The organism is Nostoc sp., from assembly GCF_036917755.1.
GTDB lineage: Bacteria > Cyanobacteriota > Cyanobacteriia > Cyanobacteriales > Nostocaceae > Nostoc.
In genome coordinates this window covers 1-57,671 of record NZ_JBALFC010000145.1, presented here as the reverse complement: position 1 = coordinate 57,671, position 57,671 = coordinate 1, and the positions used below count along the sequence as shown (strand labels likewise).

Annotated in this window: 42 protein-coding genes; 14 read left to right on the top strand and 28 right to left on the bottom strand. The window is 42.2% G+C overall.

Annotated elements, in window-relative coordinates; all coding sequences use genetic code 11:
• Window positions 1-282 precede the first annotated feature (282 nt).
• Window positions 283-945: a GIY-YIG nuclease family protein gene (locus V7L05_RS31060; RefSeq protein WP_335169997.1), complete on the bottom strand. Its 663-nt coding sequence runs from the start codon at window positions 943-945 to the stop codon at window positions 283-285.
• A gap of 126 nt (window positions 946-1,071) precedes the next feature.
• Between V7L05_RS31060 and V7L05_RS31055 the strand changes: the two genes are divergently transcribed.
• From V7L05_RS31055 to V7L05_RS31045, 3 genes are all read left to right on the top strand, one after another.
• A complete protein-coding gene (locus tag V7L05_RS31055) occupies window positions 1,072-2,001 on the top strand; it encodes a carbohydrate ABC transporter permease (protein WP_335169996.1) in 930 nt (309 codons plus the stop codon).
• Between the two features lie 78 nt (window positions 2,002-2,079).
• Complete coding sequence (locus V7L05_RS31050) at window positions 2,080-2,304, top strand: DUF2887 domain-containing protein (protein ID WP_335169994.1); 225 nt, start codon at window positions 2,080-2,082, stop codon at window positions 2,302-2,304.
• A gap of 125 nt (window positions 2,305-2,429) precedes the next feature.
• Entirely contained in the window at window positions 2,430-3,011 is a 582-nt protein-coding gene (locus V7L05_RS31045) for a DUF2887 domain-containing protein (protein WP_335169993.1), read from the top strand.
• A 24-nt stretch (window positions 3,012-3,035) separates the two neighbouring features.
• On the opposite strand, the gene V7L05_RS31040 is transcribed toward V7L05_RS31045, so the two are convergent.
• Window positions 3,036-8,771 (bottom strand): translocation/assembly module TamB domain-containing protein, encoded by a 5,736-nt coding sequence (locus V7L05_RS31040; protein ID WP_335169992.1) that lies wholly within the window; start codon window positions 8,769-8,771, stop codon window positions 3,036-3,038.
• 265 nt (window positions 8,772-9,036) lie between these two features.
• Here V7L05_RS31040 and V7L05_RS31035 point away from each other — a divergent pair, with 265 nt between their 5' ends.
• The 7 genes from V7L05_RS31035 to V7L05_RS31005 all read left to right on the top strand — a co-directional run bounded on the left by V7L05_RS31035 (window position 9,037) and on the right by V7L05_RS31005 (window position 22,115).
• Window positions 9,037-9,465, top strand: coding sequence for a DUF3110 domain-containing protein (locus V7L05_RS31035; RefSeq protein ID WP_335169990.1), 429 nt, complete (start codon window positions 9,037-9,039; stop codon window positions 9,463-9,465).
• 267 nt (window positions 9,466-9,732) lie between these two features.
• On the top strand, window positions 9,733-10,677 hold the full coding sequence (murQ, locus tag V7L05_RS31030; protein ID WP_335169989.1) for an N-acetylmuramic acid 6-phosphate etherase: 945 nt from the start codon (window positions 9,733-9,735) through the stop codon (window positions 10,675-10,677).
• 954 nt (window positions 10,678-11,631) lie between these two features.
• Window positions 11,632-12,831 carry a response regulator gene (locus V7L05_RS31025; protein ID WP_335169987.1) on the top strand — a complete coding sequence of 400 codons (1,200 nt, stop codon included), beginning with the start codon at window positions 11,632-11,634 and terminating at the stop codon, window positions 12,829-12,831.
• A 502-nt stretch (window positions 12,832-13,333) separates the two neighbouring features.
• The gene (locus tag V7L05_RS31020) at window positions 13,334-13,699 is read left to right on the top strand and encodes a response regulator transcription factor (RefSeq protein ID WP_334947724.1); all 366 of its coding nucleotides are present in this window, start codon (window positions 13,334-13,336) and stop codon (window positions 13,697-13,699) included.
• Window positions 13,700-13,803: 104 nt separating this feature from the next.
• On the top strand, window positions 13,804-14,277 hold the full coding sequence (locus V7L05_RS31015; RefSeq protein WP_335169985.1) for a chemotaxis protein CheW: 474 nt from the start codon (window positions 13,804-13,806) through the stop codon (window positions 14,275-14,277).
• A gap of 122 nt (window positions 14,278-14,399) precedes the next feature.
• Entirely contained in the window at window positions 14,400-18,257 is a 3,858-nt protein-coding gene (locus V7L05_RS31010) for a GAF domain-containing protein (protein ID WP_335169983.1), read from the top strand.
• A 237-nt stretch (window positions 18,258-18,494) separates the two neighbouring features.
• The gene (locus tag V7L05_RS31005) at window positions 18,495-22,115 is read left to right on the top strand and encodes a hybrid sensor histidine kinase/response regulator (RefSeq protein ID WP_335169982.1); all 3,621 of its coding nucleotides are present in this window, start codon (window positions 18,495-18,497) and stop codon (window positions 22,113-22,115) included.
• 31 nt (window positions 22,116-22,146) lie between these two features.
• On the opposite strand, the gene V7L05_RS31000 is transcribed toward V7L05_RS31005, so the two are convergent.
• Genes V7L05_RS31000 through V7L05_RS30990 form a run of 3 tightly spaced genes read right to left on the bottom strand, consistent with a single transcriptional unit; the run spans window position 22,147 to window position 24,968 of the window.
• Window positions 22,147-22,875, bottom strand: coding sequence for a Uma2 family endonuclease (locus tag V7L05_RS31000; RefSeq protein WP_335169980.1), 729 nt, complete (start codon window positions 22,873-22,875; stop codon window positions 22,147-22,149).
• A 54-nt stretch (window positions 22,876-22,929) separates the two neighbouring features.
• Window positions 22,930-23,823 (bottom strand): ABC transporter permease, encoded by an 894-nt coding sequence (locus V7L05_RS30995; protein ID WP_335169978.1) that lies wholly within the window; start codon window positions 23,821-23,823, stop codon window positions 22,930-22,932.
• Between the two features lie 59 nt (window positions 23,824-23,882).
• Window positions 23,883-24,968, bottom strand: coding sequence for a polyamine ABC transporter substrate-binding protein (locus tag V7L05_RS30990; protein ID WP_335169977.1), 1,086 nt, complete (start codon window positions 24,966-24,968; stop codon window positions 23,883-23,885).
• 730 nt (window positions 24,969-25,698) lie between these two features.
• Between V7L05_RS30990 and cruF the strand changes: the two genes are divergently transcribed.
• Window positions 25,699-26,607, top strand: coding sequence for a gamma-carotene 1'-hydroxylase CruF (gene cruF, locus V7L05_RS30985; RefSeq protein WP_335169976.1), 909 nt, complete (start codon window positions 25,699-25,701; stop codon window positions 26,605-26,607).
• 160 nt (window positions 26,608-26,767) lie between these two features.
• The gene (gene cruG / locus V7L05_RS30980; protein WP_335169974.1) at window positions 26,768-28,006 is read left to right on the top strand and encodes a 2'-O-glycosyltransferase CruG; all 1,239 of its coding nucleotides are present in this window, start codon (window positions 26,768-26,770) and stop codon (window positions 28,004-28,006) included.
• Window positions 28,007-28,052: 46 nt separating this feature from the next.
• Here cruG and rnhA read toward each other — a convergent pair whose 3' ends face one another.
• Genes rnhA through V7L05_RS30945 form a run of 7 tightly spaced genes read right to left on the bottom strand, consistent with a single transcriptional unit; the run spans window position 28,053 to window position 34,490 of the window.
• Window positions 28,053-28,961 carry a ribonuclease HI gene (gene rnhA / locus V7L05_RS30975; RefSeq protein ID WP_335169972.1) on the bottom strand — a complete coding sequence of 303 codons (909 nt, stop codon included), beginning with the start codon at window positions 28,959-28,961 and terminating at the stop codon, window positions 28,053-28,055.
• 51 nt (window positions 28,962-29,012) lie between these two features.
• Window positions 29,013-30,416, bottom strand: coding sequence for a hypothetical protein (locus V7L05_RS30970; RefSeq protein WP_335169971.1), 1,404 nt, complete (start codon window positions 30,414-30,416; stop codon window positions 29,013-29,015).
• Entirely contained in the window at window positions 30,409-30,600 is a 192-nt protein-coding gene (locus V7L05_RS30965) for a hypothetical protein (protein WP_335169969.1), read from the bottom strand. Before V7L05_RS30965 ends, V7L05_RS30970 begins: the two co-directional genes overlap by 8 nt.
• A complete protein-coding gene (locus V7L05_RS30960) occupies window positions 30,578-30,814 on the bottom strand; it encodes a hypothetical protein (protein ID WP_335169968.1) in 237 nt (78 codons plus the stop codon). The genes V7L05_RS30965 and V7L05_RS30960 overlap by 23 nt, the downstream gene beginning before the upstream one ends.
• Window positions 30,815-30,871: 57 nt before the next feature.
• Window positions 30,872-32,794, bottom strand: coding sequence for a CHAT domain-containing protein (locus tag V7L05_RS30955; RefSeq protein WP_335169966.1), 1,923 nt, complete (start codon window positions 32,792-32,794; stop codon window positions 30,872-30,874).
• Window positions 32,731-32,958 (bottom strand): tetratricopeptide repeat protein, encoded by a 228-nt coding sequence (locus V7L05_RS30950; RefSeq protein ID WP_335170002.1) that lies wholly within the window; start codon window positions 32,956-32,958, stop codon window positions 32,731-32,733. Before V7L05_RS30950 ends, V7L05_RS30955 begins: the two co-directional genes overlap by 64 nt.
• Window positions 32,901-34,490 (bottom strand): tetratricopeptide repeat protein, encoded by a 1,590-nt coding sequence (locus V7L05_RS30945; protein WP_335169964.1) that lies wholly within the window; start codon window positions 34,488-34,490, stop codon window positions 32,901-32,903. Before V7L05_RS30945 ends, V7L05_RS30950 begins: the two co-directional genes overlap by 58 nt.
• A gap of 73 nt (window positions 34,491-34,563) precedes the next feature.
• Between V7L05_RS30945 and V7L05_RS30940 the strand changes: the two genes are divergently transcribed.
• Window positions 34,564-34,719: a hypothetical protein gene (locus tag V7L05_RS30940; protein WP_335169963.1), complete on the top strand. Its 156-nt coding sequence runs from the start codon at window positions 34,564-34,566 to the stop codon at window positions 34,717-34,719.
• Between the two features lie 130 nt (window positions 34,720-34,849).
• Here the strand turns inward: V7L05_RS30940 and V7L05_RS30935 are convergent, their stop codons facing one another.
• The 16 genes from V7L05_RS30935 to V7L05_RS30860 all read right to left on the bottom strand — a co-directional run bounded on the left by V7L05_RS30935 (window position 34,850) and on the right by V7L05_RS30860 (window position 55,535).
• On the bottom strand, window positions 34,850-37,063 hold the full coding sequence (locus V7L05_RS30935) for a CHASE2 domain-containing protein (RefSeq protein ID WP_335169961.1): 2,214 nt from the start codon (window positions 37,061-37,063) through the stop codon (window positions 34,850-34,852).
• 142 nt (window positions 37,064-37,205) lie between these two features.
• Window positions 37,206-37,490, bottom strand: a complete 285-nt coding sequence (locus tag V7L05_RS30930; RefSeq protein WP_335169960.1) for a hypothetical protein — start codon at window positions 37,488-37,490, stop codon at window positions 37,206-37,208.
• Between the two features lie 510 nt (window positions 37,491-38,000).
• Window positions 38,001-39,044 carry an aliphatic sulfonate ABC transporter substrate-binding protein gene (locus tag V7L05_RS30925; protein WP_335169958.1) on the bottom strand — a complete coding sequence of 348 codons (1,044 nt, stop codon included), beginning with the start codon at window positions 39,042-39,044 and terminating at the stop codon, window positions 38,001-38,003.
• 576 nt (window positions 39,045-39,620) lie between these two features.
• Window positions 39,621-40,709: a sulfonate ABC transporter substrate-binding protein gene (locus tag V7L05_RS30920; protein WP_335169955.1), complete on the bottom strand. Its 1,089-nt coding sequence runs from the start codon at window positions 40,707-40,709 to the stop codon at window positions 39,621-39,623.
• A gap of 684 nt (window positions 40,710-41,393) precedes the next feature.
• Window positions 41,394-42,257 carry a TauD/TfdA dioxygenase family protein gene (locus V7L05_RS30915; protein WP_335169953.1) on the bottom strand — a complete coding sequence of 288 codons (864 nt, stop codon included), beginning with the start codon at window positions 42,255-42,257 and terminating at the stop codon, window positions 41,394-41,396.
• Between the two features lie 41 nt (window positions 42,258-42,298).
• Window positions 42,299-43,405: an aliphatic sulfonate ABC transporter substrate-binding protein gene (locus tag V7L05_RS30910; RefSeq protein WP_335169951.1), complete on the bottom strand. Its 1,107-nt coding sequence runs from the start codon at window positions 43,403-43,405 to the stop codon at window positions 42,299-42,301.
• A gap of 310 nt (window positions 43,406-43,715) precedes the next feature.
• Complete coding sequence (locus tag V7L05_RS30905) at window positions 43,716-44,537, bottom strand: class I SAM-dependent methyltransferase (RefSeq protein WP_335169950.1); 822 nt, start codon at window positions 44,535-44,537, stop codon at window positions 43,716-43,718.
• 203 nt (window positions 44,538-44,740) lie between these two features.
• Window positions 44,741-45,922, bottom strand: coding sequence for an acyl-CoA dehydrogenase family protein (locus V7L05_RS30900; RefSeq protein ID WP_335169947.1), 1,182 nt, complete (start codon window positions 45,920-45,922; stop codon window positions 44,741-44,743).
• A 106-nt stretch (window positions 45,923-46,028) separates the two neighbouring features.
• Window positions 46,029-46,220, bottom strand: coding sequence for a hypothetical protein (locus V7L05_RS30895; protein WP_335169945.1), 192 nt, complete (start codon window positions 46,218-46,220; stop codon window positions 46,029-46,031).
• A gap of 10 nt (window positions 46,221-46,230) precedes the next feature.
• Entirely contained in the window at window positions 46,231-47,709 is a 1,479-nt protein-coding gene (locus V7L05_RS30890) for an amidohydrolase family protein (RefSeq protein WP_335169944.1), read from the bottom strand.
• A gap of 87 nt (window positions 47,710-47,796) precedes the next feature.
• On the bottom strand, window positions 47,797-49,284 hold the full coding sequence (locus V7L05_RS30885) for an amidohydrolase family protein (protein WP_335169942.1): 1,488 nt from the start codon (window positions 49,282-49,284) through the stop codon (window positions 47,797-47,799).
• 32 nt (window positions 49,285-49,316) lie between these two features.
• On the bottom strand, window positions 49,317-49,631 hold the full coding sequence (locus V7L05_RS30880) for a hypothetical protein (protein ID WP_335169940.1): 315 nt from the start codon (window positions 49,629-49,631) through the stop codon (window positions 49,317-49,319).
• 156 nt (window positions 49,632-49,787) lie between these two features.
• On the bottom strand, window positions 49,788-50,852 hold the full coding sequence (locus tag V7L05_RS30875; protein ID WP_335169939.1) for an ABC transporter substrate-binding protein: 1,065 nt from the start codon (window positions 50,850-50,852) through the stop codon (window positions 49,788-49,790).
• Window positions 50,853-51,007: 155 nt separating this feature from the next.
• Window positions 51,008-51,337: a 4Fe-4S binding protein gene (locus V7L05_RS30870; protein WP_335169937.1), complete on the bottom strand. Its 330-nt coding sequence runs from the start codon at window positions 51,335-51,337 to the stop codon at window positions 51,008-51,010.
• A complete protein-coding gene (locus V7L05_RS30865; RefSeq protein ID WP_335169935.1) occupies window positions 51,334-52,959 on the bottom strand; it encodes an FAD-binding protein in 1,626 nt (541 codons plus the stop codon). The genes V7L05_RS30870 and V7L05_RS30865 overlap by 4 nt, the downstream gene beginning before the upstream one ends.
• 794 nt (window positions 52,960-53,753) lie before the next feature.
• Window positions 53,754-55,535 (bottom strand): iron uptake porin, encoded by a 1,782-nt coding sequence (locus V7L05_RS30860; protein WP_335169933.1) that lies wholly within the window; start codon window positions 55,533-55,535, stop codon window positions 53,754-53,756.
• 1,583 nt (window positions 55,536-57,118) lie between these two features.
• Here V7L05_RS30860 and V7L05_RS30855 point away from each other — a divergent pair.
• Window positions 57,119-57,671 (top strand): transposase (locus tag V7L05_RS30855; RefSeq protein ID WP_335169931.1); only part of this gene is annotated, 553 nt, incomplete at its 3' end.

Sequence of the window (57,671 nt, the reverse complement as noted above, 5' to 3'; positions counted from 1 at the left end):
CATGCTAAATCTGCACAACCACCGTACATACACTGAAATGTGTTTTTATAGTAAAATTTATTGCTTTGATTAAGGGAGTTTTTTAAGTGATATTGAACTTGAATTCAAGCGTGATCGCCCTTAGATTCAGTATTTTGCCTATGGGATACCGATTTTTATAGGAATTGAAGAGAAATTAGGTTTGATGATTCACTTTACTATAGTGCTACCATCTAAGTTTGATTTAAACTAAACACTAATAAACACTAATTTCTCAATACAAACAACTAATTTAATTGACACCTAAGACTTAGTTTCCTGTGTCTGTGCGTCGATAATTACACTCCAGTCATCGTTTGTCACCGCAGCTTCAAGTTGACGCTGACGTTCGGCTTCACTCGGATTTATTGTTTCTGACTCTTTAGAGAGGGTTGTGTCAGCCATTGCTTTCCGCAGTTTTAGCTTTTTCTCCTCGTAGGCTTGGCGTTGAACCTCTGACATTACCGCCTTGGTAGCTTCGCCTACCGTGCTAGCCCACATCCCGCAATCGGTTGCATTACCAGGTGGTGTAGTTTCGAGTTCTGCTATCCACGCATCTCGCAAATCTTCCATTTCTTGACGCTTCGGGAACTTGAATGCTTGCACGCGGACAAAAGCACACTTTTGCTGACCATTTTGGGTGATATGACCGTTTAGGGAAAGCAACACATTCCGAGAATAGCCAATGTACTGTGGGCGGCGTTCTGCGTCTAATACGGCGTAAACACCTGCAATTTTAGCGTTCTGAGCAGCCGTACTCCAAGCCTCAAGGTCAATGATTTCAGTACCATTGTTTGCCAGTTCAGGAGTTATACTCACCTCAATGGCGGCGTGTTCGTCGTCAGAACTGTACAAAAAATCATGCAGTCCACGGTGGTTTATGGGGACATTTTGATGTTCAATTGGCGAGTTATGCTGAGTTTCCATTGCAGTTTATCTCCGAGTTATTAATTAGCGCTACGCAAATATATGCCCTTAAAATATTGAAGCTTAAATCTACTCACATTTCCAAATTCTTGTTCTGACAAAGCAAAAACAACTATTAAACTTCCTATGAATCAATTAACGCCTAAAAATTGGATGTTCATCAAACAACGACTGACTCCTTATTTGTTTTTGCTACCCGCCTTGGTTCTTTTGGGATTAACTGTCTTTTGGCCTGCACTGCAAGCATTTTACCTTAGCTTTACTCGCTATGAAGATATTGGCCAGCCGCCACAATGGATAGGTTTCGCAAACTTCTTCAAGCTTTGGAAAGATGCAGTTTTTTGGAAAACCTTGGAAAACACTTTTCTATATCTTGTGGGTGTAGTACCAATTTTAGTAATTGCTCCCTTAGTGCTGGCAATTTTGGTAAATCAGAAACTGCGGGGGATGAATTGGTTTAGAGCAGCTTACTACACCCCAGTGGTAATTTCAATGGTGGTTGCGGGAATAGCTTGGAAATGGCTGTATGCCGAAAACGGATTACTCAATCAGTTACTGAAAGCTTTAGGTCTTTTTCCAGAAGGTATTCCTTGGCTAACTAGCCCAGCCAAGATTTTTGGTATTGTACCAATTTCTCTTGCCAGCGTCATGGCTGTCACCGTGTGGAAGGGACTAGGTTACTACATGGTGATTTATTTAGCGGGGTTGCAATCAATTCCTGCTGATGTGTACGAAGCTGCTGCGATCGATGGCTCTGATGGTATCAGCAAACATTGGGATATTACCATACCTTTGATGAAGCCGTATTTAGCACTAGTGGCAGTAATTTCGGCTATTTCTGCGACCAAAGTCTTTGAAGAAGTATACATTATGACCCAAGGGGGGCCACTTAGTAGCTCGAAAACGATTGTTTATTATCTATATGAGCAAGCCTTCAATAATTTGGAAATTAGCTATGCTTGCACTATTGGATTAGTGCTATTTTTGATAATTTTGGGGTTATCAATTTTGCGATTAATTATTAATCAGCAGGGGGACGATAATATTACAATCTGATATTGACCGAATTTAAATATATTAAATTCGGTCAAGAGCATCCCCGAACATCTGAAAATATTCAAATATCGAGAGTGCATGAAAACAGACACGATTTTTTACACCTTATTCCAAACTATTCCAGGTGTCTTATTTGAACTTTTGGAACAATCCCCAGCCCTGGCGTTGCACTACCAATTTACCTCAGTAGAAATCAAAGAACTAGCACGTCGTATCGATGGTTTATTCTTACCCAAACCTGACTTCCCAGAAGACACAATCTATTTTGTTGAGGTGCAGTTTCAGCGCGATAATGATATTTAATGGCGAATAATCACAGAAACTTTCCTGTATATAAATCAATATAAAAAACTCCATCCCCTTGTGGGTGGAGTTTTTGGGAATGGGGCATAGGGCATGGGGAAGAAGTTACCAATGCCCTATGCCCTATGCCCCAAGCGGCGGGGCGGCTATCCCTCTCCACCCACGAGGGGATGGAGTTTCCCGCCGCTTTCAATAAACCTCAACGTCGCTGGCAAGCAGTATTACTTTTTGCTCAACGCAGTCTCGACCCAGGTGTGCCATTCATTTATCAAACATCATTAGCTCAACAGCAAATTCGGATAATTTATTTAGACGAGTTAGATGATGTACCATCATCTTCGATTGGGCTAGGCGTGATTAAGTTAGTAGTTGCAGCAGAAGATCAAGCCGTACAGCAAGCGAAAAACTTGATAAATCAAGTACAACAAACCGATGAAGCTAAGCGTAGCAATCTCTTAGAATTAGTAGAGAGAATGCTTATCTATAAATTTGTAAATAAAAGTCAGCAGGAGTTGGAAGCGATGTTTGGATTAACTGATTGGAGGCAAACTAAATTTTACCAGGAAGTAAAGGAAGAAACAAAGCTCGATACTATACCCCGTCTGCTTAAGTTTGGTTTAAGTATAGAGCAAATCGCCGAAGCATTACAATTGGATGTTGAACAGGTACGACAAGCTATTGAGAAGCAAGGAGAACAGGGAACATGAAATATTCATCATTGAAGAGATTCTTTAAAACCGCGTTTGATACTCTACTACAGCACGACTATCATCAGATAAATTAGTGGAAGCACGCACTCGAAATTCGTCGTTTATGCGGTAATTAACACCCCATTGGAAGGGGTCATTTGTTGTCAAAATTTTGATGCTGGAAAAGGATATTTTAGAAGAAATATCAACCCCAGCCTCTGCTGCTAATTCCAAACTTGAACTGCTTCTTCCGGCTTCGGGATTATCAGAAATAACGGTAGGAAATATCCGCAATTCACTTAAGCCAAAGGTACTCCCAATCTGGTTAAAAGCTGACTGAAAATTGTTGAACACAGCCGAACCTGCGATATTAATCAGACCCAATGTACTGTCACCACGTCCTTGGGTGTCTACAAAGCCACCTCCTAAAAGAGCAACAATTTCGGTTTGACTACGTGATGGGCTGCTTGTAAGTTCTAGATTTTCATTTAGTTTGCTGGCCAGACCCTTGATAGTAGCTTCGACTCGAACACTCTCTAAGGCTGATAAACCTGTGGAATTTACCCGGCTGAAATCATTATTTTGAGTTACGTCCAGTACTTTGGCAAATAGTCGAATGTCTAAGTCAGGGTCACGGGGTTGAGAGGGACTAAAAGTTGCGGTGTGTTTATAGCCAGAAGCAAGGTTAAATTGGGTAGTAAATAAATTGACGCCACCTTTTTCTAAGCGGATAGTACCATCGGGTATTGGCTGATTGATTGAACCGTTAACGATGAGATTACCAGTTGCAAGGAAACTAAGAATAGGTGGACGGGTAATTTGGACATTTTTGCCTAGTTCCAAATCTAGATTATTAAATTTAGCGATGCCTAACGGCAAGGCTGGCGCGATCGCATTTCCCATCCCATTCCCAATTTCACGTTGACTCTGCTTATTGGCTTTTGTGGGTGATACACCAAGACTACTATTTGCAGATGCATTAGCATCGGTAGATTCTGCCAGCAATACCTGACCATCAAACAAACTAACTTTACCGCCAATCATGGGGTTGAGGGCAGAACCAGTAATCTGCAAATTGCCGCTAGCGCCTCCCTGGTAAAGTCCCTTGAGATTCAACGCTAGCTGATCGAGATTAACGGTTAGGGGATTGTTGATAATCACGTTCTCATTGTTAAAAATGGGAATTTCTCCAGCAGCTTCTACCTGACCACGGCTAAATCTACCCTGAAGATTTTCTACTAAGATGCTGTCAAAATTAAACAGCACTCTACCTGTAACACGTCTGAGCTTACCTGGCAAAGCCTGGGCTGAAAAAGTAGCATTATTAATAGTAGCAATTCCATTTACTTCGGGTTTTTTGAGTGTTCCGCGTACCTTGAGGTCTACTTCTCCTTGACCTTTCTCAAATACTACTTGATTAGTGAATGCATTTAACAGTGCTAATCCCTCGTTTTCCAACTTCATATCCAGAGTTATTTGATCGCTGTCTGGTGCCACGGAAGCAAAAGGCAATTTATAAGGTATGCTGCCAGTAATATCAACAGGTTTTGGCCCAGCAACTGCTACAGTACTACCAAAGTTTAAGCGTCCGTTGGCATAGCTGAAACCTGCCCTCGCTGACTCTATTTTGTTCTGATTTAGTATTCCTTCTGTGATTTGCAATTCCCCTCTAGCTTGGGGATTAGCAATACTGCCTGCTAAAGCTGCTGTAGCGTTAAGATTACCTGTGATTCCAACTGGCAGTTTGACAAAATTATTCAGTATTTGTACCGGAAAATTATTCACCCGCAACTGACCGGATTGCTGATCACCGCCAACGTTACCCGTGAAGGCAATCAGCCTGTTTTTAGACTCGATTCGTAAAGGTAGCAAACTTAAAACACCGTTTTCAAAGTTGCCTTCGGCAATCACGTTATCGGCAGTATAAAAACGATTCAGTTCTTCTTTTTTACCCCAGGTAAAATTTTGTCCATTCAAATTAAATGCCACTGACAATCCATTGGCTGTAGCTGTATTTACAGCCACTTCTCCGTTGAAAGTCCCCTTTAAGTCTGCCAAATCTGGTATTGGAGTAGAATTAAGTCGCTGTTGTTCCTGTTCTGCTACCAGGACTTCAATTTCAGAAAACCGTTGGATTTGGTTAAATAAGGGCTGATTTGGCGCTCCTTGGGGGGTGGTGGTTAGATCCTCTGCTGTGCCGTAGATTTCTGCTGAACCACCTGGCAAATTTTGTAAATCAAATACCTGTGCTACAGCTAGAACATCTTCGATTTTACCCTGGTTGACGTTCAGTTTACCTTGTAGTTGAGGGCCTTTAGGAGTTTGAGCCAAAGTACCGACAAGGGCGTAGCGACTGTTGCCCTTGAGAAATTCGCTACTGGCGAGTGTGGCTTTCCCGTTAGCGTAGCGGAATTGAGCAGCTATTCGATCGCCTTTAAGCCGGCCAATTTGCGGATTGGCGATCGCTAAATTCCCCGTTGCTGCCAATGTCTGCTGATTCAACAGCAAATCCCCAGTTAACAATCCAGCGATCTTACCAGTACCCAAACGAGTAATTGGTGGCGGAGTCAAATTCAATATTTGCAAGGGGAAATTTGCAACTTTGAGTGTCCAATCATTCCCTTCAACATTACCTGTGGCTAATGCTTGCTGCCATTGTACTAAGAAGGATTTAGGGCGATTATTGGCATCTAAATTAAAGTCCAGGCGATCGCGATTCCCTGCCAAGTTCAAATTTAAACCGCGTCCCTGTGCTGAATCGATGTTTCCAGTTAACAACGGCTCAAAAGCAATATTTTGAACAACCAAGTCTCGTAAATTAATTTGCCCTACTACATTTGGTAACGGCAACTTCCCAGTGATTTGACCATTAAAATCTACTTTCCCCGCCACAGCAACCTGATTAGGAAGATTGATCGGTAACTGTTTTAGATTGTAATTCTGGGCTTGGACGTTGAGATTTAGCTCAGTAATTTCCGGTATACCTGCCTTTTTTGCATTGGCTAATATGTTACCAGTAACATTTAAACCGGGAGCAGTTGCTCGCTCAATGGTCAGCCTTTCACCACTCCAAGCGATCGCAGCCGTCAAGGGTTGTTCAAGACCGGGGATACCTTGGGATAATTGTACCTGTCCAGCAGCACGCACATCAGCTAATTTGGATGATCCAAGGGTGCCAGCTAATTGCAACTGACCGCCAAATTGACCCCGCAATTGCTGATTTAACCGATTTAATTCCACACCGTCAGCATTAACTACAGCTTGATAGCGACCATTTGACAATTGAATATTAGAGGCTGCGATCGTTCCACCTGCAAGATTCAGCCGTCCCTGACCACTGGCTTGGATAGTTTGCGGTTTAAAAGAATCAACAGAACCCGCCACGTTCAGTTGACCAGTTAACATCCCTCGCAACTGCGGTGGTACTGCTACCAACTGCTGCAAGGGTACATTATTTGCTTGAACTTGCGCCTGATATACACGATTAGCCACTTGGATATTAGAGGCTGCGATCGTTCCACCTGCAACATTAATTAGTGCCTGACCATTGGCTTGAATATTTTGTGGTTTAAAAGGATCAACAGCACCCGCGACGTTGAACTGACCATTTAACGTTCCTTGGAACTGCTTTGGTACTGTTGCCAACTGCTGCACAGGAACATTCTTAGCTTGAACTTGCGCCTGATATAGACCATCAGCAATTTGAATATTAGAGGCTTTAATAGTCCCGCCACCAATAGCAAGGCGACCCTCACCACTGCCACGGAGGGTTTTTAGGCTGAAATTATCTCTGTTGCCTGCTATTTGGAACATACCCGCCAATGGATTATTTAAAGCTGGAGGAGACTGTTTTAATATTTGTCCCAACCGCACATTATTAGCTACGAGTTCAGCAGAAAAGTTTTGGTCTTGCAGTTGGATATTAGAAACTGCAACTGTGCCGCCACCAATTTGAATTCCTGCACCATCAGTGCGAATCGTGGCAATTTTAAATGGTGCTGTGCTACCTGAGAGGATCAGACGACCATTGAAATCTACCCCCGCCAAAGAGACATTTTGCAGTTGACTTTTGTTTACAAAGGGTTCCAACTTCACCCCAGAGGCAACAGCCACAGCTTGCCAACGCTGATTGACATAACTACCAGTTATCCCTACCGTACCACCACTGACATTCAGAGCCACATTACGGAAAGAGACGGTGCGATCGCTAGCGATCGCGACTTCGCCAGTTCCGGGGTAAGTTCCGTTAGGAGCTTGGAATTGTACCAGAGTTTGGGCATTGGTAGGAGTGCCAGTTAGTTGGGCTGTAGCTGAGACATTGCCGATTTGGAAATTGGGTGTTATTTCGTAAACTTTGGCGATCGCATCCCCTGGAAGATTCTGGGCAGCGAAATTTAAATCCAGTCGGGGGTTTTTTCCGAGTTGAATTGTACCAGCGCCGATGATTTCACCACCAACTTTCGTTTTACCTTGAATATCTTTCAGGGTAATTAAAGAAGATTTAGTAACAAGCTCAAATTTACTAGTGATGTTATTAAAATCAACTTTGTCAATCCGGGCAGTTTGAATTGTGGCAACTGTGCCTGAGAGAATCGGCTCTTTTGTTGATCCGGTAATCTGCAAAGAAGCTTGTACTTGTCCAGCGATCGGCACAGGTAGTTTTACCTTAAGAGTTTCTTGGGCATTAGCCAAACTCACCATATTGACACGCGCTGCCAACTTAAAACCTGCTTTAGTGTCAATAATTCCCGTCGCCACTAAGGGAATTTTGCCGTAGTTGCTAGTAACATTATTTAACTGCAACTCTGTTCCCTGGAAATGAAGGTTTCCTTGGCTATTGCTCAACAGTTGCGGCACTTTCGGAATTTGAACTGTTACCCCTTGCACAGCAGCGTTGCCAAACAATAAAGTCGGCTGTCCTGGTGTCAACTTAATTAACAAGTCGCCATTAGCTCGACCCGCCTGTAAGTTCACTGGTAACTTGATTAGGCGAGTAATATCCGCAGCCAGCAAATCTTGCGATCGCACCTGAAAGTTCCCTGCGAGCACCTTAGAACGTGTCTCTCCCTGAATGGAAATACTGCCACCACTATCTGCTTGACCCCCCACTTCAAACCTGATGAACTGGTTATTTGCTAAAAGTTGGGCAGATCCATTCAGTTGAGAAAATGTTACGGGGGATGAGGGGGATGAGGGGGATGAGGAGGATGAGGGGGATCTTGCTCCCTTATCTCCCCCTGCTCCCTCATCCCTCTTCTGTGGCATCAAGGCCAGCTTGGCATTACGAAACCGCAGGTAGTCCAAATCGGTTTTAATTACGCCGCCTTGGCCAGACGACGCTATCTTAGTGGAAACCCAGCGCCCTTGGTCATCCTGTTCAATGTAAATATCTGGGTTAACTAAGGTGACATCTAGCTTTAGGTGGCGGTTAATAATTAGTTGTAACAGGTCAAAACCCACCTCTACAGATTCGACTACCGCCCGATCTGGATCTGTGGGTGTCGCGGGGATAGCTGAACCCCCAAACTGCACTCCCATCAAAGAAAATTGTGTGACTCTTCCCAGTTTTATCGGCCGGTTGAGTGTAGTTGTCAGACTTTGTTGTGCTAAGGGTGTTAACTCTGTTTGGACAAAAGTCCACAACCGCCAAATACCGACGACAATTGCTAACAGTAAAAGTCCGCCCAAGGCAATGCTACCCCGCCTCAACACCAGCAACCACAGACGCTTGCGGATAGGGGAAAGGGAGTGATGATCTTGATGGGAAGAGTTAGTCATTTGCTTTCACAGTATTAATTGCCGGATATCGCTGGCACACACAAGCATTAACTGGCACATTGATTCACTATGCCATTTCCAGGATACGCCAACTAAACCCAAGACCTCATTGGTTGAGTTACGGAATTTGCTTGATCTAACACTTATGCTTAATAATATTGGCGTTTTCAGGAAAATCTGAGCTGAATAGATTGAAAATTGTTTATGTGACTTTTCCTGAGGCACAACCTAGAACTTTAATGTTAATAGACCTTAAAAAAGACAGATGATTACACCTATGCGTCTTTTTGTGTTAATTTTTAACGCTCGAACGGAAAATGAGGGGATTCACACGATTCGGGAGGGCGATCGCAATAAAATTCTGATGTTCGAGTCAGAAGACGATGCCACACGCTTTGCCCTGATGCTGGAAGCTCAGGATTTCCCCTCACCGACACCAGAACCGATCGATGCTGAGGAAATCAAGGAATTTTGCGAAAGTGCTGGATATGAATGGGAAATCATCCCAGAAAATACCAATTTAGTTGTCACTCCCCCAGAACTTAACGTGGAACAAACCGACTGGCAAGCAGATGCCCAGAAGGAGGATACTGTTGAAGACACCTTCTCTCTCAATCAACAGCCACTAGAAGAACCAGAATTATCTGATTCTGAACTAGAGAAGATGCGTCGCAAATTGGAAGGATTGTTGTAATTTGTCATTAGTCATTAGTCATTGGTGAGCCAGTGCGGTCTTGGGGGTTTCCACGCCACTTGCCTCACTTGGGGAGACCCCAAGTGAGGCAAGTGGCTCCCTATGAGCAACTGGTGTTCGCCCCTGGGTGCCGGAGGCATCACCCGAAGGGTCATTGGTCATTAGCCATTGGTCACTTGACTAATGACATAGACGAGACGCTCAAAGGGCAGCTTTCCGTAGCGTAGGACAAAGGACAAAGGACAAGGGACAAAGGACAGAGGACAAATGACAAATTTGCAGGAACGCGGACATCTTTTAACTGAGATGATAAATCCTAACAGTCTTGACTTAGACCAGCTCAGTTCTCTGGAATTGGTGGAGCTGTTTAATAGCGAAGATCAAAACGCAGTTGCGGCGGTTGCGGCGGCGAAAATTGAGTTGGCACAAGCAATTGAGCGTACCGCAGAGCGTTTGCGCCACGGTGGACGGCTATTTTATATCGGTGCGGGTACAAGTGGCAGGTTAGGGGTGTTAGATGCTGCTGAGTGTCCACCTACTTTTTGTACGCCTCCAGAGTTGGTACAGGGGATTATTGCTGGTGGTGCGGGGGCGCTGGTACGCAGTTCTGAAGATTTAGAAGACAGTATCGAAGATGGTGAGGCGGCGATCGCCCAAAGACACATTACCCAACTAGATGTAGTCGTTGGCATTACTGCTGGTGGGACAACACCTTATGTCCACGGTGCCCTTCATGCTGCTCGTCAACGGGGAGCCACTACTATTTTTATCGCCTGTGTTCCGGCTGAACAAGTTAGCTTTGATGCCGATATTGACATTCGCCTATTGACAGGGCCAGAAATAATCGCCGGATCAACTCGCCTAAAAGCAGGGACAGCCACGAAGTTAGCTTTAAATGTCCTTTCTACTGGGGTGATGGTCAAGTTAGGTAAAGTTTATGGCAATCGCATGGTAGATGTGGCAGTCACAAATCAAAAGTTACGCGATCGCGCTTTGCGAATTTTACAAGACCTCACAGGTTTAAGTCGGGAAGCTGCTGGTTTTTTACTAGAACGTAGTGGCAAGTGGGTTAAGCTAGCGCTATTGATGCACTGGACTGGTTTAGAAAAAGACGAGGGCGATCGGCTTCTTTCAGAACACCAAAGTAATCTCAGAGCAGCTGTTATCAGCTATCAAAACCACAACCAATCTGAAAGAAATTTTCCTAAATAAACCACGTCTACTTTGAGAACCAGAGTTTTTAAAAGTAGTGGTAGCATCTTGCTCACTGCTGGTAGTAGTGGGCAAAATGCCATGCTACTCCAACTTTCAAAATGGATGAAGTTTAAATCTTTATATAGGACTAGTACCGCGTAGGTTGGGTGGAGCGGAGCGCAACCCAACTGATTATCGTAAATTAAAGGGTTTAAGACCCCTACATCTACATATAGCACCCATTTCAGTCGGGGTTTAAATCCCCGTCTGAAATGTCTTTAATTTTGAATTTTGAATTTTGAATTGTTAACAGGATGTTGGGTTACGCAAAGCCTCCAACGCCACTTGCTACAACGCGGGAAACCCGCGCAACGCAGTGGCTCCCCAAGCGACAATTTTTTTTGCAACATTAAAGCCATGACAGGCTACTACAAGACTACCGAGATTTTTTCAGAAATCAAATATGATTCCTATATATAGCTGCTACTTGCCTCAGTAGCACGCCTTTTTTTCAGAAGAATATTCCTTAGAAAAGTTCAGTGAAACTGATATATATTAAGAAATATAAATTTAAATAAATATTTTTATCATTTATTGCCAATCTCAATAACTAAAGCAAGAATATCTGGAGACTGCTAATGATTTTTTAAATAAAACTTCAGGACTTATACGGATTGAATTCAGTATGAAAATTATTACAATATTAAATTAATACTAAATTCATCATCATCTGGGCTATAGGAACCCACTAGAGTGATGAAAGATTAGCAGAAAAAGTATCCCAATAAGAAACTCTGTACTAAACGACTTAGTTACTGGCAAAGTTTTTTCTATCTTCCCATCTTCCTTGCTTGAGATCATCTTGATTTAGCCTGCTATATACCAAATGTATTTGTAGTTATTGATATGTCTGCTGACCACTATCTAATGTGAGTTTTTCAAAGGTTGGCTTTTTAATAAAAGGAACAAACTATGCCCCACCGGGAAGTAATTTCAAATAATCTAGTAAATGAATTTCAAACTTGTACTCAGCTGCAATATAATGGCAAATTAAATATTAAGAGTTCAAAAGGCAGCCAATGGACTTTTTACTATCGGCTGGGACGAATAGTTTGGGCAACAGGGGGAACTCATCCCTTCCGACGCTGGCGTAGACATATGGCTCAAAATTGTCCCCAGATTGATGTTGATAAGTTGCAGTTGCGTTTGCAAGACCTATCAATCGATTACTGGGATTATCGCCTTTTAGAAGTCTTGTACAAAAGGCAGAAAATCCAGAGGGAACAGATTAACTCTATTGTCGATAACACAATAGCAGAAATATTATTTGACGTAGCTATGCAAGGAAATTTTGCTTCTATAAGTTGCAATCGCAGCCAAGAAGTTATCTTAGAAGCACCAATGAGCTTCACAAGTACAGAAATGTCGGTAAAGCAGATGCAAGAATCGTGGAAAATTTGGTCAGAAGCTGGTTTAGCAAATTTTTCTCCTGACTTGGCACCATTTCTGCGGCGACCAGAAATACTCCAGAAGATGGTAAGTCCATTTGTCTATAAAAACTTTGTCAATTTAATCAACGGTAAATTTACTCTGCAAGATTTAGCTGTGAAAATGAAGCAGGGTATACTACCACTCACCCGTTCGTTGGTTCCCTATATCCTTAAAGGAATTATTGAATTGATGGAAGTGCCTGACTTGCCTTTGTCAGTTACTGAAGTCAACAATAACTCTACCACTACACATCTAAAGAAGCGGACTGCTCCCCTAATAGCTTGTGTCGATGATAGCCCCCAGGTATGTAAAATGCTAGAGGATATTATCACTTCCAATGGATTGAGGTTTGTCAAGATTCAAGATGCTGTACAAGCTCTACCAACCCTCATTCAGGAGAAACCAGACCTGATTTTCTTGGATTTGATTATGCCAGTTGCTAGTGGTTATGAAATTTGCACTCAGTTGCGACGAATATCTACCTTTGCTAACACACCAATCATTATATTAACAGGCAATGATGGTTTTTTAGATAGAGTTCGTGCCAAGGTAGTCGGTTCTACAGATTTTCTCACTAAACCCGTAGTAAATGATAAGGTGATGGCTATAGTACGTAAATATTTACCTACACCGAGTGTATCCATCGACAAGAATAAACCTAATTTAGAGGTTTGTAATTAGGGGGAATTAGAGGCTAAGTAAGTGGGCGATCATCAATAATACTGTGTTATATTATACCACATAAAATTAATTAAAGGCTTATAGTAAGGGCTAAAGCTCTTACTATAAGCCTTTATTATTCACGACCACTTACTTATTTATAAACAAAATATTAAGTGTAGGGTGTGTTAAACGAGAGTACGGCACTAAAAGCCTGGAATGGTGCTGTACACTTGTCTAACACACCCTACAAGGCTACTTAAATTTTTTCAAAAACAATTTACAATTCCTATATTAAGTTATGTTGAGTACGTATTTTCTCTGAGGTTGATACGTAAAGATTGAATCAAAATTAGACAAATACAAAAAATTTGTATTTATACCAGTCCTATTTTAGTTGTGAAATAGTGGTTAGGGCAAAGGGGTTAGGGGCTAGTCCCTTCCATGTCTTTGTTCATGAATCATTTAGGATTTGGATGTCTAATTTGTTTACACTTTGAGAAAAATTTAACGAGTAATTGCGATGAATACTGTTTTAGTTGTTGAAGATGGCTTAACAGATATGGAAATAGTCAGCCGTTACTTGCAACAGGCAGGTTATTCTGTGATTAGCGCCACAAGTAGTGAAGAGGCTCAAGACAAAATAGATAAAAATAAGCCAGACCTAATATTACTCGACGTAATTTTACCGGGTAAAAGTGGCTTTGAAATTTGCCGAGAACTGAAAAGCAATCCCGACACTAGCAAAATACCTGTAGTTTTTTGCTCTACTAAAAATACTGATGTAGATAAAATTTGGGGTAATATGTTGGGCGCTGATGGTTATCTATCCAAACCGATTGAACGAGAGGAATTACTGGTAATTTTGAACAGATTGATTAATAAGTAAGAATGCAATAAATAAACAGTCAATAAAAGTCGCCACTTCTAAATTAAATAATAACTACAAATAGTGGCTAAAAATAAATCATCAACGACAAAGGATTAATAACTTTGGAAACCAAGGAAAAGTTTTTGAGTTTTAATTTGGGAATAAGTGATACAGCCGTAATTTCGTTACAACACATCACAGAAGTTTTGCAAGTATCATTACCAGAGATATGTGGCGTTCCTGAGATGCCTAGTAGCGTCTTGGGTATTTATAACTGGCGCGGTGAAATGCTTTGGTTGGTAGATTTAGAGGCAATGTTAGGTTATCCTCCAATTTCCCAAGGAGCAAATTTACTTTCAATAATGATGGGGATTGTTCTGGAAAACAAGGGTAAGTATTTGGGACTCTTGGTGCGACAACTTATCGATATTGAATGGCTGGATACTAAGCAAATGAAACCCGCAACTACTGAATTATTTTATCTTAAAAGCTCACCTTTCTTACAGGGATACTTTATTAATGATTTGGAGGAGATGATTTTTAATTTAGATGCCATAACGATTATCCAAGCTCCGATGTGGGGGATTCATAATTGAAGATTTAGTAATGGGTGATTAGGCAATTTTGACAGTTACTAATCCTTAATCACCAAATGCCCGAGTATTCTTTCCTGCCAAATATCAAGTTATTACCAATCACAATTCTTGAGGTTAATCAAATGACATTTTTGTATAAAAATAGCCAGGAAAATGAGAGTATAATCTCGGACGTAGAAAACATTAATGGTGACGCGAGTATAGCGAATATTGCCAGTAATGAAATATCTTTATTAAAAGCGATCGCTCAGGAATTTAAAAGTTGGCGGCGACAGTTACAAGACATCGCAACTCATATGCGCCAAGCTCCAGACATTGATACACTACTCAAAATTACTGTAGCGCAAATTAGAGAAAAGATTGGCTGCGATCGCACCTTAATTTATCACTTTACTTCCCTAGAATCAGGTAATGTTTTAGCAGAATCCAGAACACTAGGTTGGACACCGACTTTAGGCGAAAATATTCCCGGAATTATTTTTGGCTTATATAGTAGTAAAGACTATATAGAACCTGTAGTTATTGATGATATCAATCAGATTCAAGTTACCCCTTATCAAAAGCAGCTGCTAGATAAATTTCAAATTAAAGCTAGTTTGAGTTTACCGATTGTAGTGGAAGGTAAAGTATGGGGGTTACTGGCAGTAAATAATTGCCAATCAACGCGGCACTGGCAAGAGGTAGAAATTAGTCTTCTATCTCAAATTACAACAGAATTCACCTACAAATTACAGAGCTTTGAATTTCACAAAGAACTACAAAATCAAGCACAGGCAAAGAAATCAGTAGCTAAAGTCATCGATAAAATTCTCCACGTATCAAATATCGATAAGATTTTCCAAACAACCACTCAAGAAGTACGTCAATTACTAAAATGCGATCGCGTAGGTGTTTATCGCTTCAAACCTGACTGGAGTGGCGAGTTTATCGCGGAGACAGTGGGTAATGGTTGGATAAAAATGGTCGGCCCTGATTTTAAAATGGTCTGGGAAGATAGCCACTTACAAGAAACTCAAGGAGGACGTTATGCCAAGGGTGAAACCTTTGTGGTCAATGACATTTATCAAATGGGTCATGCTCAATGTCACATTGATATTTTAGAGCAGTTTGAAATGAAGGCTTACATCATTGCGCCAATATTCAGTGGAGAGAAATTATGGGGCTTGCTGGCAGCTTATCAAAATTCTGGGCCGCGTGATTGGCAATCTTGGGAAGAAAGCTTTTTAACTCAGATTGGCTTGCAATTTGGTGTGGCCATATCACAAAGAGAATATGTCGAAGAAGTGCAGAGGAAATCTGATCAACTAGCTCAGATACTTGAACAAGAGAAAGCTTTAACCAAGATAGTCGATCGTATCCGACAAACCTTAGATGTCGATAATGTCTTCAAAATAACCACTCAAGAAGTACGGCAATTACTAAAATGCGATCGCGTCATGGTTTTTCGCTTCAATCCCGACTGGAGTGGTGAATTTGTCGCTGAGTCAGTGGTTAGTAATTCGATAAAACTAGTAGGCCCTGATATTAAAACCGTCTGGGCAGATAGCTACATACAAGAAAATAAAGGGGGTCGATATGTCCAAGGTGAAAGCTTTATCGCTAATGACATCCATGAGGTAGGTCATTCTTCCTGCCATGTTGACATGTTAGAGCAGTTGGAAATTAGAGCTTATGTGATTGTACCTGTATTTTCTGGAGAAAAATTGTGGGGATTATTAGCAGTTTATCAAAACTTTATCGCTCGTGATTGGCAACCTTGGGAAGTCAGCTTTTTGATTCAAATTGGCTCTCAATTTGGTGTAGCTGTATCACAGGCAGAATATCTTGAACAAGTGCGAATTCGATCTGCACAACTAGCTCAGTTAGCAGATCAAGAGAAAGCTTTCACTAAGATAGTCAACCGCATCCGCCAATCTTTAGATGTAGATAGCGTCTTCAAAACAACCACTCAAGAAGTGCGTCAATCACTAAAATGCGATCGCGTCGCCGTCTATCGCTTTAACCCTGACTGGGGTGGCGAATTTGTATCTGAGTCTGTGGGTAATAGTTGGACAAAACTGGTAGTCTCTGATATTAAAACCGTTTTAGACGATACTTACTTGCAAGAAACTCAGGGAGGTAGGTATGTCGGAGGTGAAAACTCTGTTGTTAATGACATCTATCAAATAGGGCTTGCTCCCTGCCACATTGAGATTTTAGAGCAGTTTGAAGCCAAAGCTTACATAATTGTTCCTATATTCTTCGGGGATAAATTGTGGGGCTTGCTGGGAGCGTATCAAAATTCTGGTTCTCGTGAATGGCAAAGCTGGGAAGTTAACTTTTTGGTTCAGACTAGCTTGCAATTTAGCCTAGCTAAATCACAGATAGACTATTTAGAATTAGTTCGTGTGAAATCTAATAAACTAGCTCAGATAGCGGAACAAGAGAAAGCTCTTACCAAGATCAGTAACCGCATCCGGCAATCTTTAGATGTAGAAGAAATCTTCAAAATAACCACTCAAGAAGTACGGCAATTATTGCGATGCGATCGCGTCTCTGTGTATCGCTTCAATGCTGACTGGAGTGGCGAATTTGTGTCTGAGTCAGTAGGTCAGAGTTGGGTAAAACTGGTAGGCCCGGATATCAAAACTGTCTGGGAAGATACCCACTTACAAGAAACTCAGGGAGGTCGATATGCCCAAGGGGAAAACTTTGTTGTAAATGACATTTATCAGGTAGGTCATTCTACTTGCCACATTGAAATTTTAGAGCAATTTGAAGTCAAAGCTTATGTAATTGTTCCTGTATTTGCTGGTGAACAATTGTGGGGTTTGCTGGCAGCTTATCAAAATTCGGGAACTCGTGATTGGGACGAATCCCAAGTCAGTTTGTTAGCACGCATTGGCAGTCAGTTAGGGCTGACATTACAACAGACCGAATATTTGCAACAAGTACAAGCGCAGTCAGTAGAATTAGCAAAAGCAGCAGAACGAGAAAAGGCAGCCAAAGAGTTACTACAACAACGGTCTATTCAACTCTTAATGGCTCTTAGACCCGCTCTCACCGGCGACTTAACAGTACGCGCACCGATTACAGAAGACGAGCTAGGCACGATCGCTGATGCTTACAATAGTACTCTGCAAGCACTGCGACAAATCGTTATTCAGGTACAGGGGGCTGCTCAACAAGTTGCCCAAACTTCTAGCAATAGCGACGCTTCACTGGCAGGATTGACCAATCTAGCACAACAACAATCTGAGGAAATTACCGCAGCTTTAGGCGAAATTCAACTGATGGTGGACTCTACTCAAGCTGTTGTGGCAAATGCTGAATTGGTGCAACTAGCAGTGCAACAAGCCAATCAAACTGTAGAGTCTGGTGATACTGCCATGAACCTGACTGTCAAAGCAATTCAAGGAATTCGTGAAACCGTTGCTCAAACCAGCAAAAAGATTAAACGCCTCAGTGAATCCTCGCAAAAAATCTCCAAAGTGGTGAATTTGATTGGTAATTTTGCCACACAGACAAACGTCTTGGCTTTGAATGCAGCCATTGAAGCCACCCGTGCTGGTGAATATGGCAAAGGCTTTGCAGTTGTAGCTGATGAAGTCCGTTCTTTATCTCGCCAGTCAGCAGCAGCCAGCATCGAAATTGAAAAATTAGTCCAAGAGATTCAAGCAGAAACCGGAGAGGTTGCGGTAGCGATGGAAACTGGCATTCAACAGGTGGTAGAAGGTACAAATCTTGTCAATGACACTCGCCAAAACTTAAATGCGATCGTTTCTGCAACTGCCGAAATTAGTCAGCTAATCGAGCGAATTACCGCAGCGACTCAAAAGCAAATGACGCAATCTGTAACAGTAACTAAATCAATGCAAGATGTAGCAGGAATTGCTAATAAAACTTTTGCTGAATCTCAAGAAATTGCTAGTGTGTTCCAAGATTTATCAGGGATGGCAAAAGACTTATTAACAACTGCTGGTAAGTTTAAAGTCAACTGAATAGGGAGTGGGGAGTGGGGAGTGGGGAGTGGGGAATTACGCCTGATGTGAATTAAAAAATCCTATTTTCCCATAAGGGTTTCCAGGCTTGGACAAAACCATCATTTTGGAATCATCAAGGAAACTGAAAGGTTTTCAACTCTCAATTTACATCTAATGTGAATTTCAATCTTCCCCATTCCCCATTCCCCATTCCCCATTCCCCATTCCCCATTCCCCACTCCCCATTCCCCACTTATGATCACAGATAAAGAAATTCGCGAACAAGGATACATCTACTTTCTGGCTGAAGCCCCGGAATTAGTCAAAATTATTGAACAAGAACTATTTAGCTTATCGGAAGGTTACAGCATTGCCAAAGTTCACAATTTAATGCGGGCTACTCATACACTTAAAGGTGGAGCCGCTAATGTTGGGCTAGAAGTAATTAAGATGATAGCCCATTTTTTAGAAGATGTATTTAAGGCTCTATATAATCCAAAAGTGGTAATTGATGCCGAATTACAAACACTTTTGTTACAAGGTTATGAGTGTCTGAGCATAGCATTAAATACCGAGCTAATAGGCAGTACTGTTAATGATGATGAACTCCTCCATCGAGCAACTTCAGTGTTTGCACAGTTGCAAGAAAAACTGGGGGATGCATTTGGCGCTGAATCTCATATTCCCAGTTCTGAAGAATTGGGATTTGATATTGTGCAGTCCGTTTTTGAAGTTGGTGTAGAACAACGTCTAAACACTATTGCTGACGCTGTTAACAATCCACCAAATAGCGACGAATTTATTGAGTTTTTACAGTCTCAAGCTGAGGTGTTTTTCGGCTTGGCAGAATCTCTAAATTTACCTGGATTGGGAGAAATTGCCCAAACAATTCTGTCAGCGCTGCAAGCAAATCCCACCCAGGTGCAGCAAATTGCAGAAATTGCCCTTGCAGATTTGCAACAAGCACAAAAATTAGTATTAGAAGGCGATCGCACTTCTGGTGGAGAACCTTCTCCAGGTTTGCGAAAACTCACGACAGTGGGAAATAATCAGTTATCTGGAGAATTGGAAAATAATTCATCTGTTGGCACATCTATCATCAATGAAGAACAATTTTACCAGTTTATCACTACATCTGATAACAATAAAAACCAACCTGTCAACCCAACAACTGCCAAGTTTTATTTAAAAGTAATTCACTACATTTTTGGCTGGTTTAATCACCAGATGGAAATACCAGAGCCAGAACTCAGTTTGACTTTACTGGTTCCCACATTAGAAAGAATAAGTCTACTTAATTATATTGAAAACTGGCAGAAAAAGTTTCTTGATTTTGTCCAAGATGAAGGAGATAGTCAAAGTCTTTGTATTTATCGACGTGGGATCATCTTAATCATCCTATTTGCAGTTGCAAAATTTGAATATTCTGTTAACCCATCTGAGAGCTACCTCTTCGTAATTAAAATATTACAAAAGCAAATTCATACATTAGCACAAGAATATAAAAATTATCCTCCTATCACTGGCAAAGAGAAGAATTGGCTTGATAGTCCAAAGTTACAAACACTGTTAGTTTTTAAAGAAATATCTAAATCGGTATCTCCTCAAGCAACTGATAACTTACTAGAAGCAATATGGGGAGAAGAAACTAGCGAAAACCTTGCTGCTGAAGTGGTGACGAGCCAGACTGATGATTCTTCAGAAAAGCTTGATTCATTAACTGTCAGTGAGCCGTTAATTTCTGAAACAACTATTGAAGTCATGCCTGATTTAGCTACACAAATCAATAAAGAAATAGAAGATAAATCACAGTATGTTCAAACTAAAAATTTGCGCCAACCTTCATTTATTCGAGTAGATACAGAGAGACTGCAACACCTCAATTATCTAGCAGGAGAATTGCTGATTTACCAAAAACGGCGTAGTTTGCAAGATGAACAAGTCAAAGAAATAATTGAGCAATTAGTACAGCAACTCACTAGACACCAAACTACTTTAAATGAATTACGTGATTTACCATTACAAATACAAAATATTAGTTCAGAACAAACGCAAGATTTTGCCGTGAATTTTGACTCTCTAGAAATGGATGTATATACAGAATTCCATATGAGGTTGCATGAAACCATAGAAGAGACACTACAACTACAAGAAACCACAGAGTCTCTTGACTTGCTCGTGACACAAGCTGCTCAAATTAGTGACAAACAAGAGAATTTAACTCTTAATATTATAGATAGCTTAGTAGAAGCACGAATGTCGCCTTTGGGCAATATCCTGAATCGCTTTCCCCACATGGTAAATAAGTTGGGGAATGTTTATGCCAAACTTGTAGAATTGAAACTTACTGGTACTGCGGTGCTAGTGGATAAAGCGATCGCAGAAAAGCTCTACGATCCTTTATTACACTTAGTACGTAATGCTTTTGACCACGGTATTGAAACTCCACAAATTCGCCAAGAGCATGGTAAACCAGAACAAGGTTTAATCGAAATCTCCGCCTATCATCAGGGTAGCCAAACTGTTATCGAAGTTCGGGATGATGGTCAGGGATTGAATTTAGACAGAATTCGCAGAAAAGCTGTTGAATTTCATCCCATACAAACTGGAGAAAAAACTAGAAGCTCTGCTTCTAATCTAGCTGATCCTGAACTTTTAGATTTGATATTTTCGCCTGGATTTTCTACTGCTAATCAAGTGAGCGAAATCTCTGGACGCGGTATGGGTTTAGATATTGTGCGTACTCAGATGCACGCACTTAATGGTTCAATTTCAGTTGAATCCTTCCCCAAGCAAGGAACAATATTCATACTCAAAATTCCTTTTTCTATGACTACAGAAAAATTAATGCTAGTTCAAGCCAAAGGTGTTGTTTATGGTCTTATTCTGGACAGTATCGAAAAAATATTGATTCCCTCTGAACCACAGATTAAAGAAATTGAAGGTAAAAAAATCTTGCATTGGGGTACAGACAATGATGAGACTATGGTCAGCATTCGTCAACTTTCAAACTTGATTGATTATAATGGTTCATTCTTTAATAGTGCTACTCCATACAACACATCAAATACTCACGACCCAAGCATAGCGAAAAATCCGGTGCTTTTGCTACGACGAAATCAGGCAATGTTTGCTTTAGAAGTTGACCAAATAATTGGTGAACAAGAACTGGTAATTAGACCTTTAGGAAATGCGATCGCACCGCCAAAATACATTTATGGTTGTAGTAGTTTAGCCAATGGTAATCTCATCTTAGTGATTGATGCTTCATTGCTGGTTGAGTCTAGCGAGATCCACCAAACAACACTTGATATCAGGGCGCTACCAATAGCTTCTTCGTCAAATAAAAAAGCCTTGCCGATATCGGGACACAATTTTTCATCTACACCATTACTTACTGCATCGACTTCCACAACAACTATAGAAACCCAACCCAGTTATTCTCAAGTACCAGATAATAAATCACTAAAAGTTGTTTTAGTGGTAGATGACGCAATTAGTCTCCGGCAAACTCTCTCTCTAACTCTGCAAAAATTTGGCTATCAAGTAATACAAGCTCAAAATGGTATAGAAGCTCTAGAAAAGTTGCAGTTACATCCAGAAATACAAGTTGTTATCTCCGATTTAGAGATGCCACGAATGAATGGTTTTGAGTTGTTGAGCAATTTCCGTCAATACCCCAATTTAGCAAAAATACCTGTAGTGATTCTCACTTCTCGCAGCGCTGAAAAACACCGCCAGCTTGCCCAAGAATTGGGTGCAAAGGCTTACTTGACCAAGCCTTATTTAGAGCATGAGTTTCTTTCTACAATTCAGGGGTTAATTAACGGTAATACCAATGATTCTAAGCATTTACTCGTGGTGACAAATCATTGAGAATTCGTAATTCGTAATTCGTAATTCGTAATTACGAATTACCAGGTAGATTATTTGGATCTACACCTAGAGAGCGTAAATACTGCGCTAACTGTTCAGCTCTTTGCCGTTCTTGTTCAGCCCCCGATCGCTGCTCTTGTGCTTGTTCTGCATCTGTCAAATAGCGGTTTCCTTGCAGATCATACCAACATAAAAACTCCTGTTGTATCCCGGCAATTACAGCTTGGTGTCGCCCAATACCTAACGCCACCTCTGGCATCAAATAGGGTTCACCTATTTGTAGTTGGTAGTTTCCATCTATCAACTTATACACTTCAAAGGGTTGATGTTGGTCGCGTCGCCAAAACTCCGGGTTATAAATTACGTAGTACAATACACCGAGTTTTCTGTATATATCTAGCTTCTCCTCGTATTGACCTCCTGGGGTGTGGGATACCATTTCTAATGTGAATATTGGAACTATCCCATTTTCTTCCCAAACCGCGTAACTTTTGCGTGATTTACCACCCTTTTTTCGTTCTACTCCCACACTCAAAAAAGCATCTGGCACTACAGGTACTCTGGGATTTACTCCTGTGGTGTGATAGACTCCCATATCTACTCCGAAGTACCAATCCATGCGATTTGCCCAAATGGAGTTGAGTAGGAAAAGTAAAATGTTGGGCAAAAAGTTTTGGTCTTCGTTATCCACTGGCGTATCGTCTGAACAGGGAAGTTCATCAGTAGTTGGTAACGCATTTTTGAGAGCAGGTGAGAGCATAACCGTTGTCTCGCTGGCGTTTGATGACTTTATTATAAGTGAGTGACGAAAAGTTTAGCGTTTGGGTGTAGTTTCACCAAACTTAATCAAAAGTGCGATCGCAATACTAACAAGCAAAATTAACGTCATACTCAAAGCTGAACCAAATCCCCAATTTTGGGTTGCTCCCAGAAACTGGTTATAAACTAACCGCGCCGCCGTCATACTAGAAGCACCACCAAGTAATTCTGGATCGACAAAATCCCCCAAACCTGTGATGAATACAAGCATGGAAGCAGCCGCAATTCCCGGAAAAATTTGCGGTACGGTTACTTGCCAAAAAGTTTCCACCGGATTTGCACCTAAATCAGCTGCTGCTTCTAGCAAGCGCTTGTCTAGCTTTTCGAGAGAAGCATATAAAATCAAAACCATATAGGGTAACAAGCTGTAACTCATGCCAATAAATACAGCTTGACTTTGGTTAAGTAATTCCAAAGTAGGCAAGCCGAAATTGCTGAGTAAACTGTTGAATAAACCAGTAGGACGAAGAATCGTAATCCAAGCATAAGAGCGAAGTAATGAGGAAGTCCACAAAGGTAATATAAAACCTAATAGCAGCAAATTCCGCCAACGTTGCGGCGCTATCTGAGCAATCCAATAAGCGACCGGGAAGCCCAAAATTAAACAAATGATGGTGGTGCCAAACGCAAAAAATAGCGATCGCACGATTACTTGCAAGTAAAGAGGGTCAAATATTCGGATGTAGTTTTTGAATCCGTTGGGATTAACCAAATCTCCCGGTCGAATGTCTGCAACTAAACTTAACTCCAAAATTATCAAACTTGGCAGCACCAACAAAAGTAATAACCAAATCCCCGATGGTGCAAGTAATACCAAAGGTTGGAGCCAATTTCCTCGCAGGCGATGCGATTCTTCTATTTTGGAAATCTCATTTTTTTCAAAATTCATAAACTCCCCACTCCCCTACAGACGCGATTAATCGCGTCTCTACCTACTCCCTAACTATTTTAGCTGCTAGTTAATTGAGTCCAATAACGATCGTAAACATCTTCAAATTTTCCTACAGGACTAACACGTTCACAATTTGCTAAAACTGACTCTGAGGGAAACAAATTAGCGTTCTTCTGGATGATTTTTGGCAATTGCTCAAATCCAGCACTATTAGGTGTAGAAATACTCAGGCGTTGACTGATTTGGGCTGCTAATTCTGGTTGCAGAATCATGTTAATCCAAGCATAAGCTCCAGCCTGGTTGGGGGCTGTTTTGGGAATAACAATAGTGTCTGTCCATAATGAAGAACCACTGCGGGGAATTACATATTTTAGTTTAGGGTTTTCTTGAGAGATTTTCACCGCATCTGCTGAATAACACATTGCCAATAGTAAATCTCCTGCCAGAATTTGATTTTGCCAAGCATCAGTGTCAAAACGTGCGATCGCAGGTTTTAGCAGCTTCAATTTTTCATAAGCTTGTTTGATTTGTTGTTCATTTTTTGAGTTGTAAGAATAACCTAGCATCCGTAACGTTGCACCCATCACTTCTCGAACATCATTGAGCAAAGTCATCTGCTGACTAAGTTGCTTTTGATTTTGCCAAAGATAATCCCAGTCTTGTGGTGCATCTTTGATTTTTTCGGAATTGTAAAGGAAACCTGTTGTCCCCCAGTTAAAAGGGATACTATATCGGTTATTGGGGTCATAACTAGGATTCTGAAACCGGGGGAATAAATTCTCTAAACCGATTAAGCGATCGTGATTTATTTCTGTTAACAAACCTTTGCTTACCATCTTCTGCACCATGTAATCGGATGGGTAGATGATGCTGTAAGTGCCACCACCTCCAGCTTGTAACTTAGCCAGCATGACATCATTGGAATCATACACATCCGCTAGCACTTTCATGCCAGTTTGGGTGCTAAAAGTTTTCAGTAATTGGTTGTCAGTATATTGCGTCCAGGTAAAGATATAAAGTTGGTCACGTTGACCATTGGGATTAGAATTAGCACGTACTTCAGCCAGCCTCCAGCCACAACCAGCTAAAGATAAGCTAGAAAGCGCTGCCACCCCTTTGAAAAATTGGCGTCTGTTAGTCATTAAGATTACGGGATACCTCGTAGCCCCTGGTGTGACTTTTCGGAGTAAATGTGTCATTCTTCACACTTACTATCAAAATGTTACATCACACACAGCATTTTTCCTGACACAAGGGTTGGTGAAAACGATCGCCTGCTTGCAGACTATCCCTTATTTCATCAAACTCCCTCAACGAGATCCCTGCATCGAACGAGTTTTTCATCATCTGGGTATCAGTGGGACATTGACATCCACCCCGCCGTGAACGGTCGGGGATTCCTAAGACTCACGACTTAGGTTTCTGCTTCTTTCCCTTACGGGTATTTTGCAACTGCCCTTTAGAGATATCTCTATCGGGTCTTATGTTCGCTCCACAGACAAGCCAGCGCGGTCTTGGGGGTTTCCCCCATGAGTGACTGGCGCTGAAACTGCGAGTCCCGCAGCCAAAATGTTCTTAATAGTACAATTAATTAAAGCACTGACCGTGAACGGCGGGGTTTTAAACCCATTTTCTTGATAAACCAGAAGTTTTTACAGATGAAATTATGTAGATTTTGACTATATGGCTTAAACTAGTAGGTTTATCATCATATTTCTTATAGCTTCAATCAAACATCCTCTTATGCTGTTCGCAAGAAAGCCAAACAAGTTTGTAGAGAATTGCGGCACAAAGTAGTTAAATATGTTGTTAAACATTTGTAAACTGTTAGCAGCCGAGTAGCCGCGTGTCACATCTTGTTAAGGAATTATCATGAGACAACTTGTTATCGTTGAGCGCGTATGCCTGATTGGTCATATCGTGTCTAAAGCCTTTGGACTAGTAGGGATGCTACTGGTCATACCTAATGCCGAAATAATTTTAAACTTATCGCAGGTTGGAGAAACTGCCATGCAGTTAAGTATGGCAGGTGGTGGTGTAGTTGATATCATCTTGGGGACAATAGCTGTCTCTATTTATGCCTACCGGACGTTGGGATTAGGAACTTGGTTAGCATTTATGCTGCCGGCTGTGTTTATCTCTTTGGGGAGTGAACTACTGGGAACCAGCACGGGTTTTCCATTTGGTGATTATAGTTACTTGAGTGGCTTGGGTTATAAGATTGGAGGGCTAGTTCCTTTCACAATTCCTTTATCTTGGTTCTATGTTGGGCTGTCGTCTTACTTAATTGCGAGAACTGGTTTGAAAGTGGCTCAAAAACCCAGTTGGGGACGCCATATTGCGGCTATAGCCGTTGGTGCTTTGCTCTTCACTTGCTGGGATTTTGCCCTTGAACCAGCTATGAGTCAATCTTCTCTGCCCTTCTGGTATTGGGAACAACCAGGAGCTTTCTTTGGGACACCTTACCAGAATTATGCCGGTTGGTTTGGCACTAGCGCCCTGTTTATGAGTGTGGCAGGATTATTGTGGAGAAATACATCGATTAAATTAGAGCGATCGCAACTCAATCTACCCTTAGTCGTTTATTTAACTAACTTTGCCTTCGCCGCCGGACTAAGCTTGGCCTCTGGGTTCTCCATCCCTGTGTTGCTCGGCTTATCGCTAGGTGTGACTCCCGCCGTGGCGCTGTGGTTAAGCAGTTCAACCACACCCACGCAAGTTGCTGTTGAACCAGCAACCAAAGAAGTATCAGTAGGAAAGGTTGAAGTTGCCTTGAAATAAGTTTAGAAATTAGGGAGTGGGGAGTGGGTAGAGACGCGATTAATCGCGTCTGTAGCAAGTAGGGGAGTGGGGGACAAGGGGACAAAGAGAATAACCAATGCCCCATGCCCAATGCCCAATGCCCCATGCCCAATGCCCAATGACAAATGACAAATGACTAATGACTAATGACAACGCTTTGATAGTAGAAAGCGCCATCTCCTTTTTATTGCTACTTATCCAAGTACCAGCAACGGCGATTCTGTTTTCGCGCCTGCTAAAGGGGCCAAGACGCCTTGGGCCAATAGAACCGCAACAGCCGACGCCGGAGCTTTTGGGTAGGGTTAGTGTCGTCGTTCCCACATTGAACGAGGCGCTTCGCATTAGCCCTCTGTTAGCTGGTTTAAGTCAGCAAAGCTACGAGATTCGGGAAATAATTGTTGTAGACAGCAAATCTGGTGATGGCACTCCCGACTTGGTAAAAGCGATACAGCAGAAAGATCCGCGCTTTCGCCTGATGACAGATGACCCCTTACCCTCTGGTTGGGTAGGCCGTCCTTGGGCGTTGCATAACGGTTTTCTATATAGTTCTGAGGCTAGTCAGTGGTTTCTCGGACTGGATGCTGATATCCAACCGCATCCGGGTTTAGTTGCTGGTTTGGTCAAGACCGCCGAAGCACAAGGTTATGATCTAGTTTCCCTTTCGCCCCAGTTCATCCTTAAATATCCTGGCGAGTGCTGGCTACAACCGGCTTTGTTGATGACTCTGCTTTACCGATTTGACCCCGCCGGGATTAATACAGAGCAGCCAGAACGGGTGATGGCAAATGGGCAGTGTTTTTTGTGTCGTCGCTCCGTTTTAGCTGCTGTGGGTGGTTATAGCAGTGCGAGTGGTTCTTTTTGTGATGATGTCACTTTGGCACGGAATATTGCTGCTCAAGGGTATAAAGTGGGCTTTTTAGATGGCGCAAAGGTGCTGAAGGTACGGATGTATGAAGGGGCGATGGAGACGTGGAAGGAATGGGGGCGGAGTCTCGACCTCAAAGATGCAACTTCTCGTTCTCAATTGTGGGGAGATTTATGGCTACTCACATCTGTTCAGGGTCTACCCCTTTTAATTGTCCTCACTTTTTTGTTAATTTCTCCCCCACTCTCCTACTTGCTACAGACGCGATTAATCGCGTCTCTACCCACTCCCCCACTTCTTCTGCTGGGACTGAATTTATTTCTCGTGGTGATTCGCTTTGCTATGCTGATAGCGATCGCACCTTCCTACGATCGCAAAACCGCTAAAGGCCGCTGGTTATTCTGGCTTTCCCCTTTAGCTGATCCCTTAGCTGTGCTGCGAATCTTCTTATCTGCGTTCCGCACGCCACGCGAGTGGCGAGGACGCAAGTATAGTGTAAAAGAGGGGGAGTAGGGAGTGGTGAGTGGTGAGTGAGCGAAATTCCCTACTCCCTACCCCCTCACTCCTCTTCACCTCCTATTTGATCCCCGCGTTCCAGTTCCCAAAGAATTTGATTTCCTTCACGGCGTACCCGTGATACTATCCAGTTTCGCCAGCGCCATTGATCTCCCCGACTGGTAACAGCGCTGGCGTGGACATCCATCAAGTCTGCTAACTCAGAACTGGTGATTAAGTAACCTTTTTCAGAAATTTCGTCAGCGATACGCAGAGTTTCGACCAAGCTGCGGAGTTGCAAAACCCTAATTTCTGACGGTTTTTCATCGATTGCGATCGCACTTGGCCCAGTTGATGGTTCCATAACAGTTATTTCTGGTGCAGAAGTACTGACTTCTGGTGTAGTTTGGTTAATTATTCTAGAGTTTTTGTCATCATCAGCGACTTTTGCTACATTTAGTTCGCTGAAATTAGGTAAAGAGTTGTCAAAATCTGTGGGAGATAATTGTTGTAGCGAAGGGATTTTGCCACTGGCATAGGTGCGAGCGATCGCATCACAACGTTCGTTACCTATGTTACCAGAATGTCCTCTGACGTGTTGCCATTTTACCTGTTGGGTATTGAGTTCGTCGAGAGTTTCTAAAAGGTCTTGGTTTTGGACGGGTTTACCATCTGACTTTTTCCAACCTTTCTTTTTCCAGCCTTTCACCCACTTGGTAACGCAGTTAATCAGGTATTCGCTATCGGTATGAAGCGTGATGGGTTGAACTTGTTGAGATGTTTGCAGGAATTGTAAGGCGGCGATCGCCGCTTGCATTTCCATTTTATTATTAGTGGTATGAGGTGATGCATCGCCCATTTCGTGGATTGAGCCATCGCTGAAGTAGACGACAACACCCCAACCGCCAGGACCAGGGTTCCCGGTGCAAGCACCATCGGTGTATATGCTTTGAATTGTGGGTTGAGTGGACATGGTTAAGGTATCGAACCGCAAAGGACGCTAAGGACGCTAAGGGAAGAGTTATTAACGGCGAAAGCGCAGGCTAATAAAGATTAGCACAGCAAAGAAGACACCGATACCTACACTCCACCCAAAAACTTCAGCCCGAAAGCGGAGATGTTGTTGATAATCATTCGGCTGGGCGAGAATTACGGCGGAGGCTATTTGGCTGGTTGCGAGTCCAACACCTGCGATCGCTATACTAGTATTCAGGGTGCGATCGCTTTTGGTTTGCTCTAAGTCGATAATACCTTGGATAGTATTATTCAGATTTTGCAGTAAGGTTAATCCAGGGCTGAGAATGGCATAATCTGCTTCTACTTGTCGCTGATATTTTTTGGCATAGATTTCACTCTCGCTAAACTCTTTGAGAAATTTTAAGTCACTACTTGTATATTTTGCCTGGATGTCTGCTAAATGAGATTTATAATTTTCTAAGTTTAATTGAATTGTGCGGCTTTGATTTTCTAGATAGTTTAAGGCAATCGTGTAGTCTGATAAGTTGATTAAATTATTTGTCAGACTTGCTTGTAGTTTGCTTAATTTTCGGCTATTGGTTTGTAATAGCTTTGGTAACTCGCTTGTCTGCTGAATCGATGGTTGAATTTCGATATACTCTTTTTTGAGAATCTGTTTTTGATAGCGACTTTGATAGTATGACCAAACTACTTTGTGACGGTATTGCCATAGGCGCAGAAAATCATAATATACACTTTGTACCTGCTTGCTCATCTCATCTGGTGAAATATGTTCGGGAAACAACCAGATTAAGATGTGATATCTTGATTTTCTAAACTCATCCCAAAATTCTTTACCATTTACGCCTAAATTTTGTGGACAATACCACAATTCAAAAATCGTTCCTTCTTCTAACTTACCTTTGCCAATAAAATCTCGTTGCCATTTGTAATCGCTGACAATTTTGGTGTAGCATTCTTTGGCTATTTCTTCAATTTCTGCCTCAGTTTTAGTGCTGGTTAGTTTTCCCCAAAGTAACCAAGTTTGTCCAATTGTGCCTGTTTGCTGAGATAGGCGATTAGTAATTTCTTCTTTGAGTTTCCCAAAAGGTGCATCGTCGATATCTTGAGGAACATAATTAGGTTTACCGTTAGCATCAAGTTTACCAGAATAATCAACTTGGAGTGCATAAGTATCACCCATTTGCAGTGGATAGTAATAGCCATTTAGGGGTGATGAAAAATCTCTAGTTTGGGCTTTTTCGAGCAACTCAATTACATCTTCACCATTATCTTTATGCTTCAAGAATTCTCTGTACTTTTCTTGAAAACTTGTTTCGTCTAAATCGCCATATATTTTGCGACAAAAATCTTCACAATTCTTGTTTAATTTTGTCTCATCTTCTCCTAAACCATCTTTTAAATCGTAGAGGAATAAATCAATACTGGGATAAATAATCTTTTCAGCCATTTCCTATTCTGCCATTAATGTAATCTCGAACCCTTTCCAGCAGATTTGGTTCTACAGCTTTTTTAGCAGCAGATACCGAATTATCATTACTAAAAACATTAATTGCTGCGTTCGTCAATTCCCTAGTGGGTTCAGTTGGTAAAGGCAGAGGTTTTAAACCTTTATTTAGTACGTTCGCCAACATTTTTGTCAATTGTAGCAAGTTCTGTTTGATAAACTTCATCTAAAGGTAGATAACTTGCAGCGATCGCATCCAAATTGCCGATATTATTTGGATCGATTATTAGGGCTTTGCTGATGTCATTTAGCTGAGTTTGGATATTGTCTGGCAAAGGTTCATCTAATTGTGTAAGACCAGTAAGGAAGGCTGTCAGAGTAATTATGTTGTTAGGTTTCATAGGGATTTTTTTAGACGCATTTATTAATTTCTCAGGCAAAGGCACAAAGAATAAATTTTATCTACCAGTAATTGTGAAAGCTGCCCAATAGTAGGGATGTTGAAAATCTTTATGTTTCTTTTGTGCTAACTCCATTTGACTAATTTGATAGAGTTTTTTTCTGATAAAAGGGCGGAGAGTGGTTTCATCTGATGGTAACTTAGCCAAGATTACTTGATAAATTCTTTCGAGTTGACTAAATATTAAATTACGTAACCATTTTGTTGCTTTCTTGAGGGCAACTGCTGGCGATTTACCTTTCTTTATTTGCCAGTAAAAGTAAATCATCAAAAAACTACTAGCATCGTCAGTCACAGTCCACAATGTACTAACAACATCGGTAACACCCTGATAGAGAAAGGCACTGACTAAACCAACATATTCAGAAGTGATAGTTTGGTTGCTAGTGATGGCAGTTTCACAAGAAGAAAGGCTAACTAATTGATATCCTCTGAGGTTCTCAATATTGCAAATTTCCTCTAAAGTCAGAAACTCTTTACCGCTAAGAGCCAAAGCAGATTGTTTAGGATTATGGAAATCATAGATGCTATGTCCTGTAAAGTGAAAAATACTGTAACTATTTTTTAGGACTGCTTTAAGTGTGGTATTCGTCGCGGTTTCTCCATAAATTCGCTTCGGCGTAGGGTTTTGGAATAGCTGGGTAATAGCAGCAGATTCAATTTCTGCATGAGGCAAAATAGGAAAACCTTCACTGTCGGGATGTTCTACACTCAATAGAGGCAATTCACTAATTGCTCCGAGATTTGTTTGCTTTAAGTTTTGTAAGGTAATACCTATTTGGGCGCTAGGTAAATAGGTGATGGTGAAGTTATCTGTAAATATTGCATGGAGTGGTAAGCGGTGCAAATCACGATGAGGAATGAGAATTAAGTTTGTGATGCCGTTTAATTGCTCTTGAATAGCGGAAATATAGAGGATATTTTTCAACTCCTCAAGTTTACCTGGCATCAACTGTCGCCAAAGTTGGTTTTTGTGGCTTTGTTCGTCTTTTGCCTTGTCTCGATAATTCGTATATTGTTCATTCCAATTTTTCACCCAGCCTTCAAAATCTTGTAAGCGTTGCGCCTGAGTTACAAACTCGGTTTCTTCCAAGACAATCGGCGATCGCGCGTTGTGTTTTAGGATGAAGGTGTGTAAGGCGTAAGAACTCAGATGCCAATAAACAATAGCAGTTGAGGGATTAAGCAGTTGTTGCATTTCTGAATAACTGAGAGATGAACTTTCATCACTCCATCCATCCAAAAGCCAACGCAAGCAAGTATTTTTACCTGCTTCTGCTAATTCAATCGCTTGCAACAAATCTCCAGATTGCACAGCTAAATCAACAGTTAACTGCTGAATCCAGGCAAATTTTAGAGCTAGTTGTTTTTTACTTTTATCAGAGCGATTTGGTTCATTTAATAAGCGCCGCAACAAATCAGTACCCTGTCGTTGGAGTTCTGTGGCTTCGGCTGTTTCCCCCAAATCCAACTGCACGCGAATTAAGTTTCGCAAAAGCTCTAAGTGCAACTCAGGAAAATCTGTTGCTGTAAGAGTTTGCAGTGCCTTTTTGTAGCTGGTCACAGCTTTGCGCCAAAAATAGCGGGCGTTGTAATTTCCTCGCCCTCGGAAGTAATGAGCATCACCTATGCTTTGATGCAATTTTCCCCAACCTTCTGGGTGCGTGTCTTGGGGGCAATGCTTCAACCCTTCTTCATAGCTTGCCAATTTACCCTCGTAGCCACGCTTGTTTAAATCGGGATTGTTAAATTTTAAACCGAGGTTGGCTGCTGTTGCACTAGGTAAAGTAAATGTGAAAAATAAATCTGTCCTCTCTCCAGTTGCGTTTCCCGCCGCAATTCCCCGGCTAATCCAAGCTAAGTGAAAGTCGGGTTTGATTTTGAGGGCGTTGTCCCAAGATGCGATCGCATCTTGGGACAACGCCCTAAATCATCCAGCGCATAACCCCGGTTGAGCCAAGTTTCGTGAAAATCGGGTTTAATTTTGAGGGCATTGTCATAAGATGCGATCGCTTGTTCAAATTTCCCTAAATTACGCAGCGCCACACCCCGGTTGTTCCAAACGTTGTGGTCGTCGGGTTTAATTTTGAGGGCATTGTCGTAAGATGCGATGCGATCGCTTGTTCAGATTTCCCTAAATTACGCAGCGCCACACCCCGGTTGTTCCAAACTTTGTGGTCGTCGGGTTTGATTTTGATGGCTTTGTCGTAAGATGCGATCGCTTGTTCAAATCGCCCTAAATCATCCAGCACCACACCCCGTTTGTCCCAAGCTTCGTGGTCGTCGGGTTTGATTTTGATGGCTTTGTCGAAGGATGCGATCGCTTGTTCAAATTCCCTTAAATTAGCCAGCGCTATACCCCGGTTGTTCCAAGCTTCGTGGTCGTCGGGTTTGATGTTGAGGGCACTGTCGAAGGATGCGATCGCTTCTTCAAATTGCCCTAAATTATCCAGCATCACACCCCGGATGTACCAAGCTTGGTGGAAGTCGGGTTTGATTTTGAGGGCATTGTCAAAAGATGCGATCACTTCTTCAAATTGCCCTAATTTACGCAGCGCATGACCCCGGTTGTTCCAAGCTTCGTGGTAATCGGGTTTGATTTTGAGGGCACTGTCATAAGATGCGATCGCTTCTTCATGTTGCCCTAAATTACTCAGCCCCGCACCCCGGTTGTTCCAAGTTTCGTGGTAATCGGGTTTGATTTTGAGGGCACTGTCATAAGATGCGATCGCTTCTTCATGTTGCCCTAATTTATACAGCGCCACACCCCGGTTGTTCCAAGCTTCGTGGTAGTCCGGTTTGATTTTGAGGGCACTGTCATAAGATGCGATCGCTTCTTCATGTTGCCCTAAATTACTCAGCGCCACACCCCGGTTGTACCAAACTTGGTGTAAGTCAGACTTGAACTCTAAAGCTTTGTGGAAAGATGCGATCGCTTCTTCATATCGCTGCAAGTGATCGCATAAGACAATACCCTTGTGATTCCAAGCTTTAGAAAAATCAGGTTTCAATTTTAAGGCGTTGTCGTAGGATACGATCGCTCGCTCATATTGCCCTAAATTATCCAGTGCTAAACCCCGGTAGAACCAAGCTTGGTAGTCGTCAGGTTTGAATTTGAGGGCATTGTCATACGATGCGATCGCACCTACAAAATCTCCTGCCATATATTGTTCATTGCTTTGGTTAAGCCAGATTTCCTCTTCTTCCTCCGTGTCCTCTGCGCCTCTGCGGTTTGTTTCTCCTCCCTCCAACCGCCTCCCAATATCATAAGCAACAATACTAACTTCCCCAATACTCAACTCACCCAGTCGCACCATCCGCTTTGCTAACTCATCATTCGGTGTAGGTAAAGCTAACAATCTTTCGCCAAAACCCTGCAACCACTCCACCAAATTAGCTTCATTGATGCGGTTTGCAGCCAAGAAACCTTTTGCCCCTCCTCTACTCAAGCCATCATTGACTTCTGTCAACAACTGGAGAAACAACGATTCATACTCCGCACCTGTTAGCTGTTTCGGTGGTTCTACTTTTGTCTGTTCCCTCAAGGGACGAGTCTGCTTGTCGCCAAATAAACGCTGAAAAGACCTCTTGAGCCACCGCCAAAGCCGCTTGAGCATTTGCCGCAACCATGTATTGCTTTTGTAGTGTATTTTAGCAATTTTATGGCTGTAATTTTTGTAACCCAATACAATGGCATTGTTAGCCGATGCAATGGCATTGTTAGTTGATGCAATGGCATTGTCAGTTGATGCAATGGCATTGTTAGCCGATGCAATGGCATTGTCAGTTGATGCAATGGCATTGTTAGCCGATGCAATAACAATGCAGAAGGTTGCGTTTAAATAGCACCAGGCGACTGGAAGTCGCGGCTACACAGACAAAACCCGCCTTCGCGGGTTGGAAAGCATTGTTCGTTAGTCCGCGTTCGCGTAGCGTTCCGCAAGAAAGGCGAACTTAGTTTGTGCAGTCACGATTTCTAATCGCTAGAGCTACACATACGTTTTAAATCTTGTAAAACTGCGGCGGCTGATTGATAGCGATCGCTAAAATGATAGCAAACCATTTTATCTAAAATTACCGCTAATTCTTCGCTGACTGGCACTGTTTCCCGCCACATCACATTACCCGTTTCTGGATCTGGGTGGAGTTCTTGCGGTGGTATCCCAGTTATGGCTTGAATGCCAATCATTCCTAAAGCGTAAATGTCACTGCATAAGCGGGGATGACCGGCAAATTGTTCTGGAGGCGCATAACCCCGCGTCCCGATGGCTACTGTCGCTAATTCTGTTTGCTCACTACTTGGCGGCTGCATCAATTTTACAGCACCAAAGTCAATCAACACCAGCCGATTATCTTGAGCGCATCTAATAATATTAGTCGGTTTGATATCACGATGAATTACTCGATGCTGGTGAATAAATTCTAGAACTTCTAAAACTTGTTTGAGCATCTCCATGACAAATGATTCATTTTGCACATTTTGCCCAGGTGGTAATTCTTCACTTAGAGTATGTCCCTCGATATATTCTTGAATTAAATAGAATTCTTGGTCATCTTCAAAATAAGCAAGTAGTTCAGGAATTTGATGATGTTTACCCAAAGATTCTAAAATTTCAGCTTCACTATTAAATAACCTGCGAGCAACTTGCAAAAATCGTGTATCTTGACGAGCTGGCATTAACTTTTTCACTACACAAATCGGATTACCCGGTCGTTGAGTATCCTGTGCTAAATAAGTGCGACCAAATCCACCTGCACCGAGAGTTCTAGAAATTTTGTAGCGTCCACTCAAAAGCAAATCACCAGATTTTATTTCTGGTGAATCAATTGGGGGAAGAAAATCAAGATAGGAATCGGGAAGTGCTGTTTTATCTTCTAAGAGTACATTTAATTGGGCGATCGCTTCTTGTTGTTTTTCAACTTGCAGAATAATCACCTGAGTTTGCCACTGATTTTGGTAGCTAGTATAAGCAATCACACAGATACTACTAATCACCAAAGCAAGGGCAGAAGGAATTAATGGCACCCATCCGGCTTGCAAAAACAAAGCAACGCAGATTCCCACTAAGCCAAGTAGAGTTATCGCCACTACCACAAGCAAAAGCAACGGATTTTGCCACCGCCATGCTAAAATACTACCTAAAAGCGACCAGCCCCACACCCAAATAAGTTCCGCCCAGTCGGGCCAGTACCAAATTAGCGATCGCCCATCCAACACTGTACTGATCAGTTGACTTGCTATCTGTGCATGAATAAACAGAGCAGGCATTCTGGCTGGTTGATCTGGTAAAGCGCTGTAGGGCGTATAAAAGCCACCTGGAGCTAGATTAGCTGCCGTAGTGCCAATAATTACAAGACGGTCTTTGACTAAATTGGGATTGACTTGACCACTGAGGACTTGTGAGAGGGTTACTTGGTCGGCGAAGCTGTTGGGGTCACGGTAATTTAATAATATTTGATAGCCATTTGCATCCAGATGTTGATAACTACCAGAATTAGCTTGTAAACGTGGGAAGAGGGTTTTACCTAACTGAAACTCTCCTTTGTTGGTGAACTGGTATTCAATGCCTTGTTTTTCCAGATAATTAATTGCAATTAGGGCACCAAATGCAAACGATGTTGTACATTTTTTGTCTGTAGAGTTAGCAAATAATAAACTTCGGCGAAGAATTTGGTCGTTTTCATTATCAGTAACCACATCGCTAAAGCCAACATTATCTATAGGAAAATTGGGTGGCGGTGGAATTTCATCTCTACCCAAGCTACTGAACAAACAGGTGCTAATAATGTTATCTTGATTTTGGAGATTAGCTGCTAAATTGTCGTCTTCTGGTAGGAAAACATATAAGCCAACAATTCGCGGTTGATAAGACTCTATTTTCTTTAACAGCTGATTGATTCTACGATCTGATAGAGTCCATTTCTCTCGTTTGAGATCCTCATCAGTGATTTTTACCAGCAAAATCCGCCGATCGGGTGGTTGTGCTGGACGCGATCGCAACATCTGGTCATAAACTCTCAACTCCCAAGGCTGCAACCATTTGAGTTCCCGAACTCCCCAGATAAAGGCGGTGACTCCTACACTAGTAACCAAAATAGTTTGCAGCCAGCTTTTGCTCTTGTCAGTTTTACGATAATCCTGAAATTTGACAAAGGGGACACGAAGTTTTTCTAATAGTCCACTAATCACGGCGTTGCGACGGTAGCCTGAATTGGGTAGATGTTGCAGGCGTAAAAGTTAATTTTCAGACTCTAGGTTAAAAGCTAATTAACCTGAACTTCTATTAATGTAGCAATTTACTCGCTGATTATTGGTGTATAGCACTATGCAGCTAATCATCTGCTTCAGATATTTGAGGATCTTCAACAGGACTGGCAATTGGCAAAGAAATAGGATTAGTTGATGGAGTTAGTGAATCTAACTGGGGTTGTTCAACTAATGCTTCGATGCTTGAATCAGCGAAATATGAGCTAAAAATCTGATCATAGTTAGAAGCAACAGCTAAAAAAGCGCCACCCAAAATATAGATAGGTAATGGTAGATTAAATTTTTGCAACCAGTCAAACAGTTCCGCCAAAGCAAACAGCACCAAAAAGCAGGCAAGCCAAACCTTCATATTTTCATCCCCTGGATTGAAACAACTCTATTATTAGCTTAAATAGCTTGGATAATAGTTGATGTAGTACATAATCACCTACCTACAACTTCTATAACCCTAGATAGATGCAGTCAAAGTGATAGTATCTGCTATAGCAATCCTATCTGATTTCTGAAAATTCCAAGGCTCAGATCCCCGACTTCTCTAAGAAGTCGGGGATCTGATTGTTCACGAATGATTTAGGATTGCTATCAGACTCATGCTGAGAACCCCCGGCTAACTGAGGAGCCGTCAATCTTGAAAATCTATAATTTGTAATTGAGGACTAAGCCTACCTGTTGTTTAAGGTGTTCCAAAATGAAGTTACGAGCCACCTTAAGAGATAAATTTCTTTGGATTTGATACCAGTTTTCAATTAACTAGACAAGGGGCTTAACAAGCGGCTTGAGCAACTTGTTAAGCCCCTTATTGAAGCAGTACAGCCAGCCAAGTTAATAGCTGAATAAACCTGCTTCTACCTGTTTACCGTTACTTGATATTAGCAGGTGTGATGGCTTGATATTGTAGAGTAGGAAGAATCGCTTGTTTGATATCTATCTTACGCGAGATGACTTTTTGTGCAAAATAAAAATCAGCAACGCTCTGCTGTTGGGCAATGATCGCAGGTGTGAGTCTTCTCAATCTATAAGCACTACGGCGTACCACCTTTTCTACAATTGATACATCTAATTTCAGATCAGGAGCTAACTGGTTGGCAATTATAGTTGGGTTTTTTTCAGCAAATTCTCCTGCCGTCTCTGCTTCCTCTAAAAACACTTGCACCAATGCCGGATTTTGGGTGACAAATGAACGCCTGCCAAGATAAAATCCGCCTAGAGTGTTAATTCCGGCTGCATTTCTCAAAATCCGAATCGGAGTAGTATTAGTACTTTGCACAACAGCTAAGAACGGATCGCCACCCACCCAGGCATCAGCCTTGCCTTGAAGAAAGGCGTCGCGGGCTTGAGATGGAGTCAAAGCAACGATTTGAATATCGCTAATTTTTAACCCTACCTCTTGTAAAGCTTTTGCTAGTAAATACTGTGCATTCGACCCTACCTGAAAAGCAATTTTCTTACCTTTAAGATCCGCTACTTTCTTAATGGGAGAATTAGCTTTCACTACAATACCTTGGTTTGTCCCATCGGTAGGCGTGCGTCCAGCAATATAGACAAATTGAGGGGCGCCTGGGATTGTGGCTTGGGAAAATATTGGAGGTGTTTCTCCGACACTACCGATATCCACCTTACCTGCATTCAGCGCTTCTATCAATTGCGGCCCTGCTGCAAATGGCCCAACCCAATTCACAGTTACACCCAATGCTTTGAAACGTGGCTCAACAGATTTTCTGGCTTTGACAATATCACCAGAACTTTGATAGGCCAAGTTAATTACTTTGGCGTTTGTTTGCGCTTGGGTGCTTTGCATAAGGCTACCCGCAAAGGGAGATAATAAAGCAACCAGTCCTAGTGCTGAATATTGGACAATACGCTTTAAAACTGTGCGGCGTTGTGGTTGAAATGGCTTGTTCATCAGTTGTGATTTTCCTCGTAAGTTTTAGCTTTTAAGTTGTAACCCATATTCTGCACTTCAAAATGTATTCTATGAATAATTCAAAAATAATTACCAATAATAGTCATGTTATTAAATATTAATACTGACGATTATTAGTAGTTGGGCTATGCTTGTGGTTAGATTGCGTAGGCGCAGCCTGCACTAGGCATCGCTATATTTGCTAATCTTCATATATTACAAAATGAATTGCGGAATGTGGGTTGTAAGTCTTACTTTCAAAAGCAAGTAAGATAATTGGAAGTTGTTCTGTCAACCTCCTAGAACACCAATTTAGTATTAAAACTTGAGATTGCATTAATTCAACAAATCTCTTTTTGGTTTTAGTAAATTGGTATTCTAGTTGGTTTGAAAAAACTTAGCGATCTTTTTAGGTATTTCTAAAATGATTCGCATTTATTAAAAAATCAAGTCTGGAGATTTGTAAAAAGTGGCTTTTCCTCAATTAGGCTTGTTTAGCATGAAGGATTTAAAGGGATTCAGATTTGGTATTGGAAAACTATTTCCTAGTCCCCAGTCTTCATATCTGATTATTTTCTACTTTTCACTTATAAGTGTTGGTGGAGTAATAGCTGCATATTCTTTGGGTGTAAGCAAAGCTTCTTGAACATCAATCTTTTTGGGTAATATTTTTTCCTTATAAAATAAATCTGCAACACTTTGTTGAGCTTTCATTAATTCTGGAGTAATTCCTTTAAGTCGATAATTAGCGCGTCCAGAAATTATTTCTTGAATGGGGAGATCAATTTTAAGTACCGGTGCTATTAGTTTGGCTACCTCTTTACGATTTGCTTCTGCCCATTGACCGTTTTTATCAATCTCTTCTAGAATAATCCGAAGTAATTCGGGATTTTCCTTAGCAAACTGGCGTGTTCCTACATAATATCCACCTGGAGTACCAATATTTGTAGCATCTCTCAGCACACGCGCACCGTGGAGTTTTTCCACTAAAGCTAAGTGAGGATCACCAGTCACCCAAACTGGAATAGTGCCCTGAATAAATGCACCACGGGCTTCGACATTGGGCATACTCAAGACTTGAATATCACTGTATTTCAAGCCGACTTCTTCTAAAGCTTTGATGATAAAATAGTGAGAAGCAGAACCTTTTTGAAAGACAACTTTTTGTCCTTTAATATCAGCTAAAGTCTTAATTGGAGAACCTTTAGGAACTGCGATCGCACTACCTTTACCTGAAGTAGCAGTAATTCGTCTACCAGCAAGATAGACGATTTTCGCACCAGCAGCTTGAGCAAAAATGGGAGGAGTTTCTCCAACTGAGCCAATATCAATTTTGTCCACATTCATCGCTTCCATTAGTTGCGGCCCTTGAGCAAATTGTGCCCACTCAACTTTCACACCCAAGGGTTCCAAACGTTTTTCTAAAACTCTCGTCACCCTAACTAAATCACCAGAGCTTTGATAGCCAATTCGCAGCACTTTTGTTTTAAAAGTTATAGTCTTTGCTCCGGCTGGATCTGCTTTAGGATCAGTTCCTGTATTTGTATTAGATACAGTTGATGTACAACTGATTAAAGTAGTAGATAAAACTAGAAAACCAGGCATTACAAATAAGGCTAATTTACCGATTATTGTTGTCTGAGCTTTCACAAAATTATTAAACATTTTTGCACCTCAAATTTTGATTAACTACTGATATAGAAACATCAGCTAACAACGTAAACTCTCAATTTTTTTAAAGTTGATTACAATTACAGCAGATTTCTGAATTCTGACTGGAGACGCTCCGCCTCCAGTCAGAATTCAGAAATAAAACAGGCTTTATACCTGGCTTTGAGACGAATCGTTGTGTACTTTTCCTTGATATCTGCTGTATTTAGTTATTAGATTTAATGGAATCAGGTGTGAATGCTGCATATTCTTCTGGAGTAAGCACTCCATCTTTGACATTAACCTTTTTTGCTAGACAAGTTGAGGCTCTGCAAAGATTTGAAAAATGCCATAACATTTTTTGTCTATTGAAATTTAAGAATTTTCGTCGCGGCGTTTTTAATGCGTGATCACAACTATCAATTCCAGTCTAAATTTTATCGGATTTGTTCTTTAAATAAAGTATTCATCAACACTAGTTTTAAAATAAAAAAATAATACTTTTAGTTGCTTATCTTTTTATTTTTATCAGCATATAATGTTAAAATTAGACAAGTTTTATTAGGTTTTTATTTATTTATATAAAGATAACTATAGCAATCCTATTTGATTTGTGAGAATTGCAGCCCGCAGATCCCCGATTTCTTTGAGAAGTCGGGGATCTTGTTTTTCACGAATGATTCAGTATTGCTATAAAGCCTAAAAGGGACGACTACCTGCAAGGCTAACCCGCTTCAATACTCGTCGCTCATTTGGATCGAATGCTTGACGGTAATGCAAGGTAGCTTGATTATCCCAGTAGACAATATCACCTACAGACCATTTATGTTGGTAGTAGAATCGGGGCTGATTCAAATGCTGACGCAACTGTTCAATCAGTTTAGATCCTTCTTCCGGCTCTAGCCCGACAATTTCCACTTCCGTAGCAATATCTAAATAAAGATGCTTTTTACCACTCTCTGGATGTGTCCTAACTAAAGGATGGGGAAAGATCGGACTTATTAAAGGAATACTCTTATCTAAACGATACAAAGAGCGGGGTGCATTCCGGTCTTGCAAAAATGGGTTGTAGGTAATTAACTGTAAATCTGCAATTCGTTCTTTGGTGGTTTCATCTAACGCCTCATAGGCCAAATTGGTATTTAACCAATAAGTATCTCCACCTTGAGACGGTATTTCCAAGGCATAAAGAAGCGAACCACTAGATGGGGTGGGAGTCCATTTGTGATCAGAATGGAAAGTGAGTTCTCCAGTGCCGGTATAGCCACCATCGACATTGGAAATCGGAATCACCACCGGAGTTTCTCCTGGTTTAGAAGCCAATACTGGAGTCTGGTCAGATGGTACAAAGAGTGCGCCAAAGTATAACGAAAAGTGCAAAAGTTCTTGATCAGAAAGCTTTTGGTCTTTGAAGATCAAGATATGGCGATCGCGCAGAGCTTCTTTAAGTTGTAAGATAACTTCAGGTGCAATCGGTTGGCTGGCATCAAGATCGGTAACTATCGCTCCCAAAGGCGCATCAATAGACCTAATTTTAACTTTTCTTAAAGTCGAGGTAGACATAACATTTTCCTGTGTTTTAGTTTGTTTCTTATTGGAGATAACTACTTATTCGCTAACACATCTGAAGGAGTAATTTTGGCGTACTCTTCAGGTGTCAAAAACCCGTCTCTAACATTCACCTTTTTGGGGATAAGTCCTAAGCTGTACCACTTGTCTGCAACTTCCTGTTGCTTGATGATCACTTTCTCGGTAATTGGTACCAGCCCATAATCATATTTATCATGCATTATTTCTAAAGTCGGTGGATCTAACTGAGTTACAGGAGCAAGCAGTTGTGCTACTTCTTTGGGATGATCCTTAGTCCAGATTTCTGCCTTTTCTAGCTCTTCTAGAAACACTTTGATAACGTCAGGATGAGCCTGATAAAACTGGCGTGAGGTTGAGTAAAAGTTGCCAGTATCTCGCAACTTACCACCATCTGCTAAAACACGAGCTATTTTCTTTTGTTCATTTCTGGTAGCGAATGGCTCCCAAATATACCAAGCATCCACCTTGTTCTGACTGAAGGCTGCATTTGCGTCTGCCGGTGCTAAAAAAACTGATTTGACATCACTCAGTTTCAGCCCCGCGTCTTCTAATGCCTTAACTAATAGGTAGTGACCGATGGAGGCTTTTTGGAAAGCCACTTTTTTGCCTTTCAAATCGGCAACACTTTTAATCGCAGAGTTTACAGGAACTAAAAGTGAAATTGCTTTACCACTGGGGTGTGTAGTAGCTAGATAAACAAGAGGCGCTCCTGCTGCTTGTGAAAATACAGGAGGTGATTCGGCTGTAGATGCGATATCCAGTCCATTTGCATTCAGAGCTTCTAACTGTTGTGGACCAGCCGCAAACTCAGCCCACTGCACTTTAAAACCCAGAGGCTCTAATCGCTTTTCCAAGGAACCCTGCTTTTCTAAAACTGCTAGAGCAGTAAGTTGTTTTGAACGTACAATCCGCACTACTTGCTTCTCAGTTGACTTTTCTGTAGTGCTAGATGAAGCTACTGATTCAGGGGAAGCTGCCGACTGCTGAGTGTTATTTTTGGCTTCACTACAACTCGATAAGGCCGTTGATAGCATTAAGCAGTAGCCCAGAGCAAACAACAAGGAACGACGTGTTGTTCTCTGGCTTTTCCTGAATTCAAACTTTCCTTTTAAAGCTGGCATGGGTTGTTTTATTTATTTCCCTCTAGGTGGTTAGAAAAATTATGATTAATTGCGATATAAAGAGCAAAAAATCTTATTTATTATTTTAATTTAAAAGGGCAATATTTTTTTTGTAGGTTTAAAAAATTGATTTATGAAATTAGATAAAAGAGTGGGTATTACCCACCCTGCAACGAATCGAGGAACTGAGAATTTAATAGTTAGGATGGCAAAATTTAGGAAGTGGAGCGAGAAAGGCTCACTCCAATATCGTGCTAGTGGGAGATTTAAATTTGTGAATGAAACTTTGTTTTGTTCGTATTCAATTTTGCTAGTGCTTCCAAGCGACTAGGATTGTAGCTTTGAGTTCTTCTGTAAAATGTCCAGACGGCTCAACTGCTAGTAGCGCTTCTCTGAGATCCTTTTCAAATACTGGAGCATTATCGCCATAGAAAATTTTGAGAGAGAAGGCTGTAGTGTATAAGTAACCGAGATAGCTATCGACAGTCCAAGATTTTTCAAATGGCACTTCATAGGTTTCTTGACGAGCAAAAGCCGAATTGCCAATTACGACATCATGGGGAGGATCGACTGGCTTACGAGTGCCTTGTCCTCGTTGTCCAGTCCGCCGCTCTTCACCTAACCATTTCTTCACTACTCCAACAGCAGCTTGTTTCCAAGGTAGATTGCTTTCCCAAGGGTTGTCACCAGTCTGAAGCAGTGCTAATCCACCATCATCAGTAAGCAATTCATAAAGGCGTTCAAGGACTAATTCGCGTTCCATCCAGTGGAAGGCTCTACCAATAGTGGCTAACTTAAATATCCCTAAACTAGAGTCAATTAACTCTGCTCCTTGTTCTAACCAAGTAATATTATTTGCTCCGACTGCTGCTGCTTGTCGTTTAGCTTCTGCAATCATTTCTGGATCGGGATCGATCGCCACAACTTCTTCAAATCTGGTTCGTAGACCAATTGAAATTAATCCTGGCCCAGTACCTAAATCAAGGAGTCGTCCTTGACCATTGAGATTAAATATTTCGGCTAGTTTGTCGAATACAACAGGTGGGTATTTGGTTCTATATTGAGCGTAGCCTTCAGCAGCTCCCTCAAATAAACTTGGGTCGTAGGTGGGAAGTGTTTTTAGTTGAGTCATATCAATTTTGGATTTTGGACTTCGACTTCGCTCAGTCGAACGATTTTAGATTTTGGATTTAGGTAAGTAAGGTGGAGATTAAAGAACACCCACCCTACAAGACAGCGAGTAGACAGCTTGAATATTGGGCATGGGGCATGGGGCATGGGGCATTGGGCATTGGGCATTGGGCATTGTTTATCCCCCTCATCTCCCTCATCTCCCTAAGAATATTGCGTGATGACGGGTAGCTGCTCGTTGAGTAACCAATCGCCGATCGCTCGCAATTTGTAGTCCACAGGATCATGAAGTGTAAAGGTTCGTAAGTCCCGCCAGTAACGGTCAAATCCATATTTGGTTGCTGTGGCGCGAGTTCCCGTAACTTCAAAGATGCGGTTGGTAATATCTATACCTACACGGGTAGCTAATGCCTTGGCTGCGGAAACTGCGATCGCTACTTCTCCCCTTTCTTGATGAGTAAGTTCTGCATCCTTGTCCCATGCTGCTTGCACCTTCTCGGCTGCTTGGTCAGCTAGAGCGATCGCAGCTTGAATTTCCACCCAAAAGTCGCCGTAATGATGCAGAATATATGGGTCTTGAGTAGCACTATCTACCCCTGATGTAATCCACGGTTGAGTAGTAGTTTTAGTGTACTCACGAGCGGCGGCGAAAGCTCCTTTAGTAATTCCCAGATAAACGTTGGTTTTTGTTAGCTGGGCAATAATACCAAGAAAAGTTGAGAAGGCACTATCAGGAGGATTTGCTGCCCCCAAAATCTCATCTTTCTCTACTAGAACATTGTTAAATGTATAACTACCGCTATCAGTGCGACGTTGCCCAATATTATCCCAATCTTGATTGGAAATTAACCCTTCCCTGTCTTTAGGAATTATGAATATAAAAGGCAATTCTACGCCATCTTCTAAAGCGGAGAATACCCGGAAATCTGCAACTGAAATACCCGTACCAAAGCTTTTAACACCATTAACACGAAAATTTTCGCCTTCTGGGTTAATTTTCAGCCTAGTATCCCGCGTATTTATGGCATTTGCCCAAAATAAGTTCTTCTTAGCAGTTTCTCTATAATATTTTTCTTTTTGGGCTGGTGTGCCGGAAACGTGACCCAAAGCTGTCAAATTGAGATGATTACCATATAACTGACCAATTGAACCATCTGCTTTTGATAGTTTTCTGACAATTTTTAAAGCATCAATCCAAGTTGCGCCAATGCCACCATATTGCTTGGGTACAATCAGTGATAACAAGCCACTCTCACGCAGTTTATTAATTTCTTCTTCTGGAATTCCGGCTTGGGCATCCCGTTCAACTGCGGATTTAGCAAGTTCCTTGGATAGAGAAGTTGCTAGGTCAATGTAGTCCTTTGGTTTTGTAATTTCTAGCACCATAATCAAATCATCCTTTTAGGGATTTCAAAGCAATAAATTATCCAAATAAACGAACCGCAGAGACGCAGAGAACGCAGAGAGAGGAGAAATAGAGAGGATTTTTGCGTCAGTTTTGGGATATTTTTTTAACTCTCATTTCTCTGTGTCCTCTGCGCCTCTGTGGTTCGTTATTTAAGAGAAATGTAGAGTGGGCAAAGCCCACGCTACAAGCGAACAGAGGAAATGGAACATGGAACGTTGCAAAGATGGGTATTGGGCATTGGATATGGGGCATAGTCATTCTTTCCCTACTCCCCATTCCCCATTCCCTATTTCCCAGCTAAATATTCGTTTGCGGCTTTCTCAACACCTGTACCCTTGAAGAAGTCTTGATTGAGACTGGTGTACAACTCCAAAGGATGGATTGAGAGGAAGTAGCGGAGGTCTTCTTCGGTAATGATTTCGTGTTCTGCCATTGAGTAAGCGTTGGCAGTAACGGCGGTGATATCTGGCACATCCCAGTGACCAGAATCAGAACCTAAGAATGCTTTAACGCGATCGCCAAAGGGATTAGCTGCACGATTAAAAGCTTGGCTTACACGGGTATCGTCTGATTCTGTACCGAAGTAGAAATGATTCAAGAAGCGATCGCGCACATCTTCTGGTTTCTCAATTCCTGCTAGTTCAAATTCATCAAGTTGGCCTGGATCTTCTGGAGCCAATAGTTGATGGTGGAATCCTAAACCATCACCAATTTTATCTAAGCGTCCATCTACAAGTTCGCCACCGTAACGAGTGTACAACTCTACTAATGCTTCCTTATCGATAATCGCAGGATTGTTATTTGTCAACAAATGTTGTTTGTTGCGGGTTTCCCAGTGCCAAATAATATCAGCGTATAGACTAGCACCCCAAGCTGAACCACCTTCTAAGAAGGCAAACTTTAATTGCGGGAAGCGACGAGTTACACCGCCGAAGAACAGCGATTTGCATAATGCTTCGGCTGCAAAGGCAAAGTGATTAATGTGATTATACTGGGCGTTGGTGACAGATCGCTGAGTTGTCCAACCTTGGCTAGAAGCGTGAGTTGTGGGTACAACTTTCAGTTCTACGCACTTAGCCCAGAATGGATCGTAATCATACTCGCTATCTAAGCCAAAGTTATCAATCCAAACCACTTCGTTAGCGACTTCTTTGCCATACTTCTCAAAAGCAGGAATTGGACGACGAACGTAACCGGGGATTTGAATCGCTTTGAGTCCGAGAACATTCACCGCATATTCCAACTCTTCAATCCCTTCTTCGGGAGTGTGCAGGGGAATTGCGGCAATCGGTGTTAAGCGATCGCTATAAGGGCGGAAAATGTCAGCATGGTAGGTGTTAACTGCCCGACAAACAGCCCGCCGCATTTCTTCATTACCGATATTCGGAGCCATCGTTGCCAAGTTGGGGTACACAACGGCAAAGTCTGTACCGGCTTCTTGCAAGCGCTCATGCAGCAACTTCGGTAAGCTAATCGTAGCTAAATTCAAAGTATTTTTTGTCGGACGACCCCACCAGTTAGGGCGATTGGTGCGATAAGCAAAACGTTCTTCCCAACTTTGCTTGTACCACTTAAAGCGGGAAGCTCCTGGTAAATTCTCTTTGAAACGTTCAACAAGTGCAGTTCCACCAACTTGCTCTAAATAATCCAAGACTGCTGGTTCAAATTCCTGGGTATGTACATCAGTGTCAATGATCGGATAACCAAGTTTTTCCCGAATCTGAGCAGACCTAGTTTTTTGTGGGCGGTCTAAAGCGATCGTCATGATAGTTTACCTCATCAAATGTTTATAGGCATTGGCAAAGAAGCGATAAATCGCCGTCAAGAATCAATCCTTTGTAGAGACGGCGATTTATCGCGTCTCTTTTGCAGCCAAAAATTCATCTGCGGTTTTCTCCACAGCCGTACCTTTGAAAAAGTCACGATTCAGACTGGTGTACAACTCCAAGGGATGAATTGATAGGAAATATTGCAAATCTTCTTCAGTGATAATCTTGCGTTCTACCATTGAATAGGTATTAGCAGCGATCGCAGTAATATCAGGTACGTCCCAGTGACCAGAATCGGAACCCAAAAAGGCTTTAACACGATCGCCATAAGGATTAGCTTTGCGGTTAAAAGCTTGAGCTACACGGGTATCATCTGATTCTGTCCCGAAGTAGAAATGATTCAAGAAGCGATCGCGGATATCCTCTGGCTTCGTAACTCCGGCGACGGCGAATTCATCCAAATCACCTGGTTCTAGGGGAGATACTAAGTCAGCGTGGAAACCTAAACCACTGCCTAGTTGATCCAAACGACCATGTACTAGTTCACCACCATAGCGGGTATATAGTTCTAGCAGTTCTTCATAATTAACATTGCCAGGATTGTTGTTTTCCACCAAATGGTCTTTATTTCGGGTATCCCAGTGCCAAATTAAATCGGTGTACAAACTAGCACCCCAAGCTGAACCTCCTTCTAAAAAGGCAAACTTGAGTGTGGGGAAGCGGTGAGTGACACCACCAAAGAATAGAGATTTACACAGTGCTTCCGCAGCTGATGCAAAGTGACCAATATGGTTGTATTGGTAATTGCTAATGGAACGCCGATTGATCCAGCCCATACCGGAAGAGTGGGTGGTGGGTACAACTTTCAGTTCTACGCACTTAGCCCAGAAGGGATCGTAATCATACTTACTATCCAAGCCAAAGGTATCAATCCAGATAGCTTCGTTGGCTACTTCTTCGCCATACTTCTCAAAGGCGGGAATCGGGCGGCGAATATGTCCGGGGATTTGAATTGCCTTGAGTCCCAGCACTTTCACCGCATATTCCAATTCTGCGATCGCCTCTTCGGGCGTATTCATGGGGATGGAAGCAATGGGTGTTAAGCGATCGCTATAAGGGCGGAAAATCTCAGCGTGATAAGTGTTAGCTGCACGACAAACAGCCCGCCGCATTTCTTCATTCCCAATGTGTGGTGCCATCGTTGCCAAGTTGGGGTATACAACGGCAAAGTCTGTCCCCGCTTCTTGTAAGCGTTCGTGCAGCAACTTCGGTAAGCTAATGGTAGCTAAATTTAAAGCGTCGTTAGTAGGACGAGTCCAGAAAGGAGGGCGGGCGGTGCGGTTAGCGCGGCGTTCATCCCAAGATTGCTTGAACCATTTAGAGCGTGATGCACCGGGTAAGTGTTCTTGAAAACGCTCTGCGATCGCAGTTCCAGCAACTTGCTCTAAATAGTCCAAGAATGCTGGGGGAAACTCTTGGGTATGTACATCGGTATCAATGATCGGATAACCCAGTTTTTCCCGAATTTGAGCAGACTTAGTTTTTTGTGGACGGTCTAGTGCAATAGTCATAGCATTTTACCTGGAGTTTTCAAATTGATTGGTCAGGAAGGAAGCAGCAAGCCTTTGAGCATATAAGTTGAGCCTTTGAGCCTGGGAGTTGAGCCTCTGAGCCTGGGAGTTGAGCTTCTGAGCCTGGGAGTTGAGCTTCTGAGCCTGGGAGTTGAGCCTTTGAGCATGGAAGTTGAGCCTCTGAGCATGGAAGTTGAGCCTCTGAGCATGGAAGTTGCACCTTTGAGCCTGGGAGTTGCACCTTTGAGCCTGGGAGTTGCGCCTTTGAAAAACTTAATTACAAAAATCTGTTTCTCTTGCTCAGAAAAGTTACTGATTTTTGCCTCCTCTGCTCCTCCTGCTTCCATATTTGGAATAGCAGATAAAATTCAATGCAGTTAAGTTAAACATTTCTTCCTTCTCTTCCCTCTCTTCCTTTGCGTCCTTTGCGTCCTTTGCGGTTCGTTAAAAGAAATTGACTTTGACAAAGAATTAAGCCTTAACCCAAGCGTATTGAGATAAAATTAACGCTGTTGTTTGTTCACAATCCAATCACTTAATTTAAAGTTCGACTTTGCTAAACCCTGTGAAACTAAAAAATTCTTAGTCCCCTCTACAAGTTTCACGCCCTCGGCTGGTAATGGTTCTTCTGATATCTGTTTGAGTGGTAACGATACTTTGATAATATCGATGGGATATTTAGTAATTTGGGCGTGATACTGATAATATTCTTCAGAATTAGCTTTTAAATCCTTAGCTGCTTCTGTCAAGATTCCGTTAAATTTATTTGGAAAATCAGGTTGTTTCGCCAAAAAGCTTTCAGTCGCTACAACTAATGATGTCCCTGACAAACCTTTATGATTCGCCGAAGAATCAATTACTGGAAACCCTTGTGATTTCAGAAAAGGCCCCAGATCACTTGAAGTTGCATAAGCTGCGACATCGCCACGTTCTAAAGCCGCTTTTGCCTCAGTAGTCATTAAGTGGACAACTTTTACATCCTTGGCAATTTTAGCTTCAGCTAACAGACCCAACAGGTATCGATGCATATAAGAGCCTTTTTGGGTAGCTATTTTCTGACCTTTAAGTTCAGCGAGCGATCGCGCGCCATTCTTTTTCGCCACTAACCACGCGGTTGTATTAAACTGAGTAATCCGCAGCAGTCGGGTTTCAACACCCCTAGCTCTCAGAACTATGGCTGGTGTATCGCCTAAAGAGCCAACATCTAATTGACCTGCGACAAGCGCCTCATTTAGATCCGGCCCGTTAGGAAACCTTGCAAAAGTAACGTTTTTAAATCCCGCTTTTTGCAACTCACGCTCTAATATCCCCTTCTTCTTTGCCCAACCAAGTGGCCCTGTAGGTTCTGAACTACCTACATAACCTATTCGTAGGGTAGAAATATTGTTAGATGCAGCTACAGCACTAGCATTACTGGCTTTATTGGCATCAATGGATTGAGCCGATTTAGTTTCGCCTTGGCTACACGCTGTAGTCAGTAGCAGTAGGACACAAGCCACTGAGGTTGATAATCTTGAAGGAAGTTTATTTTTACTCATAGAACCTGTTCCGACTGCGATCGACAGCATGACTTTTTTCTCCGTATATGCCGTGTGCGACTTTCTCTCAAACCTAACCCCCAACCCCTTCCCTACTAGCGTTGGGGAGCAAGAATCAAAGCCTCTCTCCCTGTGGGGGAGAGGTTTGGAAGCGGGGTTCTAAGGATAAGTTGCACATCGCATTACTATTTCATCTGCTTGAGAATTTGGAATGTTTGATCGGCTTTTGCTGTTGATGTGCGTTTATGTCCCCAACCAACGTTTTCACGGTAACTACCCAGTAACCCGACTTCTGCCAATTCTGCCTCGTTGACTGAAGTCTTCATATCGCTTTCTGGTGCAACATAAAGAGCATCAACTGGACAATACAATTCGCACATATAACAGGTTTGGCAGTCACTCTGTCGGGCAATGGTTGGCGGCGCATCTGGCACACGGTCAAACACGTTGGTCGGGCAAATGTTCACGCAGATATTACATTTTATGCACCGCGAATCGCTGACCAACTCAATCACACTGCTGCTCCTATTTTAGATAAAGACTTTTCTGTACTCTGTAAAGGCTGACTCTTCACCCAGACTTGATCTAATCCGCCACTAATCAGGTGATGTTGCTGGTTTGCATCAAGTTCGGGATAATCTAAGTGTCTGTGCATACCACGAGTTTCTTTACGTTCAATGGCACTGCTATACATCCATCGCGCTGTGGCTACCATCGCCGCAGCTTCTCGCGCCCGGATTAGCTCTTTATCTGATGTTACCTGGCTACTGCGGAGTTCTTGCCAAAGATAATTTAACTTACCCAAAGACTCGGTTAAGCCTTGTTCTGTACGGAAATAATTCTTTTCGTAGGGGAATACTTCAGCTTGAACTGCCTGAATCACTTCATCAGTTGCTAAGGTTTGAGAGCGATCGCTCCCACTCTGTAATCCTACCTCTCCAACACCATGAACGCGGCGTTGAGTTTTATTTTCCCCCAAACTGCGGGTATATTCAGCAGCCGATTTCCCTGACCAATAGCCAGAAGATATTGCCCAAGCTGCATTATGGCTACCACCACCAGTAAATCCGCCACAAATCAGTTCGCGTGTTGCGGCATCTCCAGCCGCATAGAGTCCCCGTACAGAACTGGCACAACTCTCATCTACAATCCGAATTCCCCCCGTACCGCGCACAGTTCCTTCTAGGCGCAGAGTCACAGGGAAACGTTGAGTAAATGGATCAATCCCTGCACGGTCAAAGGGTAAAAAGAAGTTGGGCTGTGCTAAACGCATAGATGGCCGCATCGATTCCGCCGCTTTGTCTATGATGGCGTAAACTGGCTGTTGCAGTAATGTCTGGGCAATTATTGAACGTCTATGAGAACTTGCCCCCGGAATCACAGTCCCGTCTTCGTAGGTGAAGGTTGCCCAATTATAGAACAGGGTTTTGGTAACTGAAGAAAAGGCGGGAGAGATGCCGTAAGCATTGGAAAATTCCATACCCGACATCTCAGCACCAGCTTCCGCCGCCATTAAATAACCATCCCCTGTCAGGACGTTGCATCCTAACGCTTTACTGAGAAATGCACAGCCGCCAGTTGCGATAATTGTGGACTGCGATCGCACTAGCCATTTCTCACCAGTCTGACGGTTCACACCTGATGCACCAGCAACGGCACCATCCTCATCAACCAGTAATTCTAAGGCGGGGCTGTTGTCTAAAATTTTGACTCCAGCCCGTTGAATTTGCCGCCGCATCAGCCGCATATACTCCGGCCCTTGTAGCGATCGCCGATAGGGTTTACCTTCATCGTCGGTAGGAAAGGGATAACCCCACTCTGCTAACTGATTAACGTTTAGATAAGTCTGATTCAGTACCCGATCCATCCAGTTGCGATCGGATAAAAACCCACCCAAAGATTCCCGACTTGCCTTTGCTGTTTCTCGTGCTTCTGGGTCAGGTGGCACATACCACACACCATTACCAGATGCCGCAGCACAACCAGTTGTGCCACAATATCCTTTGTCTACAAGGATCACCCTAGCTCCATTTGATGCAGCACCCCATGCCGCCCAAGTTCCAGCAGGTCCACCTCCAATCACAAGCACATCTGCTTCTAAGTCGAGTTCAAAATCGGTTGTTAACGTCTTCAGCATCTACAATTTCCCCCCATCGATAAAGTCTTAAGCATCAAGTCTTCACCCCATCGATGCTGCAAAATATTTATAAACCTGTTTGTCTATCTACTTGACGGGTTACTAGTTGCCTTAAATTGTGGCTCCTTAAGACAGGTTGCCACTAGATTGGCATCCATCAACTACTTTAACTTGATCGATAAACCGTAGTTTATGACATAACAAAGCTTTTCACAGTTTTCGACAAAAAGCAAGCATTTTAACAAACAAATTCAAACATAAAGTTATGTAAATAAATTTGGTTATCTCTCCCAATGGATTTGCTTTTTAACGTGAGTTCGATAGGATTCGGAAGAACCCGCTTCCATTCCTCTCTCCGCTTCGGGACTACGGTGTACACACAAGTCCTAAAAACCTAGCTTGATGAGGCTTTACTCGTTCCCAGTGTCCGACTGGGAATGCATTCATTGAGTCTCTGACTCAATTTCTGACTGGAGGCAGCAGCCCCTAATCAGGCATTCCCATGCTCTTCATGGGAACGAGATACGAGATAAATAACGAAAGTTACCCTCTAGATTCGACTTGTGTGTAGACTGTAGCGGCTTCGGGGAGAGGCTTAAAAACCGAATGGCACGCTTGTAAAGCCCAAAGGCTTGTGTTACCTCGTTAAGAGTCTTAAGACTGGGAACATATTCAAAAGAGGGCTGCTGCCTCTTGTTAAGAAAGAGGAGGCTCCGCCTCCGAAGATGGATTCCCAGTCTGGAGGCTCTTAAGCAGTCAGGGCAAGGGCTGTATCTTAACTTAGCGCCATTCGCTTAAAATCTAAAGAGAGTACGAACCCAGGCAAATAAACTATCAGGATTGCTGGAATCAGAGTTCGGTGCAGTAATCCAGATCAAACCCGGCGTAATCTCAATATTATCTCCGATTTTATATTGGTAGAATGCCTCAACGTGCAGGGAAGTATCTTTGTCCGCTTGTCCGGCACCTGCTCCCAAATCTACACTCTTGCTGAGACTGATCATTTTCGGCTCCATACCAACTAAAACCCCCCCTAGAGCGCCTTCCTTAAAAAGATCGGGGAATGCCACTCCTACCGCCCAATCCATCGCTTCGCCATCTCCGTGTCCCAAATAGCGGTGTGCTGCATAACTTACCCACCCATTGATTGCCAACTTGGAACTAATTTGATAGAACGCCTGTAGACCATAAAGGTTGCCCACAGTTCCCGCTCCGGCCACGGTGCTGTTTACCAGGTTACTCCCGTCTGCTGGACCGAAGTTTGTTCCACTAAAACCGATGGTATTTGGTGGGCTATAGGTATTAACGTAAGTTGCCGCCACCCGAAAATTCCGATTAGAAGAGTAGTATATTAACTGTGCTAAAGCTAAATACCTGCCTTTAAATAAGCCATTATTAGGTGCAGGATTGTTACCGTTTGGTGCACTGTACGCTAATCCTAATTGAACCTGTTTGCCTAATCCCTGGAGTATGGCAATTCCCGGACCGCTATCTCCATAGTTATAGACCAAAGACCGCCGTGAAAATCGTGAAATCCCATTAGCACCAGTTACAGAAGATGATTCAAAATATGGGTTAATCGGGCCAGAAAGACCTATTTCACTAGCTCCATCAGACAGAGGATAAATGTTGACTTGGGTATTTGGATAAGGTAGAAACCGATAGCGGACACCAGCAAGAGTAATAGTGTTGCGTGCAAAAGTAATACTGGAGTTATCAGCAGTTCTCCCCTCATAAGTTCCCAATAATCCAGCTCTTGTTTGTCCCAATGATTCAATATTTCCACCTGAGAGTGTTATACCTAGTGAATCTTTACCGTTAAAACTGGTGTTTAACCGTAAAGAAGTTGAACCTTGAAGTGTGGGATTGTGAGCTGCGGGTGTCTTGGTGACGACATTATTGCCCGCCAGAACTGAGCCAAGAACAATCTGGCCTCGACCGATAAGTTTGGTTGTGGTCGAAAACTCAGTTGCTTCTAACTTCGCAGTTCGCGTTTCTAAGGTATCTACGCGTCCCCGAAGTTGAGCAAGTTCTGGAGAAAATTGTTCTTGTAACTTTTTGAGGGTATCCAAGTCTTCCCGTTTAACTAAATCTGTCGTTGAAGTCCCAATTAGCTCATTGATGCGATTTAAAGCTGCATTCAATCCAGCCGCAAATTCATAGCGCGTTAAAGGACGATTCCCTTTAAATGTGCCATCTGTATATCCTGTAATTACACCGTAGCGCTCAACTAGAGACTGTAATGCTTGAAATGCCCAATCTGTCGGCTTAACATCTGAGAGTTGTGAGACGGATGTTGCTTGTCCCGCAGCATTATTTGGAGCTTTTTTACTAGTTGGCGGTGCAACTTCCAACAATTGCGATACAGGTGTCACTTGCCCTGTTACATTATTTGTAGCCTTTTTATCACTTAACGGTGCAATTGAAGTGTCTACTGTTTGATTGATAACTGCTTCTGGAGCTTTTTTCACTTCTATTTGGACAGTAGATGCATCAGATTTAGGCAGTTCAGCTTTACTTTGTGCCGGATAAAAAACCAGGAGAATTAGAATATCTAGCAACGAAAGCAGGAACATTAGGCATCTATAATTCCAGCGAAAATTCGACATGACTCCTCAACTCCTCAACCTTAATGATGAATAACCTAGCTCTAAGTTGGACAGATAAATCAGCAGAAATATTTGATGCAATGTTGCTGCTAAACCATTAGAGAATAACCTTAGTAAAGGTTTCACTATGGAGAAAAGTAGTAATCTCCTATAGATATCGAAACCAGTATTAAGCAGCTGAATTTTGAATCCAAAAGTCGCAGTAAAACCCCCTTTGAAATCCTGTTTTTATTGGTTATAGTGTACAAAGTTAATCAATGGTTATTGACATTGACTAAAGTTTGATTTGGATTCAATTTATTATCGAACAGCAATATTGACGCCAGTCGTCAGAATACAGGAAAGGTATTCTGTAGGAAAAAGCGGATGAATAACCGGCGTTTTTGCACCCCCACCAAATCGTAGATTTGGTGGTCAACTTTCGTAGTGGCGGGTCCCAATCCCCGACTGAAAGATTGGTGAATTCTGAATTCTGAATTCTGAATTCTTCTTCAATTGCCAATTAACATTAGCTGAAAACACTAATTTGCAATCAGCTATATTTTGACAGCATCAATTGTCAGTTAAATACGATAAGGCGATAGAATTACCGTACTTTGTGTAGAATTATCTTTGCATAGAGCTTGCTACAATGCAAGACCCAGTATTTCTTCATGAGGTGAAAATATGTCAAAATAATTGGGTAAGTCAGATGACCAACTGCGATCGCCGCAGATAGTCAGACTTGCGGCGAACATCCACAGCAAGTAGCACACAAGTAGCACAAAAGATTGCCCAAGTCCGAAAATTAGCGGCTGAACGATGCACAACAGTGCGTTTTGGGATTTGCTTGTATGTAATTAATTTGCGATCAACCGAATCTGCGGTTTGGGATACTTGTGGATGAGGATGAGGATGAGGATGCGATCGCTAATGTTCTAAATTATCTAGTTTGTCAGAATTGTTCGTTGAGTTGGGGGATTTGGAATATAAACCACCTACCTCAGCCAAAGTATAGAGGGGTCTAGCTTTAACTTCTTCGTAGATGCGCCCGATATATTCGCCTAAGATGCCAATTTAATGTGAAGCTGCATATAACTGGAGTTTAGACTAAAAGCGATATGAGAGAACGCAAATCAAAAGGAATTAGAGGTTAAAAATATTATCTTGTCAGCCTTAAAACATCCTGACCTTTACCCGCATTTCTCACAAGCTTGAAATAGAGAGGTGCAGGGGAGCAGGGGAGAATTCAATGTGCCTTGTTTTTGCCCCTTTGCCCCTCTGCCCCTCTGCTCCCCTGCACAAGGTTTTGAGAGATGTCGTGAGAAATCCGGGCTTTAACAATTATTGTGTAGTATACCTGCTCAGAAAATAATACAATAATGATAATCATGAAAAGGGTGGGAGAGAAACGAGCGACGCTCGTTTCTCTCCCACCTCCCCCTATTTGATTATCATTATTAGATAGAGATTAGATCGGGAATGATCAAGAAAAAAAGGGGTGTCTGATTGAATACAGTCCCCCTTTTAGTAGAAGGTGAGAAAAGAACTACCATTACTCACCTACCAACATGAAAAATGCCAGACTTGAAGAGTTTCGTCAAGTAGCCTACAAATATTTAGGTAGAGGCAAAGATGCGACCTTTGAATTAACAGATGCCATATTGCTGACCCGCAATATTTATTCCTTAGCAGACTTATCCTTATCACCAATATTCAGACGCAAGTGGCCAAGTATTTATGAAGCGCTACAAGATAGCAGACCACAGCGACAGAAATTGATGCAGCTATATATCAAACAGATCCCAGCAGAGGGACGACCGTTGTTAGCAGGAGATCACACAAACTGGTCACGCCCAGATGCAGTAACACTACAAGAGAGGACTTACGAACATAGTGGCACATCCATAGCAGGAAATAAACCGATTACCATTGGTCAAGGATATAGCACAATTGCCTGGATACCAGAAAAATCAGGTAGTTGGGCATTACCTTTGAGACATGAACGGATCACAAGTGGCGAAAGTCCGAAAAATCTGCATTTCCGTAAAGCGGTGACGCGTCCGATGTCACTTTTAAGAGTTGAACGTCTTGATGTTCAAGGTAATCAACGAGTATCGAAAC

Excerpts from the sequence above, each read along its gene's own strand:
- V7L05_RS31060 (WP_335169997.1), bottom strand. The coding sequence starts at position 945 with ATGGAAACTCAGCATAACTCGCCAATTGAACATCAAAATGTCCCCATA.
- V7L05_RS31055 (WP_335169996.1), top strand. The coding sequence starts at position 1,072 with ATGAATCAATTAACGCCTAAAAATTGGATGTTCATCAAACAACGACTG.
- V7L05_RS31050 (WP_335169994.1), top strand. The coding sequence starts at position 2,080 with ATGAAAACAGACACGATTTTTTACACCTTATTCCAAACTATTCCAGGT.
- V7L05_RS31045 (WP_335169993.1), top strand. The coding sequence starts at position 2,430 with ATGCCCCAAGCGGCGGGGCGGCTATCCCTCTCCACCCACGAGGGGATG.
- V7L05_RS31040 (WP_335169992.1), bottom strand. The coding sequence starts at position 8,771 with ATGACTAACTCTTCCCATCAAGATCATCACTCCCTTTCCCCTATCCGC.
- V7L05_RS31035 (WP_335169990.1), top strand. The coding sequence starts at position 9,037 with ATGATTACACCTATGCGTCTTTTTGTGTTAATTTTTAACGCTCGAACG.
- murQ (WP_335169989.1), top strand. The coding sequence starts at position 9,733 with ATGACAAATTTGCAGGAACGCGGACATCTTTTAACTGAGATGATAAAT.
- V7L05_RS31025 (WP_335169987.1), top strand. The coding sequence starts at position 11,632 with ATGCCCCACCGGGAAGTAATTTCAAATAATCTAGTAAATGAATTTCAA.
- V7L05_RS31020 (WP_334947724.1), top strand. The coding sequence starts at position 13,334 with ATGAATACTGTTTTAGTTGTTGAAGATGGCTTAACAGATATGGAAATA.
- V7L05_RS31010 (WP_335169983.1), top strand. The coding sequence starts at position 14,400 with ATGACATTTTTGTATAAAAATAGCCAGGAAAATGAGAGTATAATCTCG.
- V7L05_RS31005 (WP_335169982.1), top strand. The coding sequence starts at position 18,495 with ATGATCACAGATAAAGAAATTCGCGAACAAGGATACATCTACTTTCTG.
- V7L05_RS31000 (WP_335169980.1), bottom strand. The coding sequence starts at position 22,875 with ATGCTCTCACCTGCTCTCAAAAATGCGTTACCAACTACTGATGAACTT.
- V7L05_RS30995 (WP_335169978.1), bottom strand. The coding sequence starts at position 23,823 with ATGAATTTTGAAAAAAATGAGATTTCCAAAATAGAAGAATCGCATCGC.
- V7L05_RS30990 (WP_335169977.1), bottom strand. The coding sequence starts at position 24,968 with ATGACTAACAGACGCCAATTTTTCAAAGGGGTGGCAGCGCTTTCTAGC.
- cruF (WP_335169976.1), top strand. The coding sequence starts at position 25,699 with ATGAGACAACTTGTTATCGTTGAGCGCGTATGCCTGATTGGTCATATC.
- cruG (WP_335169974.1), top strand. The coding sequence starts at position 26,768 with ATGACTAATGACAACGCTTTGATAGTAGAAAGCGCCATCTCCTTTTTA.
- rnhA (WP_335169972.1), bottom strand. The coding sequence starts at position 28,961 with ATGTCCACTCAACCCACAATTCAAAGCATATACACCGATGGTGCTTGC.
- V7L05_RS30970 (WP_335169971.1), bottom strand. The coding sequence starts at position 30,416 with ATGGCTGAAAAGATTATTTATCCCAGTATTGATTTATTCCTCTACGAT.
- V7L05_RS30965 (WP_335169969.1), bottom strand. The coding sequence starts at position 30,600 with ATGTTGGCGAACGTACTAAATAAAGGTTTAAAACCTCTGCCTTTACCA.
- V7L05_RS30960 (WP_335169968.1), bottom strand. The coding sequence starts at position 30,814 with ATGAAACCTAACAACATAATTACTCTGACAGCCTTCCTTACTGGTCTT.
- V7L05_RS30945 (WP_335169964.1), bottom strand. The coding sequence starts at position 34,490 with ATGCTCAAGCGGCTTTGGCGGTGGCTCAAGAGGTCTTTTCAGCGTTTA.
- V7L05_RS30940 (WP_335169963.1), top strand. The coding sequence starts at position 34,564 with ATGGCATTGTTAGCCGATGCAATGGCATTGTTAGTTGATGCAATGGCA.
- V7L05_RS30930 (WP_335169960.1), bottom strand. The coding sequence starts at position 37,490 with ATGAAGGTTTGGCTTGCCTGCTTTTTGGTGCTGTTTGCTTTGGCGGAA.
- V7L05_RS30925 (WP_335169958.1), bottom strand. The coding sequence starts at position 39,044 with ATGAACAAGCCATTTCAACCACAACGCCGCACAGTTTTAAAGCGTATT.
- V7L05_RS30920 (WP_335169955.1), bottom strand. The coding sequence starts at position 40,709 with ATGTTTAATAATTTTGTGAAAGCTCAGACAACAATAATCGGTAAATTA.
- V7L05_RS30915 (WP_335169953.1), bottom strand. The coding sequence starts at position 42,257 with ATGTCTACCTCGACTTTAAGAAAAGTTAAAATTAGGTCTATTGATGCG.
- V7L05_RS30910 (WP_335169951.1), bottom strand. The coding sequence starts at position 43,405 with ATGCCAGCTTTAAAAGGAAAGTTTGAATTCAGGAAAAGCCAGAGAACA.
- V7L05_RS30905 (WP_335169950.1), bottom strand. The coding sequence starts at position 44,537 with ATGACTCAACTAAAAACACTTCCCACCTACGACCCAAGTTTATTTGAG.
- V7L05_RS30900 (WP_335169947.1), bottom strand. The coding sequence starts at position 45,922 with ATGGTGCTAGAAATTACAAAACCAAAGGACTACATTGACCTAGCAACT.
- V7L05_RS30895 (WP_335169945.1), bottom strand. The coding sequence starts at position 46,220 with ATGGGGAGTAGGGAAAGAATGACTATGCCCCATATCCAATGCCCAATA.
- V7L05_RS30890 (WP_335169944.1), bottom strand. The coding sequence starts at position 47,709 with ATGACGATCGCTTTAGACCGCCCACAAAAAACTAGGTCTGCTCAGATT.
- V7L05_RS30885 (WP_335169942.1), bottom strand. The coding sequence starts at position 49,284 with ATGACTATTGCACTAGACCGTCCACAAAAAACTAAGTCTGCTCAAATT.
- V7L05_RS30880 (WP_335169940.1), bottom strand. The coding sequence starts at position 49,631 with ATGGAAGCAGGAGGAGCAGAGGAGGCAAAAATCAGTAACTTTTCTGAG.
- V7L05_RS30875 (WP_335169939.1), bottom strand. The coding sequence starts at position 50,852 with ATGCTGTCGATCGCAGTCGGAACAGGTTCTATGAGTAAAAATAAACTT.
- V7L05_RS30865 (WP_335169935.1), bottom strand. The coding sequence starts at position 52,959 with ATGCTGAAGACGTTAACAACCGATTTTGAACTCGACTTAGAAGCAGAT.
- V7L05_RS30860 (WP_335169933.1), bottom strand. The coding sequence starts at position 55,535 with ATGTTCCTGCTTTCGTTGCTAGATATTCTAATTCTCCTGGTTTTTTAT.